The 57,671-nt window shown below is 72.8% G+C and carries 46 protein-coding genes and 1 pseudogene (1 of these 47 only partly in view); 18 read left to right on the top strand and 29 right to left on the bottom strand.

The features are described from left to right. From ACIRPX_RS01875 to ACIRPX_RS01835, 9 genes are all read left to right on the top strand, one after another. Positions 1-444, top strand: partial view of an ethanolamine ammonia lyase-activating protein gene (locus ACIRPX_RS01875; RefSeq protein WP_404187304.1) — the final stretch only. Its footprint begins 690 nt before the window's first position; 444 of the gene's 1,134 nt are visible here — the last part of the coding sequence; its start codon lies beyond the left edge, outside the window; its stop codon occupies positions 442-444. 30 nt (positions 445-474) lie between these two features. Then, the gene (locus ACIRPX_RS01870; protein ID WP_404187303.1) at positions 475-2,049 is read left to right on the top strand and encodes an ethanolamine ammonia-lyase reactivating factor EutA; all 1,575 of its coding nucleotides are present in this window, start codon (positions 475-477) and stop codon (positions 2,047-2,049) included. A 277-nt stretch (positions 2,050-2,326) separates the two neighbouring features. Next, positions 2,327-3,433: an ABC transporter substrate-binding protein gene (locus ACIRPX_RS01865; protein WP_404187302.1), complete on the top strand. Its 1,107-nt coding sequence runs from the start codon at positions 2,327-2,329 to the stop codon at positions 3,431-3,433. Between the two features lie 40 nt (positions 3,434-3,473). Next, entirely contained in the window at positions 3,474-4,586 is a 1,113-nt protein-coding gene (locus ACIRPX_RS01860) for an ABC transporter substrate-binding protein (protein ID WP_404187301.1), read from the top strand. Positions 4,587-4,592: 6 nt separating this feature from the next. Further along, the gene (locus ACIRPX_RS01855) at positions 4,593-6,389 is read left to right on the top strand and encodes an ABC transporter permease (protein ID WP_404187300.1); all 1,797 of its coding nucleotides are present in this window, start codon (positions 4,593-4,595) and stop codon (positions 6,387-6,389) included. 18 nt (positions 6,390-6,407) lie between these two features. Continuing rightward, positions 6,408-7,544, top strand: a complete 1,137-nt coding sequence (locus ACIRPX_RS01850) for an ABC transporter ATP-binding protein (protein WP_404187299.1) — start codon at positions 6,408-6,410, stop codon at positions 7,542-7,544. 3 nt (positions 7,545-7,547) lie between these two features. After that, the gene (locus ACIRPX_RS01845; RefSeq protein WP_404187298.1) at positions 7,548-8,777 is read left to right on the top strand and encodes an MFS transporter; all 1,230 of its coding nucleotides are present in this window, start codon (positions 7,548-7,550) and stop codon (positions 8,775-8,777) included. A 46-nt stretch (positions 8,778-8,823) separates the two neighbouring features. Beyond that, a complete protein-coding gene (locus ACIRPX_RS01840) occupies positions 8,824-9,891 on the top strand; it encodes a cupin domain-containing protein (RefSeq protein ID WP_404187297.1) in 1,068 nt (355 codons plus the stop codon). Positions 9,892-9,907: 16 nt separating this feature from the next. After that, positions 9,908-10,795: an AAA family ATPase gene (locus ACIRPX_RS01835; protein ID WP_404187296.1), complete on the top strand. Its 888-nt coding sequence runs from the start codon at positions 9,908-9,910 to the stop codon at positions 10,793-10,795. 68 nt (positions 10,796-10,863) lie between these two features. On the opposite strand, the gene ACIRPX_RS01830 is transcribed toward ACIRPX_RS01835, so the two are convergent. Both ACIRPX_RS01830 and ACIRPX_RS01825 read right to left on the bottom strand, forming a co-directional pair. Next, on the bottom strand, positions 10,864-11,874 hold the full coding sequence (locus tag ACIRPX_RS01830; protein ID WP_404187295.1) for a cupin domain-containing protein: 1,011 nt from the start codon (positions 11,872-11,874) through the stop codon (positions 10,864-10,866). A gap of 139 nt (positions 11,875-12,013) precedes the next feature. Continuing rightward, complete coding sequence (locus tag ACIRPX_RS01825) at positions 12,014-12,802, bottom strand: FadR/GntR family transcriptional regulator (protein WP_404187294.1); 789 nt, start codon at positions 12,800-12,802, stop codon at positions 12,014-12,016. A 117-nt stretch (positions 12,803-12,919) separates the two neighbouring features. On the opposite strand from ACIRPX_RS01825, the gene ACIRPX_RS01820 reads away from it, so the two are divergent. Next, complete coding sequence (locus ACIRPX_RS01820; protein WP_404187293.1) at positions 12,920-13,684, top strand: class II aldolase/adducin family protein; 765 nt, start codon at positions 12,920-12,922, stop codon at positions 13,682-13,684. Between the two features lie 40 nt (positions 13,685-13,724). Next, positions 13,725-14,819, top strand: a complete 1,095-nt coding sequence (locus tag ACIRPX_RS01815; RefSeq protein WP_404187292.1) for an ornithine cyclodeaminase family protein — start codon at positions 13,725-13,727, stop codon at positions 14,817-14,819. Positions 14,820-14,825: 6 nt separating this feature from the next. On the opposite strand, the gene ACIRPX_RS01810 is transcribed toward ACIRPX_RS01815, so the two are convergent. The 7 genes and pseudogenes from ACIRPX_RS01810 to ACIRPX_RS01780 all read right to left on the bottom strand — a co-directional run. After that, positions 14,826-15,323: a hypothetical protein gene (locus ACIRPX_RS01810; protein ID WP_404187291.1), complete on the bottom strand. Its 498-nt coding sequence runs from the start codon at positions 15,321-15,323 to the stop codon at positions 14,826-14,828. 43 nt (positions 15,324-15,366) lie between these two features. After that, the gene (locus ACIRPX_RS01805) at positions 15,367-18,249 is read right to left on the bottom strand and encodes an ATP-binding protein (protein WP_404187290.1); all 2,883 of its coding nucleotides are present in this window, start codon (positions 18,247-18,249) and stop codon (positions 15,367-15,369) included. A 186-nt stretch (positions 18,250-18,435) separates the two neighbouring features. After that, positions 18,436-18,723 carry a dihydrofolate reductase family protein gene (locus tag ACIRPX_RS01800; RefSeq protein WP_404187494.1) on the bottom strand — a complete coding sequence of 96 codons (288 nt, stop codon included), beginning with the start codon at positions 18,721-18,723 and terminating at the stop codon, positions 18,436-18,438. 65 nt (positions 18,724-18,788) lie between these two features. Continuing rightward, positions 18,789-19,805, bottom strand: a complete 1,017-nt coding sequence (locus ACIRPX_RS01795; protein ID WP_404187289.1) for a CapA family protein — start codon at positions 19,803-19,805, stop codon at positions 18,789-18,791. A gap of 557 nt (positions 19,806-20,362) precedes the next feature. Continuing rightward, positions 20,363-23,713, bottom strand: coding sequence for a glycosyltransferase (locus tag ACIRPX_RS01790; protein ID WP_404187288.1), 3,351 nt, complete (start codon positions 23,711-23,713; stop codon positions 20,363-20,365). A 2-nt stretch (positions 23,714-23,715) separates the two neighbouring features. Further along, on the bottom strand, positions 23,716-24,480 hold the full coding sequence (locus ACIRPX_RS01785) for a hypothetical protein (protein WP_404187287.1): 765 nt from the start codon (positions 24,478-24,480) through the stop codon (positions 23,716-23,718). 273 nt (positions 24,481-24,753) lie between these two features. Beyond that, positions 24,754-24,972: pseudogene (locus ACIRPX_RS01780) on the bottom strand (DUF1918 domain-containing protein); the annotation flags it as partial. A gap of 242 nt (positions 24,973-25,214) precedes the next feature. On the opposite strand from ACIRPX_RS01780, the gene ACIRPX_RS01775 reads away from it, so the two are divergent. After that, positions 25,215-25,889 carry a CBS domain-containing protein gene (locus ACIRPX_RS01775; protein ID WP_404187286.1) on the top strand — a complete coding sequence of 225 codons (675 nt, stop codon included), beginning with the start codon at positions 25,215-25,217 and terminating at the stop codon, positions 25,887-25,889. Between the two features lie 34 nt (positions 25,890-25,923). On the opposite strand, the gene ACIRPX_RS01770 is transcribed toward ACIRPX_RS01775, so the two are convergent. After that, positions 25,924-26,214, bottom strand: a complete 291-nt coding sequence (locus ACIRPX_RS01770; protein ID WP_404187285.1) for a DUF1876 domain-containing protein — start codon at positions 26,212-26,214, stop codon at positions 25,924-25,926. Positions 26,215-26,402: 188 nt separating this feature from the next. Between ACIRPX_RS01770 and ACIRPX_RS01765 the strand changes: the two genes are divergently transcribed. Then, positions 26,403-27,428: a 6-phosphofructokinase gene (locus tag ACIRPX_RS01765; protein WP_404187284.1), complete on the top strand. Its 1,026-nt coding sequence runs from the start codon at positions 26,403-26,405 to the stop codon at positions 27,426-27,428. Positions 27,429-27,488: 60 nt separating this feature from the next. Beyond that, positions 27,489-28,541: a class I fructose-bisphosphate aldolase gene (locus ACIRPX_RS01760; RefSeq protein ID WP_404187283.1), complete on the top strand. Its 1,053-nt coding sequence runs from the start codon at positions 27,489-27,491 to the stop codon at positions 28,539-28,541. Positions 28,542-28,649: 108 nt separating this feature from the next. Here ACIRPX_RS01760 and ACIRPX_RS01755 read toward each other — a convergent pair whose 3' ends face one another. From ACIRPX_RS01755 to ACIRPX_RS01725, 7 genes are all read right to left on the bottom strand, one after another. Further along, on the bottom strand, positions 28,650-29,099 hold the full coding sequence (locus tag ACIRPX_RS01755) for an avidin/streptavidin family protein (RefSeq protein ID WP_404187282.1): 450 nt from the start codon (positions 29,097-29,099) through the stop codon (positions 28,650-28,652). 97 nt (positions 29,100-29,196) lie between these two features. Then, the gene (locus ACIRPX_RS01750) at positions 29,197-29,898 is read right to left on the bottom strand and encodes a CBS domain-containing protein (protein ID WP_404187281.1); all 702 of its coding nucleotides are present in this window, start codon (positions 29,896-29,898) and stop codon (positions 29,197-29,199) included. A 1,307-nt stretch (positions 29,899-31,205) separates the two neighbouring features. After that, on the bottom strand, positions 31,206-31,448 hold the full coding sequence (locus ACIRPX_RS01745) for a DUF397 domain-containing protein (RefSeq protein WP_404187280.1): 243 nt from the start codon (positions 31,446-31,448) through the stop codon (positions 31,206-31,208). A 94-nt stretch (positions 31,449-31,542) separates the two neighbouring features. Continuing rightward, positions 31,543-32,709: a thiolase domain-containing protein gene (locus tag ACIRPX_RS01740; protein WP_404187279.1), complete on the bottom strand. Its 1,167-nt coding sequence runs from the start codon at positions 32,707-32,709 to the stop codon at positions 31,543-31,545. Then, positions 32,706-33,752, bottom strand: coding sequence for a thiolase domain-containing protein (locus ACIRPX_RS01735; protein ID WP_404187278.1), 1,047 nt, complete (start codon positions 33,750-33,752; stop codon positions 32,706-32,708). The genes ACIRPX_RS01740 and ACIRPX_RS01735 overlap by 4 nt, the downstream gene beginning before the upstream one ends. Continuing rightward, positions 33,752-34,693 carry a Zn-ribbon domain-containing OB-fold protein gene (locus tag ACIRPX_RS01730; RefSeq protein ID WP_404187277.1) on the bottom strand — a complete coding sequence of 314 codons (942 nt, stop codon included), beginning with the start codon at positions 34,691-34,693 and terminating at the stop codon, positions 33,752-33,754. The genes ACIRPX_RS01735 and ACIRPX_RS01730 overlap by 1 nt, the downstream gene beginning before the upstream one ends. 29 nt (positions 34,694-34,722) lie before the next feature. Beyond that, positions 34,723-35,523: a crotonase/enoyl-CoA hydratase family protein gene (locus ACIRPX_RS01725; protein ID WP_404187276.1), complete on the bottom strand. Its 801-nt coding sequence runs from the start codon at positions 35,521-35,523 to the stop codon at positions 34,723-34,725. A 185-nt stretch (positions 35,524-35,708) separates the two neighbouring features. Here ACIRPX_RS01725 and ACIRPX_RS01720 point away from each other — a divergent pair, with 185 nt between their 5' ends. Together ACIRPX_RS01720 and ACIRPX_RS01715 are read left to right on the top strand one after the other, a co-directional pair. Then, positions 35,709-37,328 carry an acyl-CoA synthetase gene (locus tag ACIRPX_RS01720; protein ID WP_404187275.1) on the top strand — a complete coding sequence of 540 codons (1,620 nt, stop codon included), beginning with the start codon at positions 35,709-35,711 and terminating at the stop codon, positions 37,326-37,328. A gap of 467 nt (positions 37,329-37,795) precedes the next feature. Further along, complete coding sequence (locus ACIRPX_RS01715; RefSeq protein WP_404187274.1) at positions 37,796-39,628, top strand: sulfatase; 1,833 nt, start codon at positions 37,796-37,798, stop codon at positions 39,626-39,628. A 449-nt stretch (positions 39,629-40,077) separates the two neighbouring features. Here ACIRPX_RS01715 and ACIRPX_RS01710 read toward each other — a convergent pair whose 3' ends face one another. Further along, positions 40,078-40,929 carry an alpha/beta fold hydrolase gene (locus tag ACIRPX_RS01710; protein ID WP_404187273.1) on the bottom strand — a complete coding sequence of 284 codons (852 nt, stop codon included), beginning with the start codon at positions 40,927-40,929 and terminating at the stop codon, positions 40,078-40,080. Positions 40,930-41,082: 153 nt separating this feature from the next. Between ACIRPX_RS01710 and paaK the strand changes: the two genes are divergently transcribed. Further along, positions 41,083-42,381, top strand: a complete 1,299-nt coding sequence (paaK, locus tag ACIRPX_RS01705; protein WP_404187272.1) for a phenylacetate--CoA ligase PaaK — start codon at positions 41,083-41,085, stop codon at positions 42,379-42,381. Between the two features lie 15 nt (positions 42,382-42,396). Here the strand turns inward: paaK and ACIRPX_RS01700 are convergent, their stop codons facing one another. Together ACIRPX_RS01700 and ACIRPX_RS01695 are read right to left on the bottom strand one after the other, a co-directional pair. Then, a complete protein-coding gene (locus tag ACIRPX_RS01700) occupies positions 42,397-43,905 on the bottom strand; it encodes a metallophosphoesterase (RefSeq protein WP_404187271.1) in 1,509 nt (502 codons plus the stop codon). Between the two features lie 86 nt (positions 43,906-43,991). After that, positions 43,992-45,488 (bottom strand): acyl-CoA synthetase, encoded by a 1,497-nt coding sequence (locus ACIRPX_RS01695; RefSeq protein ID WP_404187270.1) that lies wholly within the window; start codon positions 45,486-45,488, stop codon positions 43,992-43,994. Positions 45,489-45,573: 85 nt separating this feature from the next. On the opposite strand from ACIRPX_RS01695, the gene ACIRPX_RS01690 reads away from it, so the two are divergent. Continuing rightward, a complete protein-coding gene (locus ACIRPX_RS01690; protein WP_404187269.1) occupies positions 45,574-46,083 on the top strand; it encodes a DUF2867 domain-containing protein in 510 nt (169 codons plus the stop codon). Positions 46,084-46,090: 7 nt separating this feature from the next. On the opposite strand, the gene ACIRPX_RS01685 is transcribed toward ACIRPX_RS01690, so the two are convergent. From ACIRPX_RS01685 to ACIRPX_RS01645, 9 genes are all read right to left on the bottom strand, one after another. Continuing rightward, complete coding sequence (locus tag ACIRPX_RS01685) at positions 46,091-47,644, bottom strand: acyl-CoA synthetase (protein WP_404187268.1); 1,554 nt, start codon at positions 47,642-47,644, stop codon at positions 46,091-46,093. Continuing rightward, positions 47,641-48,750 carry a nitronate monooxygenase gene (locus tag ACIRPX_RS01680; protein ID WP_404187267.1) on the bottom strand — a complete coding sequence of 370 codons (1,110 nt, stop codon included), beginning with the start codon at positions 48,748-48,750 and terminating at the stop codon, positions 47,641-47,643. The genes ACIRPX_RS01685 and ACIRPX_RS01680 overlap by 4 nt, the downstream gene beginning before the upstream one ends. Before the next feature lie 119 nt (positions 48,751-48,869). Next, positions 48,870-49,640, bottom strand: a complete 771-nt coding sequence (locus tag ACIRPX_RS01675; protein WP_404187266.1) for a class I SAM-dependent methyltransferase — start codon at positions 49,638-49,640, stop codon at positions 48,870-48,872. After that, positions 49,637-51,205, bottom strand: coding sequence for a phytoene desaturase family protein (locus ACIRPX_RS01670; protein WP_404187493.1), 1,569 nt, complete (start codon positions 51,203-51,205; stop codon positions 49,637-49,639). Before ACIRPX_RS01670 ends, ACIRPX_RS01675 begins: the two co-directional genes overlap by 4 nt. 177 nt (positions 51,206-51,382) lie before the next feature. After that, complete coding sequence (locus tag ACIRPX_RS01665) at positions 51,383-52,261, bottom strand: universal stress protein (RefSeq protein ID WP_404187265.1); 879 nt, start codon at positions 52,259-52,261, stop codon at positions 51,383-51,385. A gap of 137 nt (positions 52,262-52,398) precedes the next feature. Then, positions 52,399-53,013, bottom strand: coding sequence for a hypothetical protein (locus ACIRPX_RS01660; protein WP_404187264.1), 615 nt, complete (start codon positions 53,011-53,013; stop codon positions 52,399-52,401). 223 nt (positions 53,014-53,236) lie between these two features. Further along, positions 53,237-55,477 carry a tetratricopeptide repeat protein gene (locus ACIRPX_RS01655; protein ID WP_404187263.1) on the bottom strand — a complete coding sequence of 747 codons (2,241 nt, stop codon included), beginning with the start codon at positions 55,475-55,477 and terminating at the stop codon, positions 53,237-53,239. Positions 55,478-55,533: 56 nt separating this feature from the next. Next, entirely contained in the window at positions 55,534-56,391 is an 858-nt protein-coding gene (locus ACIRPX_RS01650; RefSeq protein WP_404187262.1) for an oxygenase MpaB family protein, read from the bottom strand. A gap of 9 nt (positions 56,392-56,400) precedes the next feature. After that, positions 56,401-57,579 carry an acyl-CoA dehydrogenase family protein gene (locus tag ACIRPX_RS01645; protein ID WP_404187261.1) on the bottom strand — a complete coding sequence of 393 codons (1,179 nt, stop codon included), beginning with the start codon at positions 57,577-57,579 and terminating at the stop codon, positions 56,401-56,403. Positions 57,580-57,671 lie beyond the last annotated feature (92 nt).

Below are 57,671 nucleotides of genomic sequence, written 5' to 3'. Positions count from 1 at the left end.
ATCTCGCAGTTCCCGACCGCGACGTACAAGAAGGGGCACCGGCACGGCCCGGGGGCCCACGTCATCATCCTCTCCGGCGAGGGCTACAGCCTGATGTGGCCGGAGGGCGAGGAGCCGCGCCGCTACGAGTGGGGGCCCGGCACGCTGATCGTGCCTCCCAACATGTGGTTCCACCAGCACTTCAACACCGGTACCGAGCCCGGCCGTTACCTCGCGTTCAAACACGAGGTCGTCTCCGTGCGCAACGCCCAGGGCGTACCGAAGGCGTGGATCAGCAAGCGCGTCGGCGGCGACCAGATCGACTACGCGGACGAGTCGCCGTACGTGCGCGAGACCTTCCGCGAGGCACTCGCCAAGCACGGCATGGAGCCGCGGATGGACGCGGTCTACGAGGCGGAGCTGGCCACCCTGCCGCCGCTGCCGGAGCAGCCCGCCACCGTCTGACCCACGCGACGTCCATCGAGGAGCGGGACCGTGCCGCACACCGCAAGACACGACCATGACCACGGGGTGCGCACGGTTCACTCGGCGTACCTCCCCGACCACGACCATCTGCACGACGACGAGGACTACGGGGCGCTGGAGGACAACCCGATCTGGCAGCAGGACAACGTCACGCTGCACAGCGTCGGCATGGACATCGGCTCCTCCGGCACCCAGGTCGTCTTCTCCCGGCTGCATCTGCGCCGTATCGGCGAGGACCTGACGAGCCGTTACGTGGTGGTGCGGCGCGAGACCCTGCACCGGTCACCGGTGGTGCTCACGCCCTGGGCCGACGACGAGCACATCGACGCGCCGGCGCTCGGCTCGATCATCGACTCGGCCTACCGCGAGGCGGCCGTCGAGCCGGCCGACGTGGACACCGGTGTCGTCATCCTCACCGGTGAGGCGCTGCGCCGCCGCAACGCCGAGGCGGTCGCGGCCGTTCTCGCCGAGCGCGGGGGCGAGCTGGTCAACGCGAGCGCCGGCCACCACATGGAGGCGATGCTGGCCGCCTACGGGTCGGGCGCGGCGCAGGCGTCCTACGACAGCGGCCGGCGCATCCTGAACATCGACATCGGCGGCGGGACCACCAAGCTCGCCGTCCTCGACGAGGGCCGGGTCGCCGCGACCGCGGCCGTGCACGTCGGCGGGCGCCTCCAGGTGGTCGACGGCGCGGGCCGCATCGTCCGCCTCGACCCGGCCGGGAGCGGGCACGCCGCCCGCGCCGGCTTCCCCTGGAAGACCGGGGACACGGTCACCGGCGAGGAGCTGACGGCGGTGGCGGAGTCGATGGCGGACGCGCTGGTCGCCGCCGTCACCGAGGACGAGCCGCCCGCCGCCGTCCGCGGCCTGTTCCTCACCGACCCCCTGCCGGGCCTCGGCCCGATCGACGGCGTGATGTTCTCGGGCGGGGTGGCGGAGTACGTATACGGGCGCCAGGACACCGACTTCGGCGATCTGGGCCGCCGGCTGGGACAGGCGCTGCGCCGCCGGGTGGACTCGGGCGCGCTGCCCTACCCCCTGCTGCCCGCGGGCGAGTGCATCCGGGCCACGGCGCTCGGGGCCTCGGAGTACAGCGTCCAGCTGAGCGGCGGCACGGGCTGCGTCTCGGACCCGGACGCGCTGCTGCCGCGCCGCAACCTGCAGGTCGTGCGGCCGGTCCACGAGCTCGGGGAGGTGGTGGACGCGGCACAGGTCGAGGCCGCGATCCGCCGGCACCTGGTCGCCCTCGACGTCACCCAGACCGGCGCGGACATCGCCCTGGCCCTGTCGTGGAGCGGGCTGCCGAGCCATGAGCGCCTGCTGCCCTTCGCCCGGGGCATCAGGGACGCCGTCCGCGAGCGGACGGCCGCGGGACGGCCGCTGTACGTCGTGCTCGACGGGGACGTCGCCCTGACCCTCGGCCGGCTCCTGCGCGAGGAACTGGACGTCACCGGGGACGTGCTCGTCATCGACGGCCTGAGCGTGCGCGACTTCGACTACGTCGACATCGGCCGGCTGCGTTTACCGTCCGGCACGGTCCCGGTCACCATCAAGTCGCTCGTCTTCGGCCTGGACCCCCGCTGAGCCGCCGGGTGCCTGTCCCGGGGCACCCGGCCCCGTCCCGTAAACGCGCCGGACCCCGGCTCGTAACAATAGGGCAAAGCTCTGGTCCGGTGGTTAGACCATAAGACCGAACCTGCTGTTTCATGCAGGGAACCCGACACGGTCGGACGTGATCCGCAAAGCGTTCACCGGCCGCCCGACGACCTCCCCGCCCCACCGTCGGCCGGCCGCGGTCCCCCCACACTCTGTGCTTCTCCGTCCGCACCACGAGCAGTTCGCCTCGTCCAAGGAGTGTGCGATGCGTCAAGGTGCTCTCCCCGCCGGCCTGCTGGCCGCGGGTCTGGTCCTCACCGGCTGCGGTGGCTCCCCCACCACCACGAGCGCGGCCGGCTCCGCTCCCGAGAAGAACCCCTACGCCCCCTACGAGTCGCTGACCGGCGCACGGCGCACGGACAAGCTGCTGGCCGACGCGAAGAGCGAGGGCGGCACGCTGGACCTCTACACCTCCAACACCGACATCCAGGACCTCGTCGACGCGTTCCAGAAGGCCTACCCCGGCATCAAGGTGCACGCCTTCCGGGCCAACTCGGAGACGGTGCTCCAGCGGGCGCTCCAGGAGAACGACGCGAACAAGCCGCAGAACGACGTCATGGACACCAACGACCTCGAACTGCGCGCCCTGGACGCCCAGCACCTGCTGCACGCCTACCGGGGACCCGCCCTGGCGAACCTGAAGGACGCCGCGAAAAAACTCGGCGGCTGGACCGCCGAGCGCTTCAACGCCTTCGTCGTCGGCTGGAACACCGACCAGGTCAAGAAGGGCCAGGAGCCCACCGACTTCGCGGACTTCGCCGAGCCCAGGTGGAAGGGCAGGCTCTCCGTCGAGGTCGGCGACTGGGACTGGTACGCGTCGATGCACACGTATCTCACCGAGGAGAAGGGGATGTCCCAGGCCGACGCGGACGCCCTGTTCAAGAAGATCGCCACCAACGCGAAGGTGGTCAAGGGCCACACCGTGCAGGGCGAACTGCTCAGCGCGGGCCAGTTCGCGGTGGCCCTCTCGGTCTACAGCCACACCATCGACAAGGCGGCGAAGAAGGGCGCTCCGGTCGCCTGGCGCCCGGCCGTGGAGCCGGTGATCCTGCGCCCCAACGGCGTGGCCCTGATGGCCCGCGCCCGCCACCCCGCGGCCGCCCTGCTGTGGACCGACTGGGTCCTCGGCGCCGGCCAGCAGGTCATCGCCGAGTCGCTGCGCATCCCCGCGGCCACGCAGGTGCCCGGCTACAAGGACCCGATCCCGGCCGGCACCAGGACCTACAGCCTCTCGAAGACAGCCGAGACCGACACCAGGAAATGGAACACCGCCTACGACGCGCTGCTGCGCGGCGTCCCCGCGGCGGGCTGACCCGCACACCCCCGATCGCATCTCTCCAGGAGAGCACCGCATGAGCACCCGTAACACCACCCTCGCCGTGGCCGTGCTGCTGGTCGCGGCCGTCACCACCGGATGCGGCGGCGCCGTCACCACCGCCGCCAACGCCAAGGCCAGCGGCGTCTACACGCAGATAGCCGGCCTCCCCAAGGACCAACAGCGCGCCAAGGCCGAGGAGCTGGCCAAGAAGGAGGGCGGCACGCTCTCCCTCTACACGTCGATGACCGCGGACATCGCGACGCCGGTCGCCGATGCCTTCCAGAAGAAGTACGGCATCCATGTCAGCGTCTTCCGCGGCAACTCCGAGACGGTGCTCCAGCGGACCATGCAGGAGGCCCAGGCCGGCAAGGCCGGCGCGGATGTGGTGGAGACCAACTTCCTGGAGATGACGGCACTCTCCGACAACGAGATCCTGTCCGACTTCAACGGCTCCGCACTGCAGAAGGTCGAGCCCGCGGGCAGGTTCAAGCACTGGACCGCGAGCCGCTTCAACGTCTTCCAGCCCGCCTGGAACACCGACCTGATCAAGCCCGGCCAGGAGCCGCACAGCTGGGAGGACCTGGCGCTGCCCAAGTACAAGGGCAAGATCACCCTGGAGGTCAGCGACAGCGACTGGTACGAGAACGTCACCAAGTACTGGCTGGACCACGGCAAGTCGCAGGCCGAGGTCGACAAGCTGTGGAAGGACATCGTCGCCAACTCCAAGGTGGCCAAGGGCCACACGACGATGATGCAGTTCCTCACCGCGGGCCAGACGCCCATGGAGGCGATGAACTACACGTACATCACGGACCGCGCCGCCGAGAAGGGCGCCCCCGTCGCGCGTCTGCCGAAGAGCGGCACGTCGTCGATCCCCGCCTTCGGCCGGCCCAACGGCGTCGGCATGATCAAGGACGCCCACCACCCGGCCGCCGCCTGGCTGTTCTACGACTGGCTGCTCACCGACGGCCAGAAGGAGCTGGTCGAGCTCGGCCTCACGCCGTCGACGAAGGTCTCCGGCGACAAGAGCCTGAACGGCATCACCCTGGTGCCCTTCGACGTCAAGGGCCTGAGCAAGGACGACGGCGGCGGCTGGGACAAGAAGTACGACGCGCTGCTGCGCGGTGCCGCGTCCGTGGGGAAGTGACGGCCGATGACCCTCCTACCGGCCACCACCTCACGTGACGACGGCCCGGGCCCCGCGCCGGCGCCGGAGCCACCCGAAGTCACCCGTCCCGGCAGGCTCGTCCGGCTGCTGAAGCGCCCGCTGTCCCTGCAGGGGCTGCTGGTCGGCGGCGCCGTGATCATCGTCGGCTACCTCGCCGTCGTGCCGCTGGGCTACCTCGTGCACGACACCTTCCTCAGCGCCGACGGCAACGGCGTCTCCCTGGGCGCCTTCTCCCGGGCCTACGGCGGCAACTCGCAGTCCGGCGAGATGATGCTCAACTCGCTGTGGTTCGCGGTCGGCGCGGCCGCCCTGGCCCTCGTCCTCGGCACCGCGCTGGCGTACATCCAGGTGCGCACGGACACGCCGTTCAAGGCGCTGTTCTTCGCCGCTTCCCTGGTGCCGCTCATCGTCCCCGGCATTCTGTACGCCACCTCGTGGATCTTCCTCGGCGACCCGTCGAGCGGACTGCTCAACGCCCTGGTGTTCAAGCCGGTGTTCGGCTCCTCGCCGATCAACATCTACAGCGTGTGGGGCATGATCTGGGTGCAGGGCCTGCATCTCGCACCGGTCGCGTTCCTGCTCATGGTCGCCGCGTTCCGCGCGATGGACCCCTCGCTGGAGGAGTCCGCCGCCATGTCGGGGGCGAGCCGGCTGACCGTGCTGCGCCGTGTCACGGTACCCCTGCTGCGGCCGGCGATGATCTCCGCGGCGCTGCTGATGTTCGTACAGTCGCTGGAGAGCTTCGAGGTCCCGGGCCTGCTCGGGCTGCAGAACGGCATCTACGTCTTCACCAGCCGCATCTACTTCGTGCTGCGGGCCTACCCGGTCGACTACGGAGCAGCCGGCGCGTACGCCATCGGCCTGCTCGTCATCGCCGCGGCGGGCGTGCTGGTCTCGGCCTGGCTGCAGCGCTCCTCGCGCAACTTCCAGACGGTGACCGGCAAGGCCTTCCGGCCCCGCCCGGTCGAACTCGGCCGCGCCCGGCCCTTCGTGGGCGCGGGAGTGATCCTCTACTTCCTGCTCACCGTCGTCCTGCCGGTCGCCGTCCTGGTCTACGCCTCGCTGCTGAAGTACTACGCGGCGCCGACGCACAAGACGATCAGCCAGATGACGCTGGCCAACTACCGCACGGTGCTGAACATGCCGCTGGCGTTCACGGCACTGAAGAACTCGCTCGTCGTCGGCCTGGGCGCGGCGACCGCGGTGATGATCCTGACGTCGGTCGTGTCCTGGGTGGTGCTGCGCACCAGGGCACCCGGCCGGCGCGTCCTCGACCTGCTCGCCTTCACGCCCATCGTCATCCCCGGCCTGGTCCTGGGCCTCGCGCTGTCGTTCGTCTACCTGCGGATGCCGCTGCCGATCTACGGCACGCTGCTGATCCTGCTGGTGTCGTACTGCACGCGCTATCTGCCCTACGGCATGCGCTACGCGTCGTCGGCGATGGCGCAGATGTCCCCGGAACTGGAGGAGTCGGCCGCGGTGGCGGGCGCCTCCTGGTTCCAGTCCTTCCGGCGGGTGGTGCTGCCGCTGATGAGCGGCGGCATCCTGGCCGGCTGGGTCTACATCCTCGTCGTGTCCTTCCGCGAGCTGTCCAGCACGATCCTGCTCTACAGCCCCGGCAAGGAGGTGCTGTCGGTGCTGATCTGGGAGCAGTTCGAGAACGGCCAGTTCACCACCCTCGCCGCGCTGGGCGTCCTGATGGTCGTCCTGCTCGTGGTGCTGGTCTCCGTCGCCTACCGGCTGGGCGCCCGCTTCGGGCTGCAGAACGACTCCGCGAACTAACCGAAGGAACCATCAGCGATGTTGACGGTCGAATCCCTCAAGAAGAGCTACGACGACACGTCGGGACGCAGGTCGAAACGCGCTTCCGGGGCCGGCACACGGGTGTACGCCGTGGGCGGGGTCGACTTCGAGGTCCAGGACGGCGAGCTGTTCACGCTGCTGGGCCCCTCCGGCTGCGGCAAGACCACGACCCTGCGCTCCGTGGCGGGCCTCGAACGCCCCACCGAGGGGCGGGTGACGCTCGGCGGACGGGTCCTGTACGACCACACGCGGGGCATCAACATGCGCGCCAACCGGCGCGGGCTCGGCATGGTCTTCCAGTCGTACGCCATCTGGCCGCACATGTCGGTCTTCAAGAACGTCTCCTTCCCGCTGGAGGTGCTGCCCCGCGCCAGGCGCCCGGACCGCAAGGAGATCGAGGACCGGGTCGGGCAGGTCCTCGACGTGATCGAGCTCGGTGCCTACGCCGCCCGGCCCGCCACCAAGCTCTCCGGCGGCCAGCAGCAGCGTCTGGCCCTGGCCCGCGCCCTGGTCACCCGGCCCGAGCTGATGCTGCTCGACGAGCCGCTGTCCAACCTGGACGCCAAGCTGCGCGAGACGATGCGCTTCGAGCTCAAGCGCCTGCAAAGAGAGTTGAACCTCACCGCGATCTACGTGACGCACGACCAGTCGGAGGCGCTGGTGATGTCCAACCGGATCGCGGTGATGAACGGGGGCCGCATCGAGCAGATCGGCAAGCCCCGCGAGATCTACACCAGGCCGGCCACCCGCTTCGTCGCCGAGTTCATCGGCACCTCCAACTTCATGGAGGCCAAGGTCGTCTCGGTCAAGGGCGACGAGGTGCAGGCCGACACCGCGCACGGCCGGATGGTCGCGCGCGGGGTGGAGCGGGTGCCCGGCGTCGGGGACACGGTGCTGATCTCGATCCGGCCCGAGTGCGTCGACCTGTCGCGCGAGCGGCGCGGCGACGTGCCCAACGAATGGTCCGGCACCATCCGCAACCGTGCCTTCATGGGCGACGTCGTCGACCACATCGTGGGCGTGGGCGACCTGGAGATCCGCAACCGCTCCAACCCCAACCTGTCGATCCCGCCCGGGACCGAGGTCCACTTCAGCGTGGCCCCCGACAAGGTGACGCTGGTCCCGGTCGACTGAGCGATGCCGATACCCCAGGTACTGCGCCATCGCGACTTCACGCTCTACTGGGGCGGCGTCGTGCTGTCCCAGATCGGGACCCGGGGCGCCGTCGCGGCCAACCTCTACCAGGTCTACCAACTCACCGGCTCCACGGCCCAGGTGGGCCTGGTGGGCCTGGCCCAGGCGGTCGCCCTGCTGGTGCTGTCACCGGCCGGCGGGATCTACGCCGACCGCCTGGACCGGCGCCGCCTGCTCCAGGCCACGCAGGGCCTCGCCCTGCTGGTGTCGGCGGGCCTGGCCGTGATCACACTCGCCCGTGCGGCCACGGTGTGGACGGTCGTCGTCTCCTCGCTCCTCGCGACGGCGGCGGCGACCTTCGACCAGCCCGCACGGCAGGCCCTGATCCCCGCGACGGTCCCGCGCGAACGCCTGGTCGACGCGTTCGCCCTGCTCAACCCCTCACGTGAACTGGCCGTCCTGGTCGGCCCGGCATGCGCGGGCGTGCTGATCGCGGTCGGCGGGCCGGGGGCGGTCTACGTCTTCGACGCCGTCACCTACGCCGCCCTGGTGGCCGTCCTGGCCGTACTGCGCGTGCCGCCCCTGGTCGCCGACGCCGGACGACGGCCGCTGCTGGAGAGCCTGCGGGAGGGCGTGCGCCACGTCGCCCGGCGGCCCGTGGTCTGGCAGTTGATGGGCCTGGACATGACGGCCACCGTGTTCGGCGCCTACCGCGTACTGCTGCCGGCCTTCGCCGCGGACGTCCTGCACGTGGGCGCCACCGGCTACGGCCTGCTGTCGGCCGCGCCCTCGGCCGGGGCCCTGATCGGCTCGGTCTGGGTCTTCCGGCTGATCCGCACGGCGCGCGCCGGACGGATCGTGCTGTGGGGAACGGCCGTGTACGGCCTGGCCGTTGTGGGGCTGGCGCAGGCGCGGGTGTTCACCGTGGCCGTCGTCATGGCCCTGCTCCTGGGCGCCGCGGACGCGGTCGCGACCACGGTCCGCCACGCCGCCGTGCAGGTCGAGACCCCGGACGAACTGCGCGGCCGGGTCTCGGCGATCTACCAGATGTGCTCGCGCGGCGGTCCCGCGATCGGCGACTCGGTGATGGGCCTGTTCGCCGGCGCCGTCGGCCCGATCGTGGCACTGACCGTGGGCGGCCTGGTGCCCGCGGCCGTCTCCGGGGCGAGCGCGGTGCGCAGCCGCACCGTCCGCCGGTACAGCGTTCCCCGCCCGGAGCCCGCCACCCCCTGAGCGACCATCGCACTCCCCCGCTCCGTCAAGCCTGTTGGGAGACCTGTTGAGTACGCACACCACCACCGAAGTCACCCACTACCACGTCCAGAAACGCCGCCGGGCCGCCTTCATCGAGGAGTGGCGCAAGACCCACCGCACGATCGTCGCCCTCGAGGACGTCGTGATGCACCCGACCGAACGGGGCAGCCGCGTGGGCGTCTACGTCGGCGCCGACGGCGACCGGCCGACCCGCACCATGGACGCCCTGGCCCACGAGATCGGCCCCGGCACGACGACCACCCTGCACCGGCACTCCTGGGACGCGATGGTCTTCGTCGTGGCCGGCCGGGGCTGGACCGAGATCGACGGCAGGCGCGTCGACTGGGGCCCCGGTGACTCACTGCATCTGCCCGCCTGGTCCTGGCACCGCAGTGGCAACGACGGTGCCACGTCGACGCGTTGCCTCACCTTCTCCAGCGCTCCGCTGCTGGAGACGATGGGCATGGCCGTGATCGAGGACGCCGGGCACACCCCGGTCGCCGCGCTGCCGCCGCGTCCTGCCTTCTCCCCCGGCCGCGACGGCGCCGACCCGTACGCCAGCCGGCTGCGCCGGCTCGCCCGGGACCAGGAGGCCCGCCGCTCGGGCCGGCTGCACACCAGCTGGGACGAGCTCGAACTGCGCAACACCCCGCGCGGTACCCGTACGACCTTCCTGCTCGACCGCGCCATCGGCTACCAGGCGTCCGGCATCACCATGGCGATGTTCGAGATCGGTCCGGGTCGCGCCCAGTCGATGCACCGGCACCCGGGCGAGGCCTGGCTGTATGTCGTCGAGGGCTCCGGCGAGAGCTATCTGGGCACCGAGCCGGAGGGCGGTGAGCGGCACCCGTGGAAGAAGGGCGACCTCATCGTCGTCGACCACTTCCTGTGGCACCAGCACATCAACTCCCATCCGGAGCAGACCGCCAAGGTCGTCCGCATCCACATGTTCGACAGCCTGCTGGAGACGATGCGGGCGCTGTGCGATCCGCTGGTGCTGTTCGAGGAGCCGCCGGACCACATCCGCGACGCGCAGGCCGGCGACCCGTCGACGATCCGGTGGCCGGCGCTGACGCGCCCCACGTGGCCGTGAACGGGGGACCGGAGCGGTGAGCGAGACACTGCCGCACGGCGTGGCCGGCGTCCACGCGCTGCCCGCCGACCACCACGACGGTCCGTGGGACTCCGTGATCGTCGAACACCGCCTGAAGGAAAGGCTGCTGGCGACCGCCGTGCTCGTGCTGCGGCACGGGCGGCGGCTCGCCGGCTCGGCCGTGGCGCCGCACGGCCTGGTGGTGCTGGCGGGGCCGCCGGGCACCGGCAAGACCACCCTCGCCCAGGGGCTCGCGCAGGCCGCGGCACGCACGCTGGCCCCGCACGGCGCGACCACGCTCGTCGAGGTCGATCCGCACGCCTTCCCCAGCGAGATGCTCGGCGAGAGCCAGCGCTCGGTCTCCCGGCTGTTCCGGGAGACGCTGCCCGAACTGGCCGCCCGCCGGCCGCACACGATCGTGCTGGTCGACGAGGTCGAGGCACTCGCCGTACGGCGGCACTCGGCCTCGTTCGACACCAACCCGGTGGACGTGCACCGGGCGACGGACGCCGTGCTCAGCGGCCTGGACGCGCTGCGGGCCCGGCGTCCCGGCACGCTGCTCGTGGTGACGACGAACTTCGCCGAGGCCGTCGACGAGGCGTTCCTCTCCCGGGCCGACCTCGTCGTCCGTACGGAGCTGCCCGACGCGTCGGTCGTCCCGCGGATCGTCGCCGACTCGCTGCGCGGTCTGGCCGCGCAGTGGCCCGAACTGGCCCCGCTGGCCGAGGACTCGGCCGTGCACCGGCGGGTGGGCAGGCTGCTGCACGGTCTGGACGGGCGCCGTATCCGCAAGACGGTGCACGGGGCGCTGGCCCTGCGCCTGGAGACGGCGCGCGAGCCGGCGCTGCTGGGCGTGGACGACCTGGTCGCGGCCGCGGAGGAGGCGGCGGCCGAGCACACGTGACACCGGCGCCGGACGGCCGCGGCCCCACACCCCCGGCGGAGGGTGCGGGGCCGCGGCCGTCGGTGTCGTCAGGCGTTCCCGGCGGCCTTGTACCCGGGGGCGTCCTCCAGGAAGTGCACCGTGTCGTAACCGAGGTGCTTGAAGACGCGGTTCTGCGCCGAGAGCACCCTCAGGGGGGTGCCGTCGTGGGCGAAGAGCTGGCAGACGTGGTTCTGCGGCACGTACAGGGTGTCGCCCTTGGTGATCTCGTGCCGGGTGGGCTCCTTGGCGATCCGCGCGTAGTACTTCTCGGCGATCTCCGCCTCAACCTCCCACTGGAGGGCGTAGCCGCCGCCGTCGAGGACGTAGAAGACCTCGTCGGCCATCTTCCAGTACCTGCCGGAGCGGCTGCCGGCCGGGATGTCGAGTTCGAAGGCGTCGACGGAGAAGATGCGGGCGTCGGTGCGCTCGGGCGAGGACATCACGCGGACGCGGCCGAGCGGGGTCTCCTCCCAGCCGGTGTCGCCGAGGCCGATGACCTTCTTGCGGTCCAGGACGCCGGGTGTCCAGATCCGCGACCAGTCCTCGCGGGGTCCGAACTCCGCCTCCCGCTCGACCGGTCCGCTGCGCCCCTGCTGGAGCAGGCCCATGAACATCCAGGTGCTCTTGGCCTTCACCACCAGGGCGGTCGCGGTCTCGTCGTAGGGGTTGAAGTGGCGGTGCACGGAGTCGGTGTGGACGAAGACGAGGTCGTCCTTGGTCCAGTCGTAGCGCTGGTCGTCGTGGATCTCGTACCCGCGACCCTGGAGGATGTAGAAGGCCGCCTCGTTCTGGTGGCCGTGGCCGTGGTTGCTGGACTGCGGCGGCAGTTCGACGAAGTGGACCTGGATGGTCTGGGTGAGGAACTCCTCGTCACCCGGGCCGACCCGCCACCACGTCCGGGACTTCTCGCTGTCGCCCGAGTGGGCCACCTTCGCGTCGTCGACGACCACCGAGTCGTCGCGCACCCGCTTGACGGCCAGCTGCCGGCGGCGGAACTCCCCCAGGCCGTAGGTCTCCGAGGTCAGGCCGCGGACGAAGACGCGTCCCTTCTTACCCATGGTGCCTCCGATGGATCACTGGGAATGGATACCGTGGATGACTGATGGTCTAACCATAATGCCTTCGCGTGGGACGCAAAAGAGTCCCGGGCCGGACCCGACCCGGGACTCGATCAGTTGTGGATCACTCGGATCCGGCTCACGCGCCGGTGGCGCCGCCCTTCACGCGCGACGCGGTGCGCCGGATGTGCGTCCGCATGATCTCCGAGGCGGTCTCGGCGTCCCGGGCGGCCACGGCGTCGACGAACCTGCGGTGCTCCTTGGAGCCGTGCTGCCCCATCTGCGGCTCGACGCTCTGCGCCTCGCGCAGGCTCATCAACAGCGGGCCGTGGAAGGACTGGACGAGCATCTCGATCGCGGTGTTGTGCGTGCAGGCCGCGACCCGGGTGTGGAAGTCGGCGGACATCTCCATGTCGTAGACCCCCTGCCTGACCGCCTCGGCATGCTCCTCGCACAGCGCGCGCAACCCGGCGATGTCCTCGTCGGTCGCACGCTCGACGACGAGGGGCACGATGCCGAGCTCGAAGACGAGCCGCGCCTCGGTGACCTCGGCCGCGGTCAGCGGCGACAGGGAGAGCAGATCGGCGAGCCCCTCACCCACGCGCTGCGACGACGGCGCCGTCACGAACGCGCCACCGCGGGCACCGACCCGGATCTCGACCAGTCCGCTGGCCTCCAGGCTGCGCAGGGCCTCGCGCACGGTCACGCGGCTGACGCCGAACTGCACGCACAGTTCGCGTTCGCTGGGGAGCCGGTCGCCCGGTTGCAGGCGCTGCTCCTTCAGCAGCAGCTTGATCTGCTCCACGATCAGCTGGGAGACACGACTGGAGGAGACCGCCTTGAACAGACCGTCCGCCGGGGCGGTCTTCTTGACGGGAGTCGTCTCGTCGGTCTCAGCGCGTTGAGGCTGGCTCGGTCGCGATGGCATACGCGCATTGTCCCATGGTCAGAGGCTTCGTTGACCTCATCCTACGCAATGGCTTAAAGTCATACCAACAGTCCAATAGCCTGACGGGTGCATCCAGGCGAGGAGAGCGAAACGGCCATGAGATCCCCGGAAGGCTCCCGCGAAGCTCTGCGTGAACGCGTCGCCCTGGCGTGCCGGGTGCTCGCCGTGACCGGCCTGGTCGAGCACATCCTCGGCCACGTCAGCGCGCGGACCGGCCCCGGGTCGCTCCTCGTCCGCGGGCGCGGCCCCGAGGAGCGCGGACTCGCCTTCACCGTCGTGGAGGACGTGCAGGAGGTGACCCTCGACGGCGCCGGCGACGTCCCGCGGGACTGGCGGGTGCCGGGCGAACTGCCCATCCACAGCGAGGTGTTGCGGGCCCGCCCGGAGGTCACGGCCGTGGTCCACGCGCATCCCCCCGCGGTGGTCGCCGCCTCCGTCGCCGAACTGCCCTGGATCCCCCTCGTCGGCTCCTACGACATCCCGGCCGCCCGGCTGGCCCACGAGGGCATCCCCGTCTGGCCCCGCTCGGCGCTGATCCGCCGCCGCGACCTGGCGGAACAGATGGTGGCCGCGCTCGGGGACCGCCCCGTCGCCGTACTGCGCGGGCACGGTCTGGTCGCCGTCGGCACGGGCAACCCCGCGCACGCGGTCGCGCAGGCCGTCACCCGGGCCCTGGCCGTCGACTCACTGGCCCGCACCACCCTCGCCGTCGCCGCGACCGGCGCTCCGCTGCGCCCGGTCCCCGACGAGGACATCGCCGAACTGCCCGATCTGGGACCGGCGTTCAACGTGTCGGCGATGTGGCGCCATCTCGCCGCCCGGGTCGCGCACGAAGGCCCGGACACCCCGCTGCGCGGCTGACCCGCCGCCCCCGTCCCGGGGGCCGACCGAGCGGAGGATCATGCTCGTCCTCGACAACAAGGTGACGGCCGCCGTCCTCACCATGCCCGACGTGGTGCGCGCGCTGGAGGAGTCCTACCGCGACCTGGCCGACGGGACGGGCGTGTGCCGGCCCCGCATCGACCTCGGGCTGCCGGTGGACGACAGGCGCGTGTACCGGTGGGGAACCATGGAGGGCGGCTCGGCCCGCACCGGATACCTCGCCCTGCGCATGAAGTCCGACGTGCTCACCGAGACCGGCCCGCCGGGTCTGCGCACCCAGGAGAAGTACTGCGTACGGCCGGGACTGTTCTGCGGTCTGGTGCTGCTGCTCGACGCGCGCACGGGTGAGCCCCTCGCCCTGCTCAACGACGGGCTGCTCCAGCATCTGCGGGTCGGCGCCGACTCGGCGATCGGCGTGCGCTTCGGGGCCCGTGAGGACGCCCGGGTGCTGGGGCTGCTGGGCTCGGGCGGCATGGCACGCAGCCACGTCGAGGCCCTCCTGACGGTACGCCCGCTCGCACGCGTCCAGGTCCACAGCCCCACCCGCCGCCATCGCGAGCGCTTCGCCGCCGAGATGCGCGAACTGCACGGCCTGGACGTGGTGGCGGTGGACGAGCCCGAACTGGCCCATCGGGGCGCGGACATCGTGGCCGGCTGCACCGACGCGGTCGGGGACGTGGTCCTCGGCCGCCACCTGTCCCCCGGCACCCATGTCACCTGCATCGGCGGGCATCCCGACGCCCGGGCCCGGGAGCGCTTCGACGTCTGGCTGCGGCTGGGCAGCGCCGGTGTGCCCGTGTCCACACCCGGCTGGGCCACGGACGACGAGTACGTCAGCTACCGGGCCGCGCCGGGCGCCCCGGTCTGGGGCCACCACCACGAACGGGGACCGGGACCCGCGCCCGGCCGCGCCCGCCGGGTCGGGCTCGACGCCGTCCTCGCGGGCCGCGACCGGGCGCGCGACGACGAGCGGCAGGTGACGTTCTCCGAGCGCGGCAACATCCAGGGCGCCCAGTTCCACGCCGTCGCGGCGGTCGTCTACGAGCGGGCCCGCGAGCGCGGCCTGGGGCACGAGATCCCGCGCGAGTGGCTGCTCCAGGACATCCGCGACTGAGCCGGGTCAGCCCTGCTGGAACAGCTCCGCCGGCAGCGGCTTCAGCAGCGCGTACAGGTCGTCCGTGATGGGGCGGTCCCAGGCGGCGATGGTCACCAGGACGTTGTCGCTGCGGTCGAACTGCACGCAGGAGATCCTGCTCTCGGAGAGCTTCAGACGGCGCACGATCATGAGGTTGTCGCCCTGCATCACCGGCATGTCGTCGACGCCGACGACGGCGACCTCCTCCTCGTTCTCCAGGGCGAGCAGGAGCTGGCCCACCTCGAAGGGGATCTCGCCCTCGGCGACCTCACGGGCCGGGGAGCCCTCCGGCAGATTGCCGATGATCATCGCGGGGCCGCGGCCGCCGAAGAGGTCGTAGCGCAGGAAGACGCCCTGGCAGCTGCCGTCGGGTGCGGGCAGCAGACCGGCGCCGAGGTTGCCGGGCCAGTCGCCCGGGTCCATGGCCAGTACGTCGAAGTCTGGGCCGGCGGGAGTCGCGCTGCGGCGGCGGAGGAACGACATGCCGCCCATGGTAATGGGACCGGTGGCGGTGGTGCGGCCGAGGTCAGCCGGGCCTCAGCGCCACGGCCAGGCCGGTGCTGTCCGTACCCATCTTCCGGTAGACCGCCGAGAGCAGCCGTACGGCGGCCCCCTCGTCCACCTGGAGCTCCCGCGCGATCTCGGCCTCGGTGCGGCCGCGGGCCGCCAGGTTCGCGGCCGACCGCTCGCGGCTGGTCAGGGTGTCCGTCTCCGTGCTGTGCAGGCGACGGGGCCGCAGGCCCGCCGCGGCCAGCTCGTCGCGGGCCGTCTCGACCAGTCCGTCGGCGCCGCACTGCACGGCCGCGTCCAGGCCCCGGTAGAGGTGCTCGGCGGCGTCCCGGGGGCGGCCCGTACGGCGCAGCTCGGTGCCCAGGGCGACCAGGGCGCAGGCCAGCTCGTAGGCGGCCGGGGAGCGTTCCAGGTGGCCGACCGCCTCCTCCAGGTACGTGATCCGGACCGATCCCGAGGAGACCTCGGCGGCCGTGCGCAGGGCCTGCCCGACGGCGGACGGGGCGCCGAACTGGCGGGCGCGCGCGACCGCTTCGAGGGCGGTGGCGACGGCACGCTCCGGCGTCTCCTGGGCCTCGGCCCGGGCCAGATGGAGCTGCCAGGGGCACCAGGCCGGGTTGCGGATGCCGCGCGGCTCCAGCCGGCGGCCGGCCGAGGCCAGCTCCTCCGCCGCCTCCTTCGTGAGACCGCGGGCGAGCAGGAGCTCGCCGTGCACGGTCTGTGCGTCGGGGAAGACGACGGCGGCCGGGAAGGGCGCGCAGAAGGAGAAGCGCTCGCCGGTCCGCGCGGCCTCGGCGACCCGGCCGCGGGCCAGCAGCACCTCGATCAGGATGCCGACCGCGTACCAGTGGGCGGGTGTGCCGGGCCCGACGCGTTCGGCGAGCCGCAGCCCGGCCTGCACGAAGTCCTCCGCCTCGGCGAGCCGGCCGCGGCGGTAGCGCAGGTAGCCGAGGAGCGTGTAGGCGAAGGACAGGTGGGCGCCGCGCCAGCCCTGCTTCTCGAAGTCGGCGATGCCGGAGGCGAAGAGCTCTTCCGTCCGGCCGGGCCGGTCCGCGTACATGAAGGCGAGCGCGACCAGCACGGGCACCTCGAAGCCGCGGTCGGGCTCGGCCCAGCCGAGGCCGCCGGCCAGGGCGCGTTCGGCGTGGTGGAGGGCGACGTGCGAGGGCTCGCCGCGCAGCACGGCGTCCCAGGTGCGCAGGCCGATGATGTAGCGCTCGGTGAGGTCACGGCCCTTGATGCGGTCGGCGAGCTTGGTGAGCCGCCGGGAGCGGGAGGGGTGGTCGGGCTCGTCGGCGCGGAAGGCGTCCCACATGAACTGCTCGGCGACCATGCGCAGCTTGACCCGGGCGTCCTCGGTGACGCGGATCTCGCGGGCGAGGGTGTCGGACGCCTCCGCGAGGCGGTCGCTGTGGGCGAGGACCTGGGAGAGCCGGTAGACGATGTGGTGGCGCAGGCAGGGGTCGGCGATCGGCTCCTCCAGCGCGGCCCGCAGATGGTTCACGGTGGTCGCCGGCTCGGTGAGCAGGGAGGCGGAGCCCAGCTCGTACAGGACGGCGGCGCGGTCCTCGAACGGCGGGGGTTCACGCAGGGCCCGCGCGAGATAGCTGCGCGCGGCGTCGGGGGCACCGGCCCGCAGGGTCTCGCCGGCGGCGGCACGCAGTTGCTGCACGACCCAGGCGTCGCCGTCGGGGTGCGTCTCCAGCAGGTGGCGGGCGGCGGCGGACGGACCCTGGCCGTCGTCGATCAGGCACCAGGCGGCCTGGCCGTGCAGGGCGACACGGATGCCGGGCTGGATGGCCCGGTAGACGGCGGTGGCGATCAGCGGATGGACGAACTCGAGGGGGTCGACACCGGTGAGGATGCGGGCACCGCGCAGGGCGTCGGCCGCGTCGGCGGCCTCCTCGTGGCCGAGACCGGCGACGGCGGCGGCGAGCCGCGGATGGATCTCGGTGCCGAGGACGGCGCAGGCCCAGGCGAAGCGCACGGTGGAGGTGCTGAGCCGTTCGAGGCGGGCGACCAGGCCGCTGCCCTTGACCGCGGCGGCGAGGTCGCGCAGCAGGTGCGCGCCGGGCTCGGTCGGGGTGACACCGCGGTCGCGCACCTTGGCGATCAACTCGACCGTCTCGAACGGGTTTCCGCCGGTGACGGCCCAGCACTCACGGCAGAACGCGTCGTCGGCGTAGTCTCCGACGGCCTCGCGCACGAGGCGGGCGACGGCGGGGGCGCTCAGCGGCTCCAGGCCGATGGGGCGGCCACCGGCGCGGCCCGGCAGTCCTCTGAACGCCTCGGCGTGCTCGGGCAGTTCGTCGGGCCGGTAGGCGACGACGACCAGCAGTGGGAGTTGCTCGGCCCGGGGCGCGAACCCGGCGAGCCAGCCCAGGGATTCGGGGTCGGCCCAGTGGGCGTCGTCGAGGACGAGGACCATCGGGGCGCGCAGTACGGCGAGGTGGGTGAGCACCCAGTCGAGGCCGTCGCGCAGGCCCTGCTGGTCCGGCGGGGCGCCGGCGGTCGGGGCGCACAGGCCGAGGGCCGGGCCGACGATGTCGTACCAACTCCCCAGCGAGGCGCGCAGATCGCTCTCGCCGGTTCCGGCCAGCTGCGGCTGCAGGAGCTGACGGGCGACGTGGAAGGCGACGCGCTGCTCCTGGTCGCCGCCGCGTCCCGACAGCACCGTGCAGCCCATCGCGGCGGCGCGGCGGCGGACCTCGGCGAGGAGGGTGGTCTTGCCGATGCCCGCGCGCCCGGCGAAGGCGAGGAGAGCACCACGAGGCCGGTCGGAGGGCTCGGCGCCGTCCCTGCGCAGCCCGGTGAGCTCTCCCAACGCCTCGTCGACAGCAGCGAGTTCGCTCTCTCGTTCGAAGATGGTGCGACTGGTCCGCATGATGCGCTGCCCCATGGCGTACCCCCTGCCACGGTGGTGCACCCGCGCGGGGAGCGAGTGCGCACCGTGACCTCCAGGCACCTCAGCGTACGCCTCCGCCGGGTCGCGCGACCTGAACTGAGCATTACTGCCGGGAACCAGGGCGCATTGCGAAAGCGGCGTCGTCCGCCCGCCGGACAGAAGGGACGTTCGGGACACGCCCTAGCCGGCCGGTGCGTACGTGGGGCGCCCGGCCGGCCGGTAGACCTGGATCGCCACGCCCCTGGAGTCGGCGTGCGGGCCGACCAGGTCGAGCGCGATGTCCGGGCCTTCGGCGGGGAACAGCCGCGCGCCCTGGCCGAGGACCACGGGTACGACGAGCAGGGTGATCTCGTCGACGAGGCCGTGGGCGAGCAGCGCGCGGACCACGGCACCGCTGCCGTGCACCTGCAGCTCACCGCCGGGCCGGGCCTTCAGCTCGCGGACGGCCGTCGCGAGGTCGCCGGACAGGACGGTCGTACCGGCCCGTCGCGGGTCGCCTGGATGTGCCCTTCGTCCTGCGGTGGTCCCTGGTGTTACGACCGCTTCGAGGCGCGCGTCTCATCGGTCCTCCCGGCCGTCCGGCGGGGCCAGCGGACGGACGGCCGGCCGTCGCCGCCCAAGACGCGCGTGCCCAGCTCGTCGCAGGCGCGGGTGAGCCGGCCCGCGATCCAGGCGTGCTCGGCCCGGTCGGCGAGGCGGGTGTGACAGCAGTCCAGGGCGATGGGCACCACCTCGGTCTCGCGGACGCCGGAGCGGTCCAGGGTGACCAGCCAGAGCAGGCTCAGATCGTTGCGCAGGGCCGGGTGGACGGCGTAGTCGTCGACGAAGTCGCCCAGGTCGAACAGGACTTGGCGGGTGAAGCCGTGGAAGACGTGCGCCGAGTGCCCGACGACGAGGTCGGCACCGGCGGCGGTGAGCCCGGCGGCGGCACGCCGTACATGGGGCACGGGGCGGGTCGTCATGTTCGGGCCCCAGTGCACGCTCACCAGGACGAGATCGGTCGTCGCGGACAGGGCGCGGACGGTGTCCGTCAGCCACCGGGGCGTCTCCTCCTGGCGGAGGTCGGCGTACGCCACGCCGGGCCGGTCGTCGCCCGCGGCGTACTCGGCCGGGTGGTCCGTCACCGCCAGGATCCCTATGCGCAGCCCGCCCGCCTCCACGAGGAGCGGGGCACGGGCCGCCGCGGCCGAGCCACCGGCGCCCACGCTGCGGATGCCGGCCCGCGCCAGATGGTCGACGGTGTCGAGGAGGGCGTGTGGACCGTAGTCGAGGGCGTGGTTGTTGGCCAGGAACACCGCGCCCACCCCGAGGTCGGCCAGCACGTCCGCGGCACGGGGCGGGGCCCGGAAGAAGAACGCCTTGCCGGGGAGGTCGACGGGCTCGCCCCGGTCCGAGACGCAGCATTCGAGGTTCAGCAGGAACAGATCGGCCGCCGCGACGGCCTGGTGGACGGCGGGTGTGAACAGGGGTGGCGGCTTCCGCCCTGCGAGCGCCTCCGCGACGCCGCGGCCCAGCATGGTGTCCCCGGCGAGAGCGATCGTGACGGCCATGGTCTTCCGCCTCCTCGTGCGCCGGCCGGCCGCGGGGCGCGGAACGCCGGCGGGTGGTGGTCCCGCCCCCTCGGTGCCGCCTCTCGCCGGCGCGCCGCCGGAGCGGGCCGAGGGGAACGCCGTCCGCCCGTGAGGCACGCTCCGCTCGGGCCGCCACCCTGACCGGTCCGAGCGGATTCGGCGACGGGGCTCTTGCGGGAAGGCACCCGTCGCCCGCACCTCACGGGCTCATTGCTCACCCTCGCACCGCGGGCACGGAGCCTGCAGGGGCCGAGCGGCTCGACACGGAGGACCGACCGGCCCCACCGCTCTGCGGCGGGGCCCCGTACGCGTGCCGCGCCGACCACGTGGGACACGTCGGCCATCACGGGCCGGGGAGCGTCCCGGCGCGCCCGCCCGACCGGCCCGTCCCCGGGACCGGTGAGGAACGCGCCGCCGGCCGTGCCCTGGAGGATCCGGCCATCCGGCCGCACGACGCCCCCCGCCGGCATCGCCCGGCGGGCCGGTCCGCCCGAGCGGTGACCCGCCCGGCCCCGGCGGACGCGCCGGAACCCCCGTCATGCGACGGCGGCCGGCTCGCGCCCCGGCCCCGATCCCGGTCCGGGGTCCCGTCCCGGTTCCGGTTCCGGTCCCGGTCGCGGCCACAGGCGTACCGGGCGCCGGGCCGCCCTGTCCTCGCACCAGCCCACCAGGACGACCGCCAGCGCGATCAGCGGCCAGACCACCAGGTAGAGGAACCAGGTCGCGCCCAGCGGCAGGAGGTGCTCCAGCGCCGGCACCCGCCACATCTGGTCGACGAGCAGCACGGCGAGCACCAGCGCGACCTCGTGCCACAGGTAGACCGTCACGGCACGGGCGTTGAGCAGGACCACGCCCGCGTGCACCGGCCGGTGGCGCCGCACCCAGCGGTCCGTGCGGGGCCCGAACCGCAGCAGCAGGAGGACGAAGCCGAAGGACCACAGCGCCTGGGCGAACGGGATCGCGCCGAGGTCGTATCCCTCCTCGGTCCGGTGGGTCAGGGCGAACCCCGCGCCCACGGCCAGCAGGGCCGCGGCCACCGCCACCACGCGGGCCGCCGGCAGCCGTCGTACCAGGCCGTCCTGGTGGGCGAATCCCAGCAGCCAGCAGGCTCCGAAGGTGACGAGGTCGGTGAACGGTTCCGCCACCCGCTCCGGCAGCGGCAGCAGCTCGCTCTGCGCCAGCGCGGCCAGGGCGAGGAAGGACGCCACCGCCGCCCACGGCGCCCGGCGGAAGACGCGCAGCAGCAGCGGCGAGAGGATCACGAACAGCAGGTAGGCGCGGATGTACCAGAGCGGCGCGACGATCTGCCAGGCCCAGTCGGTGGGCGCGAACGGGGGCTCGCCGACCGGCACGATCCACAGCGCCATCCGCGCCCACGCGGCCGCCTTCGAACCGCCGCCGTCGTCCGGGCGCCAGCCCGTCAGCAGCATGGCGATCACGACCACCAGGCCGAACAGCCAGACCGGGGGCAGCAGACGGCGCAGCCGGGCGCGCACCACCGCGGCGGCGGAGCGGTCGCCGCGGTCGAGCGAGCGGGCCATCAGCGAGCCGGCCAGCGCGAACATCACGCCCATGGCGGGGAAGGCGAGGGTGAGCCAGGCCCAGTTGAAGGCGTGGTACGTCACCACGCGGACGAGGGCGACGGCGCGCAGGAGGTCCAGATAGAGGTTGCGGCCGCTCCCGGCCGGCGGCGGCGCGGCGGGCCGGGCGGCCACCTGCGCGGGCGGTGGAGCGGGAGGCGCGGGCGGTCCCGGCGCGGTCACCCGGCCGGTCCGGCGCAGTTTGTGCCAGCGCAGCCGCGCGCCCGTCAGCGCCGTGACGCAGGACTGCAGCAGCACCGTGTAGAGGAGCTGACGGTAGAAGAGCTGCTGCATCGGCAGTGCCCACAGGGCGCGCTGCCTCTCGCCGTCCAGCCGCAACGCGTAGGAGGCGCACAGCAGTTGTACGACGATCAGCGCGCTCCACGCGAGTGCCGTGCGCACCGGGTCCTGGAACAGCAGCCCGTACAGCAGGAACAGGTCGATGAGCGGGGCGAGCAGCGGGGTGAGCACGGTGAACACCACCACCAGGGCCAGGCCGTAGCGGCCGAAGTGCCCGCCGTGTCCCCGCTCGACGACGGCGTGGCGGTGTTTCCACATCGCCTGGAGCGTGCCGTAGCTCCAGCGGTAGCGCTGCCGCCACAGCTGCCCGACGGTGGCCGGGGCCTCGGTCCAGGCGCGGGCCCGCTCCTCGTACACCACCTGCCAGCCCGCCCGGTGCAGGGCCATGGTGAGGTCGGTGTCCTCGGCGAGTGTGTCGTCGCTCAGTCCGCCGACGTGCCGCAGGGCGCTGCGGCGGTAGGCGCCGACCGCTCCGGGCACGGTGGGGATGCAGCCCAGGACGTCGTACATGCGGCGGTCGAGGTTGAGGCCCATGACGTACTCGAGGTGCTGCCACGTGCCGAGCAGGCGGCCGCGGTTGCCGACCTTGGTGTTGCCCGCCACCGCGCCGACGCTTCGGTCGCCGAAGGGCTGCACCAGGTGGTGCACGGTGTCCGGTTCGAAGACGGTGTCGCCGTCCATCGTCACCACGAGCGGGTGCGAGGCGTGCGCCACGCCGTTGTTGAGGGCGGCGGCCTTGCCGCGGTTGGGCTGGCACAGGACGGTGACGCCGGGCAGCGCGAGTGACCGTACGACCTCGGCGGTGCCGTCGGTGGAGCCGTCGTCCACCACGACCGTCTCGACCGGATGCTCGCTCTTGACGACGGAGAGCACGGTCTGCGCGATGCACTTGGCCTCGTTGTAGGCGGGGATCACCACGCTGACGGGTTCGGTGATCTCCGGTCCCCAGGAGAAGTCCCGGTCCCGGCGGCGTCGGGCGTGGCGGTGGGCGAGCACCAGCATGGCGGCGAAGCGCAGCAGCATGAGCGCGCCCACCGCGGCCGTCAGCACGGCCAGCGCGGGCACCACCCGGTCGCCGACGGTCACCGCCGCCACGAAGGCCCGGCCGCTCCACAACTCGCCCCCGGAGACGGGGTGGTGGGCGGAGGGGGCACCGAGGGCGTCGGTGACCGTGGTGAACCGGTAGCCCTGGGCGCGGAGTCGGGGGATCAGGAGGTTCAGGGCGGCCACGGTGCGGGAGCGGTCGCCGCCGGCGTCGTGGAGCAGCACCACGGCGCCCCGGCCGGACAGTTTCCCGGTGACGTGCGCCGCGATGGCGGCCGCGTCGGGGCGCTTCCAGTCCTCGGTGTCGATGTCGACGAGCGCGGTGATGTACCCCTTCCGCCCGAGCCGTTGGACCACCGGCCAGGACAGGTCGTCCAGGTCCGCGGCGTGGGACGAGTAGGGCGGGCGCACCAGTGAGCTGTGGATGCCCGCCGCTCCGGCCAGGGCCAGTTGGGCCTGGGCCAGTTCGCGGTCCACCCGGTAGTCCGACTGGTACGCCAGGTCGGGATGGGTGAAGGTGTGCACGCCGATCTCGTGCCCCGCCGCCACGGTCCGCCGCAGCAGACCGGGGTGCCGGGCGGCCGCCGCTCCGATGACGAAGAAGGTGCCCCGGACGTCGTAGTGGTCGAGCACGTCGAGGATGCGCGGGGTCCATCGCGGGTCGGGGCCGTCGTCGAAGGTCAGGGCGACGGTGCGGTCGGGGATCCGGTGGCTGCGCACCCGGGGCCCGGTGGCGTCGATCACCGGGCCGCCGTCCAGCACCGACCGCGGCACGCCGGCGGCCGACACGGGCGGGTGGACGCGGTGGTCGTCGGCGAACTCCCCGTGCGTGTAGCCGTGCAGCAGCAGGATGCCCGCGACCATCGTCAGGACGACGAGCAGGGAGACGATCCGCGGCCGTGAGGCGGCACCCCGGCGGGTGCGCCGGGGTGCCGTGGAGCGCCTCGACGGCTCGGCGGACATGGTCAGGTTCCCGGCGGCGGCGTGGTGTCGCCGGCTGAGGACGCTCCGGCGCCGGGTGCCGCCTCACCGCCGCTCGGCGAACCGCTCGACGCGCTCGGCGCGCTGCCCGAGGTGGCCGCTCCCGCGCCGGACACGCTCTCCGAGGGGGCGGCCGGCGCCGTGGTGCCGTTCACGGACGGGCTGCCGGAGGCCGGCGGGCTGGTGCCGGGGGAAGCGGGACCGGTGCCGGGGGAGGCCGGGCTGGTGCCGGCAGAGACGGGCGGGGAGCCGGACGGTGTGGTGGCGCCCGTGGGGCCGTTCGGCGGGACGGAGTCCCGCGCCGGGGCCGAGGGGTCCGCACCGCGGGTGGCGGAGGCGGTCGGCGAGCCGGGCGGCCGTGGGACGCCGGAGGGCGACAGGGACGCCCCGCCGGGCTCGGGCACGACGGACGGACCGGGCGACCGGCCCGGCGGCTGCTGCACGCTGCCGGGCTTGTCGGAGGGCAGACCCGGCACGGGCAGCACGGTCCGCGGGGCGAACGGCGTCGCGCCCAGGAAGCTGAGGACCAGCACGCCGGTGTACGCGGCACACAGCGCGCCCGCCGTGTAGGCGAGGCGCCGCATGCGCAGGCCGCGGCGCCCGCTGGTGTCGACGAAGACGGGATCGCGTCCCGTCCCTCCCCCGGTGTGCGGTGCCGCTTCCTGCGGGATCAGCCGCATGGTGTCGGTGTTCGCCTCCCCACCGCCCGGATGCCCGGGCCGGGGCAGCTGCACATGCGGACGAAGCATGACACCCCCTTCGCACCCTTTGTCCCTTTCAGCTTCCACCGGGATGCGGGAATCACCAAGGGGCTGGGCGGCACATGATGAGGGTCGGCCGGGTCCTGCCCAGGACGCGGCCTGAGGCTCCGGCCGGGCGGCCCGGTGCAGGACACGGCCTCGGTCCGGGTGCGGCCGTCCGCGGGACGCGGCCCGGCGGGACGGGAGACGTCCGCCCGGCCCGCACCTCACGACCGGGCCGGGCGGACGCGCCCGCCCGCGCTCTCAGGCCGTGCCGGGCGCGCGGTGCTCGGCGGGCGGAACGCCGGGATGCCCTTCGGCCTGACGGATGTGCGCGTCGGGGCCGGGGAACACCAGCGTCACCTCGTCCGTGTCCGACCAGCGCACCTCGTACGGAGGCGTTCCGTCCGCGTGGCGCACACCCACGATCTCTCCGTCGCGCCTGGTGGTGCCGGTGGTCGGGCTCTCGACAACAAGAACGTCACCGATATGTGCTCGCATGATCTCCACCCGCCTCCTCGGACTGCTCCTGTACTCAACGTGGCACGCGGGGCGGGCCGCCGCATGGGCTCGAGAACCCGATCCGAGGGGGCCGGTCGGCCCGCGCGCCGGGCCGACCGGCCCCTCAACAGGTGCTTGGGGGCTCTGCAGCCCACGACCGGCTCCTGACACGCTTGAAGGGTGGGGACCGCCGGCCGGAAGGTGACCCCCGGCGGCCGCCCCACCGGGAGAGGAGGCGCGACATGCAGCACCGTACGGTCGCCGACCTGATGACCCGCGCTGTCGTCCGGGCCCGGCGCGACACACCGTTCAAGGAAATCGTCGAGCTGCTGGCCCACAACGGCATCACCGCCGTGCCGGTCGTCGACGAACTGGACCACCCGCTGGGCGTGGTGTCCGAGGCGGACCTGCTGCGCAAGTGCGCCGCCCGGACCGGTCCGCCCGGCATCCCCGCGCTGCCCCATCCGGAGGCATGGGAGCGGGCCAAGGCCGAGGGCGCCCGCGCCGACGAGCTGATGTCGGCTCCCGCCGTGTGCGCACGTCCGGAGTGGACCGTGGTCGAGGCGGCCCGCCTCATGGCGCTGCGGAACATCAAGCGGCTGCCCGTCGTCGACGAGGCGGACCGGCTGAGGGGCATCGTCAGCCGCGGCGACCTGCTGCGGATCTTCCTGCGCCGGGACGACGCCATCCACGACGAGATCGTCGGTGACGTGCTGCGGCGGACCCTGAACCTGGCCCCCTCGGACGTGACCGTCGAGGTGCGGGAGGGACAGGTCACGCTCAGGGGCACCGTTCAGGTGCCCAGCCTGATCCCGATCGTCGAGCGGCTGTGCCGCGACGTCGACGGTGTGGTCTCGGTCCGGACGCACATCGGCTACCGGTCCGACGCCTCCCGGACGTCTCCGGCCGCCCACTGACCGCCCTGCGCCGCCCTCGGCGCCCGCGCCCCCCTCACGTGGGCCAGCCGAGGGCCGGCGGCGCGTCCCGCCTCAGGTCCGCGGCGCCCATCCCCGCGATGTCCCGCTCGGCGATGTCCAGCAGCTGCCGGGCGAGGTCGCGCAGGGCCCTGCCCGCCGCCACCTCGTCCCCGATCTCCGGGACGTCGGTGTCGGCGGGACTGCGGTAGGCGGCGCCGTGGCCGGTGAGCGAGGTGGCCGTGGTGTCCAGCACCACCCGGGCCTTCGTCGTGCCCTCGTCCTCGAAGAGGTGGAGGCGAAGCTTCCATTCCGTGGTGTGCGTCATCGCTTGCTCCTCCGTGCGCCTCCATGATCCGACGCCCGCACGCCCCGGTCACGGGGCCGAAGGTCCCCGATGACGGGTCCAAGGCGAGTCGCTGCCGGGCACGCGGCCGCTCATGATGGAAGGAAGAAGAGACACATGGCCAGGAGAGACACACGGCTCTCCCGGTTCTCTTCGGTCGGGAGGCGGCCATGAAGATCGGAGTCCTGACCGGTGGCGGTGACTGCCCCGGTCTCAACGCCGTGATCCGCAGCGTCGTCCGCAAGGGCACCCAGGAGTACGGCTTCGAGTTCGTCGGCCTGCGCGACGGCTGGCTCGGCGCCCTCCAGGACAAGGTGGTGCCGCTGGACGTCGGCGCCGTACGGGGCATCCTGCCGCGCGGCGGGACCATACTCGGCTCCTCGCGCACCAACCCGTTCAAGCACGAGGACGGGGTGCGGCGCATCCAGGCCACCCTCGCCGCGCACGGAGTGGACGCACTCGTCGTGATCGGCGGCGAGGACACCCTCGGCGCGGCCACCGAGCTGAGCCGCCGCGGCATCCCGCTGGTCGGGGTGCCGAAGACCATCGACAACGACGTGGCCGGCACCGACTACACCTTCGGCTTCGACACGGCGGTCGGCATCGCCACGGAGGCCATCGACCGTCTGCACACCACCGCCGAGTCGCACATGCGCACCCTCGTGGTGGAGGTCATGGGCCGGCACTCCGGGTGGATCGCCCTGCACGCCGGCATCGCGGGCGGCGCCAACGTGATCCTGGTCCCGGAGCGGCCGTTCGACATCGACCAGGTCTGCGGGTGGGTGAAGAACCGCTTCAAGATCAACTATGCGCCGATCGTCGTCGCCGCCGAGGGGGCCGTGCCCAAGGAGGGCCAGATGATCCTCCAGGACCGCACGCTGGACGAGTACGGCCATGTGCACCTGTCCGGCATCGGCGAGTGGCTGGCCCAGGAGATCTCGCGGCGCACCGGCACGGACGCGCGCACCACCGTCCTCGGTCACGTCCAGCGCGGCGGCACACCGAGCCCCTTCGACCGGTGGCTGGCCACCCGGTTCGGGCTGCACGCCGTCGACGCGGTCAAGGACGGCGCCTTCGGCACGATGGTGGCCCTGCGCGGCACCGAGATCGTCCGCGTCCCCCTCGACGAGACCAGGGGCCGGACCAAGGTGGTGGACCCGTCGCTGTACGACGAGTTCGAGGTGTTCTTCGGCTGATTCGCTTTCGTCGTCGCCGCTGTGCGGCAGAGCCGCCACGGCGACTGCAGGGGAGGAACGATGACCGACATCCAAGCGTTGCTGGGCGACGACGCCAAGGATCTGCTGACCCACACCGCCCAGGGGATTCCCAAGGAGGACCTGGTCCTGCCGGGTCACGACTTCGTCGACCGGGTGGTGGCCGCGACCGACCGCTCGCCCCGGGTGCTGCGCAATCTGCAGTCCCTCTTCGACCACGGCCGCCTGGCCGGCACCGGCTACGTGTCGATCCTGCCGGTCGACCAGGGCATCGAGCACTCCGCGGCATCGGCGTTCGCGCCCAACCCGCGCTACCTCGACCCGAAGAACATCGTCGAACTCGCCCTGGAGGGCGGCTGCAACGCGGTCGCCAGCACACTCGGCGTGCTCGGCGCCGTCTCGCGGCGCTACGCGCACCGCATCCCCTTCGTCGTCAAGCTCAACCACAACGAGCTGCTGACCTACCCCAACCACTACGACCAGGTCATGTTCGCCACCGTCCGGCAGTGCTTCGACCTCGGCGCGGCCGGCGTCGGCGCCACCGTCTACTTCGGTTCCGAACAGTCCGACCGCCAGCTGCGCGAGGCCGGTGAGGCGTTCGCCGAGGCCCACGCACTGGGCATGTTCACCGTGCTGTGGTGCTACCTGCGCAACTCCGCGTTCAAGAAGGACGGCGTGGACTACGCGGTGTCGGCCGACCTCACCGGCCAGGCCAACCACCTCGGCGTGACCATCGAGGCCGACATCGTCAAGCAGAAGCAGGCGGAGAACAACGGCGGCTACCGGGCGCTGGGGTTCGGCAGGACGCACCCGCTGCTGTACAGCGAGCTGACCACCGGCCACCCGATCGACCTCACCCGCTGGCAGGTGGCCTCCTGCTACATGGGCCGGGCCGGGCTGATCAACAGCGGTGGCGCCTCGGCCGGCCAGGACGATCTCGCCCAGGCCGTACGCACGGCGGTCGTCAACAAGCGGGCCGGCGGCACCGGCCTCATCACCGGCCGCAAGGCCTTCCAGCGGCCGACCCGTGAGGGCGTCGAACTCCTGCACGCCGTGCAGGACGTCTACCTGGACGACGCCGTCACGATCGCCTGAGACACGATGGCCTGAGACGGGCGTGCCACATGTCTGAGGCCCCGGTCCGGACCAGGACCGGGGCCTCGTTCCCGTCTGCGCCGGCGGGCGTCCGGACGCGCCCGCACCTCACGCCGGCGTCACCTCGTCGAGGCCGACGGGGCGCGGGTGGGAGGTGGCGCCGGCGTGCCGCAGGCGCCGCTCGGCCTCTTCCCGGGTGGGCGCCCTGCGGGTGAAGACGTCCTGCCCGACGGCCGTGGCCTCCCAGGTGTTGGCCTCGGTCGCGGAGGCCGTGAGCAGCCACGTGACACAGAGCCGCTCCTCGCCGTCCGCGTAGTACTGGCCGTTCCAGCTCGTCACCGAGCAGGCGTCGGTCTTCCCGTTGCGCCAGGCCACCGTCCAGCCCAGCGGGGTGCCGTGGTCCGGGAAGGCAGCCGTCTCGTAGCGCCCCACGAGCGGGTACGCGCCCACCGCGTGCCCCGCGCCCGAGACATAGGTGCCCCGGATGCAGCCGGTGGGGTCGGCCGTGATCCGCATGAACGAGCCGAACTCGTTGTACCAGTCTCCGGTGATGCTCATCGCTCGCTCCTCCTTCGTCCGGCCCGGGCGGGTGGCCGCGTCCCCGGCGGATCGCCCGCCGGGGACGAGACGGCCGTCTCCGGGCCCGGGACGCCCGCTACATGTGGCCGGAGGGTCCGCCGACGCGGTGTGCGCGGACGGTGTCCGGACGGTGGGTCAGACGGTTGGTGACCGCCACCGCCCCATCCACGTGAGCGGCGATCTGCGCCGCCAGCGCGACGTCCTCGCGGCGCTCCAGGTGCCCCCTCAGCGTCACCACTCCGGCGTCCACGGTGACGTCCACGGCGTAGCGCGGAACGCCCAGCCCCCTGGTCACCTGGTCGAGCACGTCCCGGCGGAGCTCCTCGTCCGCGCGCAGGAAGACCCGCAGCAGATCGCCCCGGGTGACGATCCCGACCAGGTGATCCTCGTCGTCCACCACGGGCAGCCGCTCCACCCGGTGCTCACGCATGGCGCGAGCGGCCTCGGTGACGTACTGCTCCGGGGTGGCCGTGACCGCGGGCCGGGTCATGAGCTGTTCCGCCGTGCCCGCGCGGGCCTTGGCCGCGGCCGTACGGGCCGCGCGAGTCAGCCTGGGCAGACGGACGTGCCCGCGCCCGTGCCACTCCTCCCGCTGTGCCTGATGCTCCAGCAGATCCGTCTCGGAGATCACTCCGACGACGTTCCGCGCGTCGTCGACGACGGGCAGTCCGCTGACGCGGTGCTCCGACAGCAGCCGGGCGACCTGCTTGAACGACGTCTCACGCCCGGTCCTCACGACCTCCTGTGTCATGACGTCCTTGACCCTGCGATACCTCATCGCCCTCTCCTTCCTCCTTCCGTCCGCAGCGCGTTCTCTCCGGCTCTCCTCGTTCCGCTCCCCTCCACTGCCCAGCATCGACCTCCGCGGCCTGCGCCGCAGGGGCCCGGTCGGGCACAGGAGGCTCCGGCCGACCCATGGCAGGGAAGGGCGACGCGGTGGCCGGCCCAGGCCGCGCGGGAACCGATCGGCGCGGCGGGTAGCGCGGGTGTGACGGGGAGTGTGACCGCGAGCCGGCGCGCCCGGCCGATCGGCGGTGGACGGGGTACGGCGGGACGAGCGCTGCGGCGGTGAGAGCGGTGAGGCCGACGCGGCGGCGGCCGAGGAGGCCGAGGCCGTGGAAGGGGCCGTGGACCAGGGATGCCGGGCACGCGGGCCGCACGAGGATCACCTGCGACGAGGACGTCGTCGCCCGTCGGCCTCACGCGGGCCCGGCCCCAGGGCGGGCCCGCGCCGCCCACCCCTTCCCCGAGGAGCCGCCGTGGCGGCTCGTGCCGGTCCCCATACCGGCGCCGCCCGCGAGACGCCGCGTCTCTTCGGGCCGGCACCCCACGCGGCCCGGGAGCAGAGACACGCGGCCGGGATCCTCCCCCAAGAGGAACCTCGCCGCCGGTCGTCTCGTGGGTTCGCGTGACACGCTCGCACCGCGGGCGCCGCCGCTGCAGATGCCGAACGACCCACCGAGGGGGCCGACCGGCCCAACCGCCCCTGACGGCGCCGACGTCCACGTGCGGCAGAACGGCCAGGTGACCGAGCTGGTCATGCGGGTCGGGGACGGCGGGCGAAGGGGTTGGCGAGCGGACCACCGCACGCGGACCGGACTCCACGGCCAGGACGTCGTGCTCCCCCGTGCCGGAGCCTCGTCGGAGGCGCCGTCACCGCTTCCCTGCCGACCGAGGCCGTCGCGCCCGCGCGAGCCGAGCACCGGCAGCGGGGCGGTGGAGCACGGTTCGGGCAGCACGGCAGCCGTTGCGCCGTCGAGCGCGCGATACGCGACGACCGGCAGGTCCGTCCGGCACCCGGGCTGTGCCCAGGGCGCGTACCGCCGCGCAGAGACCGACCGCGGCGGAGCCCCGCGCCCGCGAGCGGCGCCGACCGGCCGGTCCGGTCCGGTGTGCGCGGGCTGTCGTGCCGACCCGCCGACCGCCCCGATGGCCGGCAGGCCGCTGCTCCGAGCGCTCGTCGCCCCCGGAGGACGGCCTCGCCCTCCGGGGCCGGCCTCGCTCAGGAGGCAGCCCCGGGAGGGCCGCCGGTCGCGCGTCCGGACAGGCGGGCGCGACACTCCCGGATCGGACCGCGGGATCAGGTCACGTCAGGTCGAACTCTCCCTCCCGCGCCCCTGACACGAACGCGCCCCACTCCGCGGGGGTGAAGATCAAAGAAGGGCTTTCCGGGCGGCCGCTGTTGCGCATCGCGATGAAACCCTCGACAAATGCGATCTGGACATCCCCCATGCCACGGCTGCTCGAGTGCCAGTCGGCGTTGCTGAGGTCCAGCTCCGGCTTCTCCCAGCCGGCAAGCGGGTGCTGCTGGATGGTGCTCTCGGCCACGTCCGTGCTCCTCCCGATTCGTCGTCCGCGGCCAGCCTAGCGATCGGTTTCTGTTGCCGACAGGCCACGTGAGGGGGACCCTTTCCCGCGGCCGTCACGCGTCGGGCCGTTCACTGCCCACGAGCCACATGGAGAAGAACTGCGAGCCGCCTCCGTAGGCGTGCCCGAGGACCCGTCGCGCGCCTTCCACCTGGTGTTCTCCGGCGAGACCGCGCACCTGGAGGGCCGCCTCCGCGAAGCGGATCATGCCGGAGGCGCCGATCGGATTGGTCGACAGGACGCCGCCCGACATGTTGACCGGCAGGTCCCCGTCCAGCTCCGTGACACCCGATTCGGTGAGTTTCCAGCCCTCGCCCTCCTCCGCGAAGCCCAGGTTCTCCAGCCACATGGGCTCGTACCAGGAGAACGGCACGTACATCTCGACGGCGTCGATGTCCCGGCGCGGGTCGGCGATCTGGGCCTGCCGGTACACGTCGGCCGCGCAGTCCTTGCCCGCCTGCGGCGAGACGAAGTCCTTGCCGGCGAAGAGCGTCGGCTCGCTGCGCATGGCGCCGCCGAGCATCCAGGCCGCCGGCCGCGGGGCGCGGGCCGCCCCGGCCCGGTCCGTGAGCACCATCGCGCAGGCGCCGTCGGAGGACGGGCAGGTCTCCGAGTAGCGGATCGGGTCCCACAGCATGGGTGAGGCCTGGACCTTCTCCAGGGTGATGTCGTGCTCGTGGAGGTGGGCGTAGGGGTTCTTCAGGGCGTTGCGCCGGTCCTTGTAGGCCACGAGGGAGCCGACCGTGTCCGGGGCGCCGGTGCGGCGCATGTAGGCGCGCACGTGCGGGGCGAAGAACCCGCCGGCGCCGGCCAGCAGCGGCTGCTGGAAGGGGATCGGCAGGGACAGGCCCCACATGGCGTTGGACTCGGACTGCTTCTCGAAGGCCAGCGTGAGCACGGTGCCGTGGACGCGGGCCGCGACCAGGTTGGCGGCGACGAGCGCGGTGGAGCCGCCGACCGAGCCCGCGGTGTGCACCCGCAGCATGGGCTTGCCCACCGCGCCGAGCGCGTCGGCGAGGTACAGCTCGGGCATCATGACGCCCTCGAAGAAGTCGGGTGCCTTGCCGATGACCACGGCGTCGATGTCGGCCCAGGCCAACTCGGCGTCCTCCAGGGCGCGTCGGGCCGCCTCCCGGACGAGTCCGGCGATCGACACGTCCCGCCGTGCCGCCACGTGCTTGGTCTGGCCGACGCCGACGACGGCCACGGGTTCCTTGCTCATCGCGGATCCCCTTCGAGTACGGCGACCAGGTTCTGCTGCAGACAGGGGCCGGAGGTCGCGTGGGCGAGCGCCCGGTCCGACGCGCCCCGGTGGATCGCGGCGGCCGCCTCGCCGAGCCGGACGAGTCCGGCGGCCATGACGGGGTTGGCGGCGAGGGCGCCGCCGGAGGGGTTCACCCGTACCTCGTCACCGAGTCGCAGGGCCTTGCGCAGCACGACCTCCTGCGAGGTGAAGGGCGCGTGCAACTCGGCGGTGTCCACGGGGCGTTCGAAGGCGCCGGCCTTCTCGGCGGCCAGCCGGGCGGAGGGCGAGTCGGTCAGGTCGCGGACGCCCAGGGCGTGCGCCTCGATGCGGTGGTCGATGCCGCGGATCCAGGCGGGCCGCTCGCACAGCTCCCGGGCCCGCTCCCCGGCCGCGAGGATCACGGCGGCGGCCCCGTCGCCGATGGGCGGGCAGTCCCCGGTCCGCAGGGGCCGTACGCGATAGTCCCCTTGCGGCACCGAACCCCTGAGCTGGGCATGGGAGTTGGTGCCGGCGTCCGCACGGCTGCGGGCGGCGACGGCCGCGAGGGCGGGCTCGTCGGTCTCGCCCGCGTCGATGAGGGCCTGGGCCTGGAGGGCGGCGAGGGCGACGGAGTCGGGCCACAGGGGCGCGAGATAGTAGGGGTCGAGCTGCCGGGTCAGGACGTCGCGCACGGAGCCGGGCGAGGACTTGCCGTACGCGTAGACGAGGGCGGTGTCCGCGTCTCCGGTCTGCAGCTTCGTCCACGCCTCGTACAGCGCCCACGCGCCGTCCATCTCCACGTGCGACTCGGAGATCGGCGGCCAGGCGCCGACGCCGTCGAGCGCGAGGGTGAAGGAGAAGGCGCGGCCGGCCAGATAGTCGCTGGAGCCGGAGCAGGTGAAGCCGATGTCGGCGGTCTTCAGGCCGCTCTGCCCGAGGACGCCGTGCAGCACCGGCATGAGCATCTCGACCTCGGAGAGCTCGTCGCTGGTGCGGCGGTGGTCGGTCTGGGCGAAGGCGACCAGTGCTACGTCACGCATCACAGCAGCTCCTTGTAGGTGTCGTACTCCGCGTCGGGCTCCCCGGTGGGCCGGTAGTGGTCGGGGTAGCGGGCCCCTTCCGTCCACACCGCCTCCACGCGCAGGCCCATGCGCACCTGGTCGTAGGGAATGCCGCCGATCCGGCCGTGCAGCGCGAGGTCGGCGCCGTCGAGCGCGATGTGGGCGTAGACGTAGGGCACTTCGATGTCGAGGTTCTTCGCCTTGATGTTGACGATGCAGTAGGTGGTGACCGTGCCGCGCGGCCCGACCTCGACCTGCTCCGAGGTGGCGACGCCGCAGGTGGGGCACGCGCCCCTCGGCGGTACGTACACCTTGCGGCAGGACGGGCAGCGCTCGCCCACGGTGCGCCGGTCCGCGAGGGCGTGGATGTAGGCGGACTGGGCGCGGCCGGGCGAGTAGGTGTAGTCGAGCCGGGCCGGGGCGACGATGCCGGTGATCGCGTCCGCGAACCGGCCGTCGTGGCCCGCCGGTTGCCGCCGTGCGCCGTCGTACGGCTCGAAGCAGGCGATGTCGGTGATGGCGCCCTCGCGCTCCCCGGCCCAGCGCACGCGGACCCGCATGCCGGTGTGCACGGACTCGGGATCGGGGGCGTCGAGGGCGTGCAGCAGGGCGGTGTCGGCGCCGTCGAGACGGACCAGGACCCAGGCGAAGGGCGTGTCGAGGGGCTGGCCGCGGCGCGGCTCGTGGTTCCAGGCCCAGGTGGTGACCGTGCCGGTGGGGGCGACCTCCACCAGGTCGCGGATCTCCTCGGCGGTGACGGGGTCGTACTCGACGGGCGGGACGAGGGTACGGCCGTCGACGGTACGCACCCCGAGGACGACGCGCTCGCGCAGTCCGCTGAGGAAGGCGCTCTGGACGGGGCCGACGGAGCGGGTGAAGGGGAACTCGACGGCGAGGGGCGCTTTGAGGACTTCGGGCATGCCGGTCTCCTTGGGAGGGCCTGCTGGGCTCAGGCTCGCTGGTAGCGGGGCGGTCGCTTCTCCGCGAAGGCGCGGGCTCCTTCGCGCGCGTCGGCGGTGTCGAAGACCGGCCAGCCGCGCTCGAGTTCGGCGGCGAGTCCGTCGGTCTCGGTCATCTCGGCGGTCTCGTAGACCGACGCCTTGACGGCCTCCACGGCCAACGGGCCGCAGGCGTTGACCAGTTCGGCGATCTCCAGGGCCTTGGCGAGGGCCGTGCCGTCGGGCACGACATGGCCGATCAGGCCGATACCGGCGGCCTCGCGGGCGCCGTAGGGGCGGCCGGTGAGCAGCATCTCCAGGGCGTGGGTGCGAGGGATCTGGCGCTGCAGCCGGACGGTGGAACCGCCGATCGGGAACAGGCCGCGCCGGACCTCGAAGAGGCCGAAGGTCGCCGACTCGCCCGCGACGCGGATGTCGGTGCCCTGGAGGATCTCCGTGCCGCCCGCCACGCAGTACCCCTCGACGGCGGCGATCACCGGCTTGCGCGGGCGGTGATGGCGCAGCATCGCCTTCCAGTGCAGGTCGGGGTCGGCCTTGAGGCGGTCCCGGTACTGCTCGCCCTCCATGCCCCGTCCCGCGAGGGCCTTGAGGTCCATGCCCGCGCAGAAGGCGCCGCCGGCACCGGTCAGCACGACCGAGCGTACGGTGTCGTCCTCGTCCGCCTCGAGCCAGCCGTCGTGGAGCCCGACGAGCATCGGCAGCGAGAGCGCGTTCTTGGCCTCGGGCCTGTTGAGCGTGAGTACCAGTGTGGCGCCTTCGCGCTGCACGGTGAGGTGTTCCGTCCCACCCATTGCCGTCTCCCCTCTCCAGGAACGAGAACAGGTTGCAGTACCCCGGAAGGCACTTCAAGAGTTTTCTGACAGACAGTCAGATTTCTTCGCGCGAACCCTTCACAGTTGCCGCGCCCTTTGCTCTGATGACCGCGAACCGACAGCCGCCAGGCTCGCCCCGGGCGAGGGAATGGTCAGGAGGAGCGGTGGAGTACAACCTTGCGGACCTGTTCGAGTCGGTCGTCGACGTGGTGCCCGACCGCGAGGCCCTGGTGTACGTCGACCATCCGGGCACCGGCGCCGAACGCCGCCTGACCTACGCGGAGCTGGACGCGGCGGCCAATCGGATCGGCCACCACCTGATCGACGCCGGCATCCGCCCCGGCGAGCATCTCGGACTGCACCTCTACAACGGCATCGAGTACCTGCAGACGGTGTTCGCCTGCCTCAAGGCACGGATCGTCCCGGTCAACGTCAACTACCGCTATGTAGAGGATGAGTTGGTGTACCTCTACCGCGATGCCGATCTCGTGGCGCTGGTCTTCGACGCGGAGTTCGGCGGCCGGGTGGCGGCGGCGCTCCCGCAGTGCCCGAAGCTGCGGCACCTGGTGCGGGTGGGGGGTGACGGCGGGCCGGCGGCCGCCGTGCCCTTCGCGGCGGCGGAGGCGGACGGTGCACCGGAGCGCGGGTTCCCGGTGCGCTCGGGCGACGACCAGTTCATCATCTACACCGGCGGCACCACCGGGATGCCGAAGGGGGTGATGTGGCGGCAGGAGGACCTGTTCTTCGCCGGGCTCGGCGGCGGCGCACCGACCGGGGAGCCGGTGCAGAAGCCGGAGGAGCTGGCCGAGCGGGTCGCGGCGGGCGGCAGCGGGATCACCTTCTTCCCCACTCCCCCGCTGATGCACGGCACCTCCACCCTCACCTCGTTCATCGGCTTCAACTTCGGCCAGCGGGTGGTGATCCACCGCAAGTTCGTGCCGGAGGAGGTGCTGCGCACCATCGAGAAGGAGCGGGTCACCAGTGTCTCGCTGGTCGGCGACGCGATGCTGCGGCCGCTGATCGACGCCCTGAACGGGCCCATGAAGGGCACCGACTGCTCGTCGGTGTTCAGCGTGTCCTCCTCCGGCGCGGTGATGTCCCGGACGGTGCGCCGGCAGTTCCAGGAGCTGCTGCCGAACACCATGCTGCTGAACAACTACGGCTCGTCCGAGTCCGGCTTCAACGGCACGGCGACGGCCGACTCCGGGGCCGGGCAGAGCTTCCGCATCCAGGTGAACACCCGCACCCAGGTGGTCGACACGGTCACCCACGAGCCGGTCGGGCCGGGCGAGGTGGGCCGTGTCGCCCAGTCCGGCCACGTCCCGCTGGGCTACTACAACGACCCGCGGAAGACGGCCGAGACGTTCTTCGAGAAGGACGGCCGGCGATGGGTGCTGCTCGGTGACATGGCGACCGTGGACGAGGAGGGCGTCGTCACGGTGCTCGGCCGGGGCTCGCAGTGCATCAACACCGGCGGCGAGAAGGTGTATCCCGAGGAGGTCGAACAGGCGCTGAAGTCCCATCCGGACGTGTACGACGCGCTGGTGGCCGGGGTGCCGGACGCGAAGTGGGGCAACCATGTGGCGGCGGTCGTACAGCTGCGTGCGGGGGCACCGCACCCCTCGCTGGAGGACGTCCAGTCCTACTGCCGTACCCATCTGGCCGGTTACAAGATCCCCCGGCAGCTGGTGATCACCGACGGCATCCGGCGCTCGCCCAGCGGAAAGGCGGACTACCGGTGGGCCCGGGAGATCGCGGTGGCAGCGGACGGCTCGCCCCGCTAAGGGGTGCGGGGGGCGACCGGCGTAGTCTTTGCGCGCGGTTGACCCGGGACTTTGAACAGTGAGTGAAGCCGGGCCGTACGGAGGTTGGTGGCCCGGCCCTGCGGGTCCGGTCCGCCGTGCCATCACCGGGCTTCGCACGGAAGGACCTACGGGTGTCGCACCTCACGCCCCCTCGTCAACTGCCGGACATCGCAGCGGGGGCCGACCCCGATACGGCTGTGGCGCCTGATGCCGCCGAGACATCAGGCGATACGGCCGGGACGGCCGCGACGGCCGGGGCGAAACCGGCGGAGCCGGCCGGCCCGGTGAGCACCGGCGAGGCAGCCACGTCCACGGACACAGCACCGGCATCGGCACCGGCACCGGCACCGGCACCGGCACCGTCTGGCGACGACGAGGACACGACGTCCACGGCCGGGCACCCGGAGACCGAGTCGCCCGCAGAGCCGACGGACACCCCGGAAGCGGTGGTGGAGACGGAGGCCGCAGAGGGGACGGCGGACACCGGGACCCCGGAGGCGCAGACCGCGCCAGGGGCCGAAGACACCCAGGCACCCGCAGCGGAGCCCGAAGACAGCACGACGGACGCCGCGACGCCGGAGGCCGAGGCCGGGGAAGGGGCCGTGGACCAGGAGCCGGCTCCACCGGGCCGCCGTGGCTGGTTCGGCCGCCGCCACCCCCGGGCCGCGCGCGCCGTGCGGGTCGTCACGAGCGTCCTCGCCGCCGTGCTCGTACTCGTCCTGCTCCTCGTGCCCAACCGTCTCGACCGGATCAACGTCGGGGCGTTCCTGCGTCTGCCCGTCGAGGCGGTCTTCGTCGCGGCGCTGCTGCTCGTGCTGCCGTCGAGGCCGCGGCGGATCACGGCCGCGGTGCTGGGCGTGTTCCTCGGGCTGTCCACCGTCCTGAAGTGCCTCGACATGGGCTTCCGCGAGACACTGGCCCGCCCGTTCGACCTGGTCTTCGACTGGGTTCTGCTGAGCGACGCGGCGGACTGGATGAAGGACTCGTTCGGCCGCACCGGTGAGCTGCTCGCGGTGATCGGCGTGATCGTCGCGGTGGTCGCCGTGCTCGTGCTCAGCGCCCTCGCGCTGATGCGGCTGGCGAACGTGCTGGCCCGGCATCGCCCCATGGCCGTACGCACCACGCTGGTCCTCGGCGTCGTGTGGATCATCTGCTTCACCCTGGGGGTCCAGTTCGGCGGCGTCACCCTCGCCACCAAGGGATACTCCCAGTACCTCGCCAACCGGGTGCAGTACGTCCGCGAGGGTCTCGGCGACGCCGACGTCTTCAAGAAGCAGATGGCCGTCGACGCCTACGCCAAGACCCCGCCGGACCAGCTGCTGACCGGGCTGCGCGGCAAGGACGTGATGTTCACGTTCATCGAGAGCTACGGCCGGGTGGCCATCGATTCTCCGTCCATGGCACCGGAGATCGACGCGACGCTCAAGGAAGGCGACGCCAGGCTCAAATCGGCCGGCTTCGCGGCCCGCAGCGGCTGGCTCAGGTCGCCCGTGACCGGCGCCGGCAGCTGGCTCGCCCACTCGACGTTCCTGTCCGGCCTGTGGATCAAGAACCAGCAGCGCTACCGGACCCTGACCACCAGCAAGCGCGCCACCCTGACCAACTACTTCCAGAAGACCGGCGCCTGGCGCACGGTCGGCATCGTCCCCGGCGTGCGCAAGTCCTGGCCCGAGGGCAAGTACTTCGGCCTGGACCACATCTACGACTCCACCCACCTCGGCTACCAGGGCCCGTACTTCAGCTGGACGCCGGTGCCGGACCAGTTCAGCCTGGAGGCCTTCCAGAAGCTGGAGCACGGCAAGAAGAACCGCGACCCGATCATGGCGGAGATCATCCTGGCCTCCAGCCACAACCCCTGGTCCCCCATCGCCCACATGATCGACTGGAAGGACCTCGGCAACGGCAAGGTCTTCTACAAGATCAAGAAGGAGGGCACCAACCCCACGCAGGTCTGGAAGAGCGCGCAGCGCGTGCGCACGGAGTACCGCAAGGCCATCCAGTACTCGCTGGACAGCCTGACCCAGTGGATGCAGCGCTACGGCGACAAGAACACCGTCCTCGTCTTCCTCGGCGACCACCAGCCCGTCCCGACGGTCACCGGCGGCACCGCCAACAGGGACGTGCCGATCTCGATCGTCGCCCGCGACCCGAAGGTGCTCGACCGCGTCTCGGACTGGGGCTGGACGGAGGGGCTCAAGCCCGCGGACGACGCCCCGGAGTGGACCATGAACGCCTTCCGCGACCGCTTCATGACGGCGTACGGGCCCCAGCCGGGGTGAGGTGGCGGTCCCCGGCCGCCCGGGCCGGGGACCCTTCCGGCCGGACGCGGACGACGGGTGTCGGCCTCTCTCCCTCGGCCTGCCCCTGCCCCTCGGCCTGCCCCTGCCCCCGGCCGCGTCCCGCTACGACGGCGCGGCGGCCGGCGGGCGGGACGCTGCTCCCCGACCCCCGAACGCGACCCCCGGCCCCGACCCCCGAACGCGACCCCCGGCCCCGGCTCCCGGACGCGACGGCCGGGACCGTGCGTGCCGTCCACCACGGCCGGCGGAGTCCGGCGTGTCGGCCGGCCGCGAAGGCAGGTTCCGAGCGCCGGGCCCGCAGCGGCGCGGCGGCGGCCGGCGTTCCGGGGCGCCGAGGACGTGCGAGCACCCGCCGCCGAGCCGGCCGGTCGCGCGACCGGGTCCCGTCCCTCCCGGAGGAGGACGGGAGCCGAGGTTTCAGTGCGCGGTCAGTGCGCGGAAGGTGCCCGGTCCAGGAACGCGGTGACCCGGTCCGCGAACCACTCCGGGCCGTCCACCCACGGGTAGTGGCCGGCGCCGGGCTGGACGGTCAGCTCCCCCTCGGGGAAGACCTCGGCGGTGCTGCGGGCGAGCTCGGGGCACGGGCCGCCGTCGAGCTCGCCGGCGAGGACGAGGACCGGCGCGGTGAGCCGGGAGAGCGCGGCCCGGATGGCGGGCGGGTCGTAGGCGCCGTCGGAGCCGTAGACGTCGGCGGCGTCGTCGTTGAACTCCTCGTCGGCACGGGCGTCGTGCGCCGCGGCCGCCTCGTCCCAGCGGCCGTAGAAGAAGGGCGCGAAAGCCGGGTCGAAGTCGGTCTTCCCCGCCAGCCACTCCTCGTACGAGGGGAACGTCTCCTCGAACCACGGTTCGCCGGCCCGCAGCCGCGCCGCCGCCAGCCGGTGCTCCGGGGTCGCCGGCATGCCCAGAGCCCACGGTGTGGCGGTCACCAGCACCAGCCGGGCGATCCGCTCCGGGTGCCGGGCGGCGTAGAGCATCGCGAGGCTCCCGCCGGCCGAGTGCGCCAGCAGCTCCATCCGCTCCAGCCCCAGACGGACCCGCAGCGCCTCCACGTCCCGCACGAGACGGTCGCAGCGGTACGTGCGCGGGTCCGCCGGCACCGCGGAGCCGCCGGTGCCGCGCAGGTCGAGCAGGACCAGCCGGCGGTGCGCGGCGAGGCCGCCCAGGTCCCCGAGGTAGCCGGAGGCCCGCATGGGTCCGCCGGGCAGCACGACGAGCGGGGTCCCCTCGCCCCGCAGGTGGTAGGCGAGCTCGGTCCCGTCCGGGGCGGTGAAGGTCGGCATGCGGAGATCCTCGCGCGCGAAAGCGGTGCCTGACCACTTGCCCGCGGCAACGTGGCCTGAATTACTGATCCCGAGCATCGCGACCGAATGCCCGGTCGCCCGGGTTGGTGCGATTGGCCAGGAATTGGTGCGACTGGCCAGGAAGAGGTCCCCATGGCTGATGCGACGGAACCGCTGGACGCGGGAGAACACCTGGAGGCCGGCGCGCTGCGGGAGCTCCAGCTGGAGCGGCTGCGGGCCTCGCTGCGCCGCGCGTACGAGCACGTCCCCTTCTACCGGGAGTCCTTCGACAAGGCCGGCGTCCGCCCCGAGGACTGCACCTCCCTCGCCGACCTGGCCCGCTTCCCCTTCACCACCAAGGCGGACCTGCGCGCGAACTACCCGTACGGCATGTTCGCCGTCCCCGAGGACCGCATCCGGCGCATCCACGCCTCCAGCGGCACCACCGGCCGCCCCACGGTCGTCGGTTACACCGACAACGACCTCGCGCTGTGGGCGGACATGGTGGCCCGCTCGATCCGCGCGGCGGGCGGCCGGCCGGGCGACAAGGTCCATGTGGCGTACGGCTACGGGCTGTTCACCGGCGGCCTCGGCGCGCACTACGGCGCCGAGCGGCTCGGCTGCACCGTCATCCCCGCCTCAGGCGGCATGACGGCCCGTCAGGTCCAGCTGATCCAGGACCTGCGGCCCGAGATCATCATGGTGACTCCCTCGTACATGCTCACGCTCCTCGACGAGTTCGAGCGGCAGGGCGTCGACCCGCGCGCCACCTCGCTGCGGGTCGGTGTCTTCGGCGCGGAGCCGTGGACCGAGCGGATGCGGCAGGAGATCGAGGAGCGGTTCGCGATCGACGCGGTCGACATCTACGGCCTGTCGGAGGTGATCGGCCCGGGCGTCGCGCAGGAGTGCGTGGAGACCAAGGACGGACTGCACATCTGGGAGGACCACTTCTACCCGGAGGTCGTGGACCCGATCACCGGCGAGGTGCTGCCCGACGGCGAGAAGGGCGAGCTGGTCTTCACCTCGCTGACCAAGGAGGCGATGCCCGTCGTGCGCTACCGCACCCGTGACCTGACCCGGCTGCTGCCGGGCACGGCCCGGGTCTTCCGGCGCATGGAGAAGGTCACCGGGCGCAGCGACGACATGGTCATCCTGCGCGGGGTGAACCTCTTCCCCACGCAGATCGAGGAGATCGTGCTGCGCACGCCCGGCGTCGCCCCGCACTTCCAGCTGCGGCTGACCCGGGAGGGCCGCCTGGACGCGCTCACCGTCCGGGCCGAGGCCCGCACGGACGCGGATCCCCAGGCGCGCGAGGCCGCGGCGCGCACGATCGCGGCGGCGGTGAAGGACGGCATCGGGGTGTCGGTGGCGGTGGAGATCGTCGAGCCGGAGTCGCTGGAGCGGTCGGTGGGCAAGATCCGGCGGATCGTGGACCTGCGGGAGGCCGGGTGACGGGCGCGGGGCCCCTCACCCCGTGGGGCCGGCCGCGGCCAGGGAGGGCAGCGCCGGCCGCGTGATCCCGGACAGGTCGCGGAAGACCACGCTGTTGCGGTCGGTGACCGCCCGGCCGAGCGCGTGGTGCGGCCACAACCCGCCGGCCATCCGGCGGCTGCGCTCGCCCCACTCCAGGGCCTCGGTGGTACGGGCCTTGAAGAAGTTCAGGGCGTAACCGCCGGTGTGGATCCGCAGCAGGCCGAAGCCGCCGGGGTACTCCTTCGCGGCGCCGACCTCCTGCAGGGCCACGTGCGGGGCGTGCGGCAGGAGGGTGCGCTTGTTGCGGTGGGTGTGGCCCGCGTGGTGCAGGAAGACTCCTGGGGTGGCGGCGTAGGCCTCGACGATCTCGCGCGCCTGGCGGCGGCCCATGCGCTGGCCCGCGCCGACCGGGAAGAGGGAGTCCCGCACGAAGAGCGGATGATGGCCGAAGACCAGGGTGGGCTGCTCCCTGTTCTCGCGCAACCGGCGGCGGAACCAGGACAGCTGCTCGGCGCCGAGGCCGCCCGAGTCGGCGCCGTTGCCGGGCTTCTCGTACGTGTCGAGGCCGATGAGCCGCAGTCCGCCCAGATCGCGCGCGAAGTACCCGGGCTCGTCCTCGCCGCCGAACCCGCGGCGGAAGGTGTCGCCGTCGCCTCCCTGGCCGGCGCCGGAGCCGGGCCGGTCGTGGTTGCCGCGCACGACGAAGTAGTCCTCGCCGTGGGTACCGAAGCCGTCCAGGATCCGCCGGGCGTCGGCCAGATCCTGCGGCGCGCCGCCGGCCGAGATGTCGCCCGCGGCCAGCAGCAGGTCCGCCCCGCGGCGGCGGGCCTCCGCGACCAGGGCCCGGCTCATGATCTCCGGATACGGCGCGAGGCCCGGCTGCTGCGTCACCCCGCGCAGCAGGGGGATACCGGTCACGAGGCCCGCGATGGTCTCGCCGAGGTGCAGGTCGTTGCAGAGCGCCAGTGTCATCAGATGGCTGCCGGGCGGGGGCTGCGGCGTGGTGAAGGAGTACGGGCCGCCGAGCGACCCCAGACCGTGACGGGAGGTACCCGCCGCGTTGCCGCGCACCAGGTGCAGCGTCGTGGGCCGGGCGGCGACCCCGCGTGAGCGTGCCTGGTAGTAGTAGGTCTGCCCGGGTTCGAGACCGGTGAGCTCCACATGGTGGTGCGCGGTGAGCCGGTCCTCGCCTGCGACGCGGTTGAGGCGGCCGGGGTGGGTGCCGTAGACGACCTCACCCTCCGTGACGGCGGGCAGCATGTGGCCGAAGCCGTCGTCGGTGCCGGGCACGCCGGTGTACCAGGTGATGATCGCGCGGTCCTCGGTCAGCGTGACCAGTTCCAGGTGGACGGCCGCGACCGTCTGGTGGTGCGGAAGGCGCGCGCGAGCCGCCGAGGCGGCCCTGAGCAGGGCCGGGGCGATCAGGGCTCCCGAACGCAGCACCTCACAGGGGCCGGGAATCCCGGCGAGGGCGGCGAGGGGAGCAGGGAAACAGCATCGCATGCCTGGTTTGTGCCCTCCTGCCTTATACACCAGACATGGTAACGGTGGCCGCACCAGGTATGAAATGAGACTTCTTGTGTGTCTCGTCACCCGGTGAAGCGGTCCCGCAGCTCCCGTTTGAGGATCTTCCCGCTTGCGTTGCGCGGGAGTTCGTCCACGAACACCACCCGCTTCGGCGCCTTGAAGTGGGCGAGGTGCTCGCGCGCGTGGGCGATGAGCTCCTCCTCGGTCACCTCGCCGCGCGGGACGACGACCGCGGTGACCGCCTCGATCCACCGCTCGTCGGGCAGGCCGACCACGGCGACTTCCGCGACGCCCTCGTGCGTGTAGAGCGCGTCCTCGACCTGGCGCGAAGCGACCAGCACACCACCGGAGTTGATCACGTCCTTCACGCGGTCGACGATCGTGTAGTAGCCGTGCACGTCCCGGACGGCGAGGTCGCCCGAGTGGAACCAGCCGTCGCGGAAGGCGTCGGCGGTCTCCTCGGGTTTGTCCCAGTACCCCTCGCACAACTGCGGCGAGCGGTAGACGACTTCGCCGGGTGTGCCGTCGGGGACGTCCTTGCCGTCCTCGTCGACCACGCGCGCGTCGACGAACAGGACGGGGCGTCCGCAGGAGTCCATGCGGCCCTTGTGCTCGTCGGGTGCGAGCACCGTAGCCAGGGGGCCGATCTCGCTCTGGCCGAAGCAGTTGAAGAAGCCGAGGTCCGGCAGCCGTTCGCGCAGCCGCTCCAGGACGGGCACCGGCATGATCGACGCGCCGTAGTAGGCCTTGCGCAGTCCGGACAGGTCGCGGGTCGTGAAGTCCGGGCGGTTGGCGAGTGCGATCCAGACCGTCGGCGGGGCGAACAGGCTGTCCACCCGGCCGGCCTCGACCAGGTCGAAGAGCCGGTCGCCGTCGGGGCCGTCGAGGATGATGTTCGTGGCGCCGACGGCGAGATACGGCAGCAGGAACACGTGCATCTGCGCCGAGTGGTAGAGCGGCAGGGAGTGCACGGGCCGGTCGCCGGCGCTGAGATCGAGCGCGGTGATCGCGCTCAGGTACTCGTGGACGAGGGCGCGGTGCGTCATCATCGCGCCCTTGGGCAGGGCCGTGGTGCCGGACGTGTACAGCAGCTGCACCAGGTCCTCGGCGCGCGGCTCGGGCCCGTCGTACGCGGGCGCCGCCGCCTGCCGGGCGAGCAGCGAGTCGTCGGCGTCACGCAGGGGCAGCGTCCCGGTCCCGTCCGGGAGGCGGCCGGCCAGACCGGGGTCGGTCATGACCAGGCCGCTGCCGGACTGGCCGACGATGTAGGCCAGATCGTCGCCGGTCAGGTTCTGGTTCACCGGCACATGGACCAGGCCCGCGCGGGCGCAGGCGAGGAAGCCGATCAGATAGGCGTCCGAGTTGTGGCCGTAGGCACCGACCCGGTCACCGGGGGCGAGGCCCTGGGCGAGCAGCACGCTCGCCGCGCGGGAGACCGCCTCGTCGAGTTCTCCGTACGTCCACGAGCGGTCGCGGTACTCGACCGCCACACGCGCGGGGGTGCGCCGGGCGCTGCGCCGCAGCACCCCGTCAACCGTACTGCCCTGTCCCTGCGTCATGACTGATGATCCTCGGTCCGGCACAGGGTCAGGTCAAGCATGTGGCATGCTCGGGGGCGAGCCGGTCACGGGGAGGTACGGGGACATGACCAGCACACGGGTGCGCAGGCACGCCGAGCCGGTGCTCGACGGGGCGGTGGCCGATCTCGGCGGCTACGACCACGCGGACGCGGTGGCCGTGGATCTGCCCGCCGGCACCGACGCCGTCGAGTTCACCCGGCTGGTGTTCACCGGCACGCCGCAGTGGGTGCACCGCCTCCTCGACGTGCGGGACAAGGCGATGGCGCCCTTCGGGCTGCAGACGCAGAAGCGGGTGCCCACGGCGGAGATCAGGGTCGAACCCGGCCTGAAGATGGGCCCGTTCCGCCTGCTGGCGGTGGGCGAGGCCGAGGTGCTGTGCGGGGACGACGACAAGCATCTGGACTTCCGCACGTCGTTCGCGGTCCGTCCGGTCCGCGCCGGCACCGGGCTCGAGGGCGTCTGCACGACGGTCGTGCGCTTCCACCGTCCGGCCGGCCGCCTCTACTTCAAGGCCATCGAGCCCTTCCACCACCTGATCGTCCCGCATGTCGTGGGCAACGCCGTGCGATCCTGACGGCCCGTCACACGGCTCGTGCGCGGCCCTCCCAGTACGGGTCGCGCAGCCGCCGCTTGTAGAGCTTGCCGTTGGGGTCGCGGGGCATCTCGGCGATGAAGTCGACGGTCTTCGGCCGTTTGTACGCGGCGAGCCGCCCGGCGCAGTGGTCCAGGACGGAGGCGGCCAGGCCGGGGCCGGGCTCGTGGCCGGGGGCCGCTTCGACGACGGCCTTGACCTCCTCGCCCCAGTCGTCGTGCGGGATGCCGAAGACGGCGGCGTCGGCGACGGCGGGGTGGGCGAGCAGCGCGGACTCGATCTCGGCGGGGTAGATGTTGACGCCGCCCGAGATGATCATGTCGATCTTGCGGTCGCGCAGGAACAGGAATCCGTCCTCGTCGAGGAAGCCGAGGTCACCGACGGTGAAGAAGTCGCCGATGCGGTTCCTCCTCGTCTTGGCCTCGTCCTTGTGGTAGGCGAAGCCGCCGGTGTTCATCTTCATGTAGACGGTGCCGAGTTCGCCGGCCGGCAGCCGGTTGCCGTCGTCGTCGAAGACCGCGAGTTCGCTGATGGGCCAGGCCCTGCCGACGGTGCCGGGTTTCTTCAGCCAGTCCGCGGCGGTGGCGAAGGCGCCGCCGCCCTCGCTGGCCGCGTAGTACTCCTCCACCGACTCGCCCCACCAGTCGATCATCGCCCGCTTCACATGGTCGGGGCAGGGAGCGGCGCCGTGGATGGCGTGCCGCATGGACGAGACGTCGTAGGAGCGCCGGACCTCCTCCGGCAGGGCGAGCAGGCGGTGGAACTGGGTCGGCACCATGTGCGTGTGGGTGCACCTCTCGCGGTCGATCAGCCGGAGCATCTCCTCGGGCGTCCACTTGTCCATCAGCACCAGCCGGTGGCCGATGTGCAGGGAGGCGCCCGCGAACTGGAGCACGGCGGTGTGGTAGAGCGGCGAGCAGACCAGGTGGACGTTGCCGTCGAACGGCTTGATGCCGAAGATGCCGAGGAATCCGCCGAGATAGGCCTCCTCGGGGGTCTTGCCGGGCAGCGGGCGGCGGATGCCGCGCGGGCGGCCGGTGGTGCCCGAGGTGTAGTTCATGACCCAGCCCAGCTCGCGGCCGGTGGGCACCGACTCCGGCTGCCCGTCCAGGAGTTCGGCGTACGGCCGGAAGCCCTCGACCGTGCCCACGGCGTACCGGTGGGTGGCCGGCAGCCCGGCCTCCTCGGCCGCCTGCCGCGCCGCCGTCGCGAACCGCTCGTGCGAGATCAGCACCTTGGCACCGGAGTCGGCGACGATCCAGCCGATCTCCGGGCCCACGAAGTGGTGGTTGACGGGGACCAGGTAGAGGCCGGCCTGGCTGGCGGCGAGGTAGGCGGTGAAGAACTCGACGCCGTTGGGCAGGACGACCGCGAAGGCGTCCCCGCGTTCCAGTCCGGCTGCGCGCAGGCCGTGCACCAGCCGGTTGACGTCGGCGTGCAGGCGGCCGGCGGTCCACTGCTCGCCGTCCGGTGCCACGAGGACCTGGCGGTCGGGATCGGCGGCGGCCTGGGCCCAGAACCCCGCGGGGGGCGTACGCGTCACTTGCCGCTCCTTCCGGCGATGCGGATCATGCGGTCGACGGCCTTCTCGAAGCCGCGGGTGAGGTCGTCGAAGACGGCCTGGACACTGCGTTCGCTGTTCATCCGGCCGACGATCTGGCCGACGGGCGTGCCGAGCAGGGGCTCGACCTCGTACTTCTGGATGCGGGTGAGGGCGTCCGCGACGAGCAGGCCCTGCAGGGGCATGGGGAGGGTGCCGGGTCCGGCCGGGTCGTCCCAGGCGTCGGTCCACTCGGTACGGAGCTGGCGTGCGGGTTTCCCGGTCAGGGCACGGGAGCGGACGGTGTCGCCGGAGCCGGCGGCGAGCAGTTTCCGGGTCACCGCGGGCGAGCTGAGGCCGGCCTCCGTGACGGTCAGCCAGATCGAGCCGAGCCACACGCCCTGGGCGCCGAGGGCGAGCGCCGCGGCCGCCTGCTGTCCGCTGCCGATGCCGCCCGCGGCGAGCACGGGCAGCGGGTCCACGGCGTCGACGACCTCCGGTGTGAGCACCATGGAGGCGATCTCGCCGGTGTGGCCGCCGGCCTCGTAGCCCTGGGCGACGACGATGTCGATGCCGGCTTCCTGGTGCTTGCGCGCGTGCCGGGCACTGCCCGCGAGCGCGGCGACGAGCACGTCGTGCGCGTGGGCGCGGGCGACGACGTCGGCGGGCGGCGAGCCGAGGGCGTTGGCGAGCAGCCGGATCGGGTAGCCGAAGGCGACGTCGAGCTGGCTGCGGGCGACCTGCTCCATCCAGCCGGTGATGCGCCAGCCGGACGCCTCTCCCTCGGCGAGTTCGGGCACGCCGTACTTGGCGAGGGTCTCCTCGACGAACTGCCGGTGACCCTCGGGGATCATGGCCTCCACGTCGGCCTCGGTGACGCCCTCCACCTTCTTGGCCGGCATCACCACGTCCAGGCCGTAGGGCCGCCCCTCGACATGGGCCTCCAGCCAGTCGAGGTCGCGTTCGAGCTCGTCGGGGGCGGTGTAGCGGACCGCGCCGAGCACTCCGAAGCCCCCGGCCCGGCTGATGGCCGCGGCGACGGCGGGGAACGGCGTGAAGCCGAAAATGGCGTGCTCGACTCCCAGTTTCTTGCTCAACTCCGTCTGCATGGCCGCAGAATGCCGCAGTCCTCCGGCCGACGGAAGGCCTTTTCTGATGCTCCGTCAGATTTCTGCGCCACCCGGCCGCTCCGGAGGCTCCCTCAGAAGGTGTTCCCCGGGCCGCAGCCCTAGGCAGCCCTCGCCACGCATACCGGCTGGTAGAAGCCGGTGTCCGCCGGAGCGTGCCAGGTCGGACCGGTGAAGCCCGCGGCCCTCACGGCCTCCGTCACCTCGCTCCGGGGCAGCGCCCAGGAGGTGGCGTGCCGGACGCGGACCTCCCAGCCGTCCCCGTCCGGCAGGAGCTGGAAGTACTCCTGGTCGTAGCGCTCCCCGTCGTCGTGCCAGTGCCAGAGCTGGAAGGTGATCGTCCGGCCGTCGGAGGCGTGCGACACCTGGGGCGGCACGGACGCGGGGCGGGTCCGGCGGGCCTCGTCGTAGTCGCGGAGGGTGAGCAGGAGCAGTCCGTCGGCTCCGAGCACGCGCCGCATCTCGCGCATTGCCGCCCGCAGGTCCTGCCTGGTCAGCAGATGGGCGATCGAGTTGTCGGCGCACAGGACGGCGTCGAACATGCCGTCCCTGAAGGGGAGTTGGCGCATGTCCGCCGCCGCAGTGCGCAGTTCCACGCCCCGGGCCGCCGCCTCCTCGGCGGCGCGGGCGGCGGCAGCGGGGCTCAGGTCGCTGCCGACGACCCGGTGTCCGGCGCGCGCGAGACCGATCGCCTGGGTGCCGATCCCGCAGGCGCAGTCCAGCAGGCGGTACGGGCCCGTGCCGCCGAGCTCACGGCGCAGCAGGCCGTCGAGCGCGGCGGCCTGGCGGACGATGCTCGCGTCCCAGTCGGGGAAGACGCGGTGGTAGTCGGCGGCCAGCGAGTCGTAGAAGTCGCGGATGGGGCGCGTCACTCGCCCGTCGCCTCCAGGACCGCCATCGCCGCGTTGTGCCCGGGCACTCCGCTCACTCCCCCGCCGCGCACCGCGCCCGCGCCGCACAGCAGCACGTTCGCGTGTCCCGTCTCGACGCCCCAACGGCCCGTCCCCTCCTGGGCGTAGGGCCAGGACAGCGCGCGGTGGAAGATGTTGCCGCCGGGCAGGCGCAGGTCGCGTTCCAGGTCGAGCGGGGTCTTCGCCTCGATGCACGGGCGACCGTCCGCGTCGGTCGCCAGGCAGTCGGCGAGTGGCTCGGCGAGGTGGGTGTCGAGCTGGCCGAGGGTCGTCTTCAGCAGCTCCGCGCGCACGGCGTCGTTGTCCCGGTCGAAGAGGCGGGCGGGCGCGTGCAGGCCGAAGAGGGTGAGGGTCTGGTAGCCCTGCTCGACGAGGTCCGGGCCCAGGATGGTCGGGTCGGTCAGCGAGTGGCAGTAGATCTCCGACGGGGGCGCGGCCGGTAGCTCGCCGGAGGCGGCCTGGGCGTGGGCGGTGGCGAGCTGCCGGTAGCCCTCGGCGACGTGGAAGGTGCCGGCGAACGCCTCGCGCGGGTCGACCGAGGTGTCGCGCAGCCTCGGCAGCCGCGCGAGCAGCATGTTCACCTTCAGCTGGGCGCCCTCGGCGGCTTCCGGCGGTGTGTCGCCGGTCAGCTCGGCCAGGGCCTGCGGGGAGGCGTTGACCAGGACGTGGCGTGACGTGACGACGCCTTCGCCGTCGGATGTGCGGTAGGTGATCTCGGCGGTCGTGCCGTCGGTGTCGATGCCTGCCGCCTCGTGGCCGGTGGCGATGACGGCGCCCGCGGCACGGGCGGCGCCGGCCAGGGCGTCGGTCAGCGCGCCCATACCGCCGACGGGGACGTCCCAGGCGCCCGTGCCGCCGCCGATCACGTGGTAGAGGAAGCAGCGGTTCTGGGTCAGGGTCGGGTCGTGGGCGTCGGCGAAGGTGCCGATGAGGGCGTCGGTGAGGACGACGCCCCGGACGAGGTCGTCGGCGAAGCGGTCCTCGATCGCGACGCCGATGGGGTCCTCGAACAGCACCCGCCAGGCCTCCTCGTCGTCGACGCGGCGGCGCAGTTCGTCCCGGGTGGGCAGCGGCTCGGTGAGGGTCGGGAAGACGCGTTCGGCGACGCGGCCGGTCATGCCGTAGAAGCGCTGCCAGGACTCGTACTCGCGATCGGAGCCAGTGAGCCGGGCGAAGGCCTCGCGGGTGCGCTGCTCGCCGCCTCCCACCAGGAGTCCGGTCGGCCGTCCGTCCCGCTCGGCGGGCGTGTACGAGGAGATGGTGCGGGTGCCGAGCCGGAACTCCAGACCGAGGTCCCGCAGGATCTTCCGCGGCAGCAGGCTGACCAGGTACGAGTAGCGCGACAGCCGGGCGTCGACCCCGGCGAACGGCCGGGTGGAGACGGCGGCGCCCCCGGTGTGGTCCAGGCGCTCCAGCACCAGCACGGACCGTCCGGCCCGTGCCAGATAGGCGGCGGCGACCAGCCCGTTGTGCCCCCCGCCGACGATCACTGCGTCGTACGTCCGGTGTCCCTCGTGTGCGGCCATGGTTCTTCGTAACACGCGGTGATCGTCAACGGCCAGGGGTGGACGGCCACGGGGTCGGCACGCCGTCGGCCGTCGGCCGCCCGCCACGGCTCCTCGCCCGGCCTTCCGGGGAGCCGGCCGCGCGCCGCGGCCGGCCGGCTTCCTCCGAGAGCGGCCCAGGGCCGGGGCAAGGGCGCGTCAGTCGTGGGCGACGACGGCGACGGGGGCGGCGGAGTGGTGCAGGACCGCGTGGGTCACCGGGCCGATGTGGGCGCCCAGGGAGGAGTGGCGCACGCGCCGCCCGACGACGACCAGGGAGGCGTCCTGCGAGGCGTCGAGCAGCAGGGTGGACGGGCTGCCGTAGCGGGGCTCCTCCACGACCTCGACGTCGGGGAACTTCTGCCGCCAGGAGCGCAGGACCTCCGTCACCATGACGGCGTCCCCCTTCGCCATCTCGCGCTCGACGGCGGGCTCCAGGGCCATGCCGTAGGCGTAGTAGGGCGGCGGGTTCCAGCCGTGCACGACCCGCAGCGGCACGTTGCGGCGTGCGGCGGCGTCGAAGGCGAAACCGATCAGCGCGTCGTCGGGCCGGCCGACGTCGAGTCCGAGGACGACGGGACGGGACGTGTCCGTCTCGTGCTCCCCGGTGGTGCGTTCACCGGCGCGGACCAGGACGACGGGCCGTTCGGTGCGCGCCACGACCGCGAAGCCGATCGAGCCGACCACGAGGCCGCCCAGGCCGCCCAGGCCGCGCGAGCCGAGGACGAGGATTTCGGCGTCCGTCGCCGCGTGGGCGAGGGCTTCGGCGGCCGGTCCGGACAGCTGCTCGGTGGTCACCTCGACGCCGGGGTGGCGCTGCCGCAGGTCCTCGGCGGCCTCGCGCGGGATACGTTCCGTCCAGTGCTGGAGGGTCTCCGCGCCGCGGTGCGAGGCCTCGGCCAGGTGCTCGGGGATCGCCTCCCAGGCGTGGACGAGCTTCACCGGCAGTCCGCGCAGCCGCGCCTCCCGGGCCGCCCACTCCGCGGCGGCGCGGCTTTCGGGCGAGCCGTCGAGGCCCACGGTGATGGTGCGGGGCATGTTCTCCTCCTCCTGAACCGGGTCCGGACGGGACCCGGTTCCAGCGTGGTGTTCAGGGGTGCTGTTCTGCGGGGCAGGGGCCGTGGCCTTCGGTGGGGGACGGCGGCCCGCGGTACGGGTGCCCACCGTCCGTGGGGTCAGCGCAGCCAACCGTGGTCGCGGACGACCGGAAGCCGGGCCCACTGCCGGCCCAGTCCCCAGGTGGCGCCCGCACCCGTGACCGCGACGGCCGTCAGTGCGGCCGCGTAGACGACGTGATAGTCGACGAAGGGATTCGTCGACATGCTCGCCGACCCGTCGGACAGGTGCCTGGCGGGCGGCCACTCGGCGATCCACATCAACGCCATCATCATCGTGCCCGCCACCGCGGCCGGGCGCAGCGCCACACCGGAGACGACGGCCAGGCCGATGCCGAGCATGCCCAGCATGAACAGCCAGTCCGCCCAGGTCGCGCCGGCCCACGCGTGGAACGTCGACTGCATCGGGCCCGCCGCGACGGAGCTCAGGAACCCCTTGGTCGGCGAGCCGCCGTCGATCCAGCCCTTGCCGGACGCGGTGGCGTAGCCGAGGCCGAAGGTCTTGTCCAGGAAGGCCCACAGGAAGACGAATCCGGTGAGCAGGCGCAGTGACGCGAGGGCGTGGTCCCGCACGGCGACGGTGCCGGCCGACACGGTGATCGTGGAGCCGCCGCGGTTCCTGCGGAAGGACAGGTGGAAGCCCGGGCTCCGGTGATGCTGCTCGTGCACGGCCATGGCGGTGATCCCTTCGTGGGTGTCTTGTCGGTGTTCTGACACCCGCCACTCTGGTCGCTCGCACCGCCCGTGCGGGGATGCCGAAGGGCCGCGGCCGTGGGGCTGAAGGTCCCTGCCGACGGGCCCGTTGGGACCAACGCCGGGCGGCGCGGGACGACCCCGCGGCAGGGCGTGGCTCCGGCCGGGCCCGCGACGGACCGTCCTCACGGTGCCGCGGCACCGGTCACCCGCCGCCCGCCGCCCGCCGCTGCCGCAGCACCGCCACTCTGCGGTAGAGCTCGACCGCCTCCGCGCCGCGGCCCAGCTGCTCCAGGCAGTGCGCCTCGTCGTTGCGGCTGGCGAGGGTGTCGGGGTGACCGGGGCCGAGCACGCGCTCGCGGGCGGCGGCGACGCGGCGGTATTCGGCGAGGGCGTCGTGCCAGCGGCCCAGCCAGCCGAGGCCCACGGCGACCTCACGGCGGCTGACCAGGGTGTCGGGGTGGTCGGGGCCGAGGACGCGCTCGCGGATGGCGCAGACGTCGCGGGACTCGGCGAGGGCCTCCTCCCAGCGGCCGAGGCGGCCGAGGTTCACCCCCAGGCCGTGACGGGCGCGCAGGGTCTCGGGATGGGTGGGGCCCTGGACCCGGGTCCGGACGTCGATCAGGTCGCGGTAGAGGGTGAGCGCCTCCGCGCTGCGGCCGAGGCGGCCCAGGCTGATGCCCACCTCGTAGCGGGCGGCGAGGGTGTCCGCGTGGTCGGGGCCGAGCGCCTGGGTGCGGGCGTCGGCGACCTCGCGGTAGGTCTGCAGGGCCTCCGGCCAGCGGCCCAGCTGGCCGAGCGCGTAGGCGACCTCGTAGCGGGTGACCAGGGTGTCGGGGTGGTCGGGGCCGAGCACGCGGGCGCGGGCCGCGGCCACGTCCCCCGCCATGCGGTACGAGTCCTCCAGACGCCCGAGTCTGCTGAGGTTGAAGGCGAGGTTGTGCCGGCAGCGCAGGGTGTCCGGGTGGTCGGGGCCCTGGCCGCGTTCCCGGGCGGCGAGCACGGACACGTACACCTGGTGGGCGTCGAAGTGGCGGCCCAGCTGACCGAGCACGTACGCCATCTCCTGGCGGGCGGCGAGCGTGTCGGGGTGGTCGGCGCCCAGCGCGCGCGTCCTCGCGGCGGCCACGTGCTTGTACTCCTGCAGCGCGTCGGCGGCGCGGCCGGTGCGGCTGAGGGTGAAGGCGACCTCGTAGCGGCTGGCCAGGGTGTCGGGGTGGTCGGGGCCGAGCAGGTGGGTGCGCTCGGCGGCCACCGCGCGGTGCACCTCGCCGGCCTCGGCCCAGCGCCCGAGACGCCCCAGGCTGAGCCCGGCGTTGTGCCGCCCGGTCAGGGCGGCGAGCTGCTCCGGGGAGGGGGCGGACGGTTCCTCGGCGGCGGGCCCGTCCGGCCGGCCGCCCGGCGGGCGCGGGATCCACTCCCCGGTGAGCCCGGCTCCGGCGTCCGGGGGCGTGCTGGAGAGCTGGGCGCCGGTGGCCTTGTGGCCGGTGGTCATGCCCCGCGTCCAGGAGGGCAGCCGGGCCTCGCGGGAGGCGGCCTGCCCTGGCGGGCGCAGGACCGGCCGCGGGGTGACGACGGTCGGCACGTACGCCGGTGTGGTGCGGCCGGCCGTGATCCGGCGGCCCAGCTCCCGCGCGTCGTGCGGGCGCTGCTCGGGCCGCTTGGCCAGCAGGTCCAGGATGATCTTCTCGAGGTACTCGGGGAGTTCGGCCCGCCGGCTGCGCGGCGGCTCCGGTGGGGTGTCGCGGTGGCCGACGAGGATCGCCCACGCGTCGTCGAGGTCGAACGGCGGCGCCCCGGTGGCGATCTCGTAGAGGACGCACCCCAGCGAGTACAGGTCGCTGCGCTGGTCGACCTCGTCGCCGCCGATCTGCTCGGGCGACATGTAGTGCGGGGTGCCCATGGCGATGCCGGTGCCGGTGAGCCGGGAGGTGAAGCCGATGTCGTGGCCGAGACGGGCGATGCCGAAGTCGCAGATCTTCACCGTGCCGTCCTCGAGCCGCATGATGTTCGCGGGCTTGAGATCGCGGTGCACGATGCCCTGCTGGTGGGTGTAGGCGAGGGCGGCGGCGACCTGGTCGGCGATGTCCACGACGTCGCCGACCGGCAGGGGATGCTGCCGGTTGTCCTCCAGCACCTGGGAGAGGTTGCGGCCGTCCAGGAGCTCCATGACCAGGTAGAGGATGCCGTCGGACTCGCCGAAGTCGTGGACGACGGTCACCCCGCGGTGCTGGAGCGCGGCGGCCACGCGGGCCTCCCGGCGGAAGCGCTCCCTGAGGACCCGGGTGAAGGACTGGTCGTGGTGCGGGCCGAGGGGCTTGAGGCACTTCACCGCGACATGCCGGCCCAGGGACTCGTCCCGGCCACGCCACACCTCGCCCATGCCGCCCCGCCCGATCAGGTCGAGCAGCCGGTACCGGCCCTGGATCAGCCTGCTGTCCCCCATCTGCTGCGATCGCCCCCGTCCGCGCCGCCCACCCCTGGCTCATCCAGTATGGCGACCTATGGTCCGAGTTTGTACGGTCCCGGCCGCGAGCCGGGGCCGAGCCGCGCCATGGCGCGCAGGACGTGCCTGGGCGGGAGCTGCCATCGCACACGTGCGGGAACGCTGCGCAGCAGGGTGCCCGTGGCACGCAGTTGCCGGGTGACGGCGGCGGGTTCCGGCGCCGGTCTGCCGTACAGCGCGTGGGCGTACGGCGGCAGGGCGGCGTACGCCAGCTGTGCCACACGCCGCCACAGCACCTCGCGCGCCGGGACGAGAAGGGGGTGCGTCGGGGGGCGGAGCAGGAAGTCGTCCACCGCGCGTGCCTCGGATCCGGCGGCCAGGCCGGGGCGCACCGTGGTGAAGTAGGCCGCCAGCTCGGCCCGGTCCGCGGGCACCGTGTCGGGGTCGAGGCCCACCAGGCGGGCGCTGACGCGGTGTTCGCCGATGTAGCGGTCCGCCTGCGCGTCGGTGAGCCGGAAGCCGGAGCGCCGGGCGACGCCCAGATACGAGTCGATCTCGGCGCAGTGCACCCACAGCAGCAGTTCCGGCTCGTCGACGCCGTAGCGCTCGCCCGTGTCCGGGTCGGTCGCGGACAGCATGCGGTGGATCTTCCGCACCCGGGCCCCGGCGCGCTCGGCGGCCTTGGTGGTGCCGTAGGTGGTGGTCCCGACGAAGTTCGCGGTCCGCATCAGCCGGCCCCAGGCGTCCTCACGGAAGTCGGAGTTCTGCATGACGCCGCGCACCGCGCGCGGGTGCAGCGCCTGGAGGTAGAGCGCGCGGATGCCGGCGACCCACATCATGGGGTCGCCGTGCACCTGCCAGGTCACGGAGGACGGCCCGAACAGCCCGGGGTCACCCGCCTTGAAGCCCGTCATCCGTGCAGGTTAACGCCGCACCCTGGGCATCCCCAGACCGATCCAGGAGATGATCTCGCGCTGGATCTCGTTGTTGCCGCCGCCGAAGGTGAAGATCACGGCGGAGCGGTAGCCGCGTTCGAGCTCGCCGTGCAGCACCGCTCCCGCCGAGCCCTCCTTCAGCTCGCCCGTGGTGGCGACGATCTCCATCAGCCAGGCGTAGGCGTCGCGGCGGGCCTCCGAGCCGTAGACCTTGACGGCGGAGGCGTCCTGGGGGGTGAGGGTGCCCTCCTGGACGGCGCCGACCATGCGCCAGTTGAGGAGTTTCATCGCGTCGAGCCGGGTGTGGGCCTGGGCCAGGCGGCGGCGCACCCAGGGCAGGTCGACGACCCTTCGGCCGTCGGCGAGCTTGGTCTCCATCGCCCAGCGCTGCACGTCGTGCAGGGCGCGGATGGCCATGGTGCCGTGCGCGGCGAGGGTGACGCGCTCGTGGTTGAGCTGGTTGGTGATCAGCCGCCAGCCCTGGTTCTCGGCGCCGACGCGGCGGGAGACGGGGACGCGGATGTTCTCGTAGTAGCTGGCGGTGGTGTCGTGGGAGGCGAGGGTGTTGATGAGGGTGCAGGAGTAGCCGGGGTCGGCGGTCGGGACGAGGAGCATGGTGATGCCCTTGTGGGGCGGGGCGTCCGGGTCGGTGCGGGTCGCGAGCCACACCCAGTCCGCGGTGTCGCCGTTCGTCGTCCAGATCTTCTGGCCGTTGACGACGTACGCGTCGCCCTCACGCACCGCGCGCGTCTTCAGCGACGCGAGGTCCGTGCCCGCGTCCGGCTCGCTGTAGCCGATGGCGAAGTCGATCTCGCCGGAGAGGACCTTCGGCAGGAAGTACGCCTTCTGCTCGTCCGTGCCGAACTGCATGATCGTCGGCCCGACCGTGTTGAGCGCCATCAGCGGCAGCGGCACGCCCGCCTGGGCTGCCTCGTCGAAGAAGATGAACTGCTCCATCGCGCTCAGCCCGCGCCCGCCGTACTCCTTCGGCCAGCCCACGCCGAGCCAGCCGTCGGCGCCCAGGCGCCGGACGGTCTCGCGGTAGAAGCGCTTCTGGGCGGCGGGGTCGGCGTGCCGGGCGTAGGCGTGGTCCGGCACCAGCTCGGCGAAGTACGCGCGCAGTTCGGTGCGCAGCCGCTGCTGCTCGGGCGAGTATGCGAGGTGCACGGCGCCTCCAGGCTTCCCAGGCCGGTCCTGACGGCGCACACCGTAGAACGTGTTTCAGAAATTGGGAATGGCGACGGCGCGAGCCGGAGTCA

This window comes from Streptomyces sp. NPDC101225 (assembly GCF_044767585.1).
Classification (GTDB): Bacteria; Actinomycetota; Actinomycetes; order Streptomycetales; family Streptomycetaceae; genus Streptomyces.
Note: the sequence above shows the minus strand (reverse complement) of the source record. Positions and strands in the feature narration are given on the sequence as shown.

Bases quoted from the DNA above. Each gene is read 5' to 3' on its own strand.
- ACIRPX_RS01865 (WP_404187302.1), top strand. From the start codon at position 2,327: ATGCGTCAAGGTGCTCTCCCCGCCGGCCTGCTGGCCGCGGGTCTGGTC.
- ACIRPX_RS01860 (WP_404187301.1), top strand. From the start codon at position 3,474: ATGAGCACCCGTAACACCACCCTCGCCGTGGCCGTGCTGCTGGTCGCG.
- ACIRPX_RS01855 (WP_404187300.1), top strand. From the start codon at position 4,593: ATGACCCTCCTACCGGCCACCACCTCACGTGACGACGGCCCGGGCCCC.
- ACIRPX_RS01850 (WP_404187299.1), top strand. From the start codon at position 6,408: ATGTTGACGGTCGAATCCCTCAAGAAGAGCTACGACGACACGTCGGGA.
- ACIRPX_RS01845 (WP_404187298.1), top strand. From the start codon at position 7,548: ATGCCGATACCCCAGGTACTGCGCCATCGCGACTTCACGCTCTACTGG.
- ACIRPX_RS01830 (WP_404187295.1), bottom strand. From the start codon at position 11,874: ATGGGTAAGAAGGGACGCGTCTTCGTCCGCGGCCTGACCTCGGAGACC.
- ACIRPX_RS01825 (WP_404187294.1), bottom strand. From the start codon at position 12,802: ATGCCATCGCGACCGAGCCAGCCTCAACGCGCTGAGACCGACGAGACG.
- ACIRPX_RS01820 (WP_404187293.1), top strand. From the start codon at position 12,920: ATGAGATCCCCGGAAGGCTCCCGCGAAGCTCTGCGTGAACGCGTCGCC.
- ACIRPX_RS01815 (WP_404187292.1), top strand. From the start codon at position 13,725: ATGCTCGTCCTCGACAACAAGGTGACGGCCGCCGTCCTCACCATGCCC.
- ACIRPX_RS01810 (WP_404187291.1), bottom strand. From the start codon at position 15,323: ATGTCGTTCCTCCGCCGCCGCAGCGCGACTCCCGCCGGCCCAGACTTC.
- ACIRPX_RS01805 (WP_404187290.1), bottom strand. From the start codon at position 18,249: ATGGGGCAGCGCATCATGCGGACCAGTCGCACCATCTTCGAACGAGAG.
- ACIRPX_RS01795 (WP_404187289.1), bottom strand. From the start codon at position 19,805: ATGGCCGTCACGATCGCTCTCGCCGGGGACACCATGCTGGGCCGCGGC.
- ACIRPX_RS01790 (WP_404187288.1), bottom strand. From the start codon at position 23,713: ATGTCCGCCGAGCCGTCGAGGCGCTCCACGGCACCCCGGCGCACCCGC.
- ACIRPX_RS01785 (WP_404187287.1), bottom strand. From the start codon at position 24,480: ATGCTTCGTCCGCATGTGCAGCTGCCCCGGCCCGGGCATCCGGGCGGT.
- ACIRPX_RS01775 (WP_404187286.1), top strand. From the start codon at position 25,215: ATGCAGCACCGTACGGTCGCCGACCTGATGACCCGCGCTGTCGTCCGG.
- ACIRPX_RS01770 (WP_404187285.1), bottom strand. From the start codon at position 26,214: ATGACGCACACCACGGAATGGAAGCTTCGCCTCCACCTCTTCGAGGAC.
- ACIRPX_RS01765 (WP_404187284.1), top strand. From the start codon at position 26,403: ATGAAGATCGGAGTCCTGACCGGTGGCGGTGACTGCCCCGGTCTCAAC.
- ACIRPX_RS01760 (WP_404187283.1), top strand. From the start codon at position 27,489: ATGACCGACATCCAAGCGTTGCTGGGCGACGACGCCAAGGATCTGCTG.
- ACIRPX_RS01755 (WP_404187282.1), bottom strand. From the start codon at position 29,099: ATGAGCATCACCGGAGACTGGTACAACGAGTTCGGCTCGTTCATGCGG.
- ACIRPX_RS01750 (WP_404187281.1), bottom strand. From the start codon at position 29,898: ATGAGGTATCGCAGGGTCAAGGACGTCATGACACAGGAGGTCGTGAGG.
- ACIRPX_RS01740 (WP_404187279.1), bottom strand. From the start codon at position 32,709: ATGAGCAAGGAACCCGTGGCCGTCGTCGGCGTCGGCCAGACCAAGCAC.
- ACIRPX_RS01735 (WP_404187278.1), bottom strand. From the start codon at position 33,752: ATGCGTGACGTAGCACTGGTCGCCTTCGCCCAGACCGACCACCGCCGC.
- ACIRPX_RS01730 (WP_404187277.1), bottom strand. From the start codon at position 34,693: ATGCCCGAAGTCCTCAAAGCGCCCCTCGCCGTCGAGTTCCCCTTCACC.
- ACIRPX_RS01725 (WP_404187276.1), bottom strand. From the start codon at position 35,523: ATGGGTGGGACGGAACACCTCACCGTGCAGCGCGAAGGCGCCACACTG.
- ACIRPX_RS01710 (WP_404187273.1), bottom strand. From the start codon at position 40,929: ATGCCGACCTTCACCGCCCCGGACGGGACCGAGCTCGCCTACCACCTG.
- paaK (WP_404187272.1), top strand. From the start codon at position 41,083: ATGGCTGATGCGACGGAACCGCTGGACGCGGGAGAACACCTGGAGGCC.
- ACIRPX_RS01700 (WP_404187271.1), bottom strand. From the start codon at position 43,905: ATGCGATGCTGTTTCCCTGCTCCCCTCGCCGCCCTCGCCGGGATTCCC.
- ACIRPX_RS01695 (WP_404187270.1), bottom strand. From the start codon at position 45,488: ATGACGCAGGGACAGGGCAGTACGGTTGACGGGGTGCTGCGGCGCAGC.
- ACIRPX_RS01690 (WP_404187269.1), top strand. From the start codon at position 45,574: ATGACCAGCACACGGGTGCGCAGGCACGCCGAGCCGGTGCTCGACGGG.
- ACIRPX_RS01680 (WP_404187267.1), bottom strand. From the start codon at position 48,750: ATGCAGACGGAGTTGAGCAAGAAACTGGGAGTCGAGCACGCCATTTTC.
- ACIRPX_RS01670 (WP_404187493.1), bottom strand. From the start codon at position 51,205: ATGGCCGCACACGAGGGACACCGGACGTACGACGCAGTGATCGTCGGC.
- ACIRPX_RS01665 (WP_404187265.1), bottom strand. From the start codon at position 52,261: ATGCCCCGCACCATCACCGTGGGCCTCGACGGCTCGCCCGAAAGCCGC.
- ACIRPX_RS01660 (WP_404187264.1), bottom strand. From the start codon at position 53,013: ATGGCCGTGCACGAGCAGCATCACCGGAGCCCGGGCTTCCACCTGTCC.
- ACIRPX_RS01655 (WP_404187263.1), bottom strand. From the start codon at position 55,477: ATGGGGGACAGCAGGCTGATCCAGGGCCGGTACCGGCTGCTCGACCTG.
- ACIRPX_RS01650 (WP_404187262.1), bottom strand. From the start codon at position 56,391: ATGACGGGCTTCAAGGCGGGTGACCCCGGGCTGTTCGGGCCGTCCTCC.